The organism is Photorhabdus viridis, assembly GCF_040256935.1.
GTDB classification, from domain to species: domain Bacteria; phylum Pseudomonadota; class Gammaproteobacteria; order Enterobacterales; family Enterobacteriaceae; genus Photorhabdus; species Photorhabdus viridis.
The window spans coordinates 1-57,671 of the sequence record NZ_JBEJZY010000019.1 but is presented as its reverse complement, the minus strand read 5'-3'; the positions used below and the strand labels follow the sequence as shown (position 1 = coordinate 57,671).

The 57,671-nt window shown below is 43.5% G+C and carries 52 protein-coding genes and 4 tRNA genes; 34 read left to right on the top strand and 22 right to left on the bottom strand.

What is annotated here, in order from left to right:
• The first annotated feature begins 4 nt into the window (after window positions 1-4).
• Together ilvC and rep are read left to right on the top strand one after the other, a co-directional pair.
• Window positions 5-1,483 (top strand): ketol-acid reductoisomerase, encoded by a 1,479-nt coding sequence (gene ilvC, locus ABR397_RS10260; RefSeq protein ID WP_350305668.1) that lies wholly within the window; start codon window positions 5-7, stop codon window positions 1,481-1,483.
• Window positions 1,484-1,719: 236 nt separating this feature from the next.
• Window positions 1,720-3,747, top strand: a complete 2,028-nt coding sequence (rep, locus tag ABR397_RS10255; RefSeq protein WP_350305667.1) for a DNA helicase Rep — start codon at window positions 1,720-1,722, stop codon at window positions 3,745-3,747.
• A 57-nt stretch (window positions 3,748-3,804) separates the two neighbouring features.
• On the opposite strand, the gene gppA is transcribed toward rep, so the two are convergent.
• The gene (gene gppA / locus ABR397_RS10250; RefSeq protein WP_350305688.1) at window positions 3,805-5,301 is read right to left on the bottom strand and encodes a guanosine-5'-triphosphate,3'-diphosphate diphosphatase; all 1,497 of its coding nucleotides are present in this window, start codon (window positions 5,299-5,301) and stop codon (window positions 3,805-3,807) included.
• Window positions 5,302-5,309: 8 nt separating this feature from the next.
• Window positions 5,310-6,596, bottom strand: coding sequence for an ATP-dependent RNA helicase RhlB (gene rhlB, locus ABR397_RS10245; protein WP_350305666.1), 1,287 nt, complete (start codon window positions 6,594-6,596; stop codon window positions 5,310-5,312).
• A 118-nt stretch (window positions 6,597-6,714) separates the two neighbouring features.
• On the opposite strand from rhlB, the gene trxA reads away from it, so the two are divergent.
• From trxA to ABR397_RS10145, 20 genes are all read left to right on the top strand, one after another.
• A complete protein-coding gene (gene trxA, locus ABR397_RS10240) occupies window positions 6,715-7,041 on the top strand; it encodes a thioredoxin TrxA (protein ID WP_350305665.1) in 327 nt (108 codons plus the stop codon).
• Window positions 7,042-7,514: 473 nt separating this feature from the next.
• On the top strand, window positions 7,515-8,774 hold the full coding sequence (gene rho, locus ABR397_RS10235; RefSeq protein WP_023043607.1) for a transcription termination factor Rho: 1,260 nt from the start codon (window positions 7,515-7,517) through the stop codon (window positions 8,772-8,774).
• 296 nt (window positions 8,775-9,070) lie between these two features.
• Entirely contained in the window at window positions 9,071-10,156 is a 1,086-nt protein-coding gene (gene wecA, locus ABR397_RS10230; protein ID WP_350305664.1) for a UDP-N-acetylglucosamine--undecaprenyl-phosphate N-acetylglucosaminephosphotransferase, read from the top strand.
• Window positions 10,157-10,183: 27 nt separating this feature from the next.
• Window positions 10,184-11,239 carry an ECA polysaccharide chain length modulation protein gene (wzzE, locus tag ABR397_RS10225; protein WP_350305663.1) on the top strand — a complete coding sequence of 352 codons (1,056 nt, stop codon included), beginning with the start codon at window positions 10,184-10,186 and terminating at the stop codon, window positions 11,237-11,239.
• Window positions 11,240-11,367: 128 nt separating this feature from the next.
• Window positions 11,368-12,489, top strand: a complete 1,122-nt coding sequence (gene wecB, locus ABR397_RS10220; protein WP_350305662.1) for a non-hydrolyzing UDP-N-acetylglucosamine 2-epimerase — start codon at window positions 11,368-11,370, stop codon at window positions 12,487-12,489.
• Between the two features lie 4 nt (window positions 12,490-12,493).
• Entirely contained in the window at window positions 12,494-13,756 is a 1,263-nt protein-coding gene (gene wecC, locus ABR397_RS10215) for a UDP-N-acetyl-D-mannosamine dehydrogenase (protein ID WP_350305661.1), read from the top strand.
• Entirely contained in the window at window positions 13,753-14,823 is a 1,071-nt protein-coding gene (rffG, locus tag ABR397_RS10210; protein WP_350305660.1) for a dTDP-glucose 4,6-dehydratase, read from the top strand. The genes wecC and rffG overlap by 4 nt, the downstream gene beginning before the upstream one ends.
• A gap of 17 nt (window positions 14,824-14,840) precedes the next feature.
• Window positions 14,841-15,722, top strand: a complete 882-nt coding sequence (gene rfbA, locus ABR397_RS10205) for a glucose-1-phosphate thymidylyltransferase RfbA (RefSeq protein WP_350305659.1) — start codon at window positions 14,841-14,843, stop codon at window positions 15,720-15,722.
• On the top strand, window positions 15,700-16,440 hold the full coding sequence (rffC, locus tag ABR397_RS10200; RefSeq protein WP_350305658.1) for a dTDP-4-amino-4,6-dideoxy-D-galactose acyltransferase: 741 nt from the start codon (window positions 15,700-15,702) through the stop codon (window positions 16,438-16,440). Before rfbA ends, rffC begins: the two co-directional genes overlap by 23 nt.
• Complete coding sequence (rffA, locus tag ABR397_RS10195) at window positions 16,427-17,557, top strand: dTDP-4-amino-4,6-dideoxygalactose transaminase (RefSeq protein WP_350305657.1); 1,131 nt, start codon at window positions 16,427-16,429, stop codon at window positions 17,555-17,557. Before rffC ends, rffA begins: the two co-directional genes overlap by 14 nt.
• Window position 17,558: 1 nt before the next feature.
• Entirely contained in the window at window positions 17,559-18,809 is a 1,251-nt protein-coding gene (wzxE, locus tag ABR397_RS10190) for a lipid III flippase WzxE (protein ID WP_350305656.1), read from the top strand.
• Window positions 18,806-19,891 (top strand): TDP-N-acetylfucosamine:lipid II N-acetylfucosaminyltransferase, encoded by a 1,086-nt coding sequence (locus ABR397_RS10185; protein ID WP_350305655.1) that lies wholly within the window; start codon window positions 18,806-18,808, stop codon window positions 19,889-19,891. Before wzxE ends, ABR397_RS10185 begins: the two co-directional genes overlap by 4 nt.
• Complete coding sequence (wzyE, locus tag ABR397_RS10180; protein ID WP_350305654.1) at window positions 19,888-21,267, top strand: ECA oligosaccharide polymerase; 1,380 nt, start codon at window positions 19,888-19,890, stop codon at window positions 21,265-21,267. Before ABR397_RS10185 ends, wzyE begins: the two co-directional genes overlap by 4 nt.
• The gene (wecG, locus tag ABR397_RS10175; protein ID WP_350305653.1) at window positions 21,258-21,995 is read left to right on the top strand and encodes a lipopolysaccharide N-acetylmannosaminouronosyltransferase; all 738 of its coding nucleotides are present in this window, start codon (window positions 21,258-21,260) and stop codon (window positions 21,993-21,995) included. Before wzyE ends, wecG begins: the two co-directional genes overlap by 10 nt.
• 242 nt (window positions 21,996-22,237) lie before the next feature.
• Entirely contained in the window at window positions 22,238-23,614 is a 1,377-nt protein-coding gene (gene thrP, locus ABR397_RS10170; protein ID WP_350305652.1) for a bifunctional threonine/serine APC transporter ThrP, read from the top strand.
• A 157-nt stretch (window positions 23,615-23,771) separates the two neighbouring features.
• A tRNA-Arg gene (locus ABR397_RS10165) sits at window positions 23,772-23,848 on the top strand.
• Window positions 23,849-23,923: 75 nt separating this feature from the next.
• Window positions 23,924-23,999 (top strand) — tRNA-His (locus ABR397_RS10160).
• 15 nt (window positions 24,000-24,014) lie between these two features.
• A tRNA-Leu gene (locus tag ABR397_RS10155) sits at window positions 24,015-24,101 on the top strand.
• Window positions 24,102-24,119: 18 nt separating this feature from the next.
• A tRNA-Pro gene (locus ABR397_RS10150) sits at window positions 24,120-24,196 on the top strand.
• Between the two features lie 688 nt (window positions 24,197-24,884).
• Complete coding sequence (locus ABR397_RS10145; RefSeq protein ID WP_350305651.1) at window positions 24,885-25,187, top strand: TM2 domain-containing protein; 303 nt, start codon at window positions 24,885-24,887, stop codon at window positions 25,185-25,187.
• A 105-nt stretch (window positions 25,188-25,292) separates the two neighbouring features.
• Here ABR397_RS10145 and hemY read toward each other — a convergent pair whose 3' ends face one another.
• The 4 genes from hemY to hemC are packed head-to-tail and all read right to left on the bottom strand — an operon-like array spanning window position 25,293 to window position 29,337.
• Window positions 25,293-26,501 carry a protoheme IX biogenesis protein HemY gene (hemY, locus tag ABR397_RS10140; RefSeq protein ID WP_350305650.1) on the bottom strand — a complete coding sequence of 403 codons (1,209 nt, stop codon included), beginning with the start codon at window positions 26,499-26,501 and terminating at the stop codon, window positions 25,293-25,295.
• Between the two features lie 3 nt (window positions 26,502-26,504).
• Complete coding sequence (gene hemX, locus ABR397_RS10135) at window positions 26,505-27,638, bottom strand: uroporphyrinogen-III C-methyltransferase (protein ID WP_350305649.1); 1,134 nt, start codon at window positions 27,636-27,638, stop codon at window positions 26,505-26,507.
• A gap of 20 nt (window positions 27,639-27,658) precedes the next feature.
• Entirely contained in the window at window positions 27,659-28,399 is a 741-nt protein-coding gene (gene hemD, locus ABR397_RS10130) for a uroporphyrinogen-III synthase (protein WP_350305648.1), read from the bottom strand.
• Window positions 28,396-29,337: a hydroxymethylbilane synthase gene (gene hemC, locus ABR397_RS10125; RefSeq protein WP_350305647.1), complete on the bottom strand. Its 942-nt coding sequence runs from the start codon at window positions 29,335-29,337 to the stop codon at window positions 28,396-28,398. Before hemC ends, hemD begins: the two co-directional genes overlap by 4 nt.
• Window positions 29,338-29,930: 593 nt before the next feature.
• Here hemC and ABR397_RS10120 point away from each other — a divergent pair.
• Entirely contained in the window at window positions 29,931-32,507 is a 2,577-nt protein-coding gene (locus ABR397_RS10120) for a class I adenylate cyclase (protein ID WP_350305646.1), read from the top strand.
• A 31-nt stretch (window positions 32,508-32,538) separates the two neighbouring features.
• Here the strand turns inward: ABR397_RS10120 and cyaY are convergent, their stop codons facing one another.
• Entirely contained in the window at window positions 32,539-32,856 is a 318-nt protein-coding gene (gene cyaY, locus ABR397_RS10115; protein ID WP_350305645.1) for an iron donor protein CyaY, read from the bottom strand.
• 78 nt (window positions 32,857-32,934) lie between these two features.
• Here cyaY and lptM point away from each other — a divergent pair, with 78 nt between their 5' ends.
• From lptM to corA, 7 genes are all read left to right on the top strand, one after another.
• Window positions 32,935-33,120: an LPS translocon maturation chaperone LptM gene (lptM, locus tag ABR397_RS10110; RefSeq protein ID WP_350305644.1), complete on the top strand. Its 186-nt coding sequence runs from the start codon at window positions 32,935-32,937 to the stop codon at window positions 33,118-33,120.
• A 47-nt stretch (window positions 33,121-33,167) separates the two neighbouring features.
• Window positions 33,168-33,992 carry a diaminopimelate epimerase gene (dapF, locus tag ABR397_RS10105; protein ID WP_350305643.1) on the top strand — a complete coding sequence of 275 codons (825 nt, stop codon included), beginning with the start codon at window positions 33,168-33,170 and terminating at the stop codon, window positions 33,990-33,992.
• A gap of 33 nt (window positions 33,993-34,025) precedes the next feature.
• Entirely contained in the window at window positions 34,026-34,730 is a 705-nt protein-coding gene (locus ABR397_RS10100; protein WP_350305642.1) for a DUF484 domain-containing protein, read from the top strand.
• The gene (gene xerC / locus ABR397_RS10095; protein WP_350305641.1) at window positions 34,727-35,638 is read left to right on the top strand and encodes a tyrosine recombinase XerC; all 912 of its coding nucleotides are present in this window, start codon (window positions 34,727-34,729) and stop codon (window positions 35,636-35,638) included. The genes ABR397_RS10100 and xerC overlap by 4 nt, the downstream gene beginning before the upstream one ends.
• On the top strand, window positions 35,638-36,354 hold the full coding sequence (gene yigB, locus ABR397_RS10090) for a 5-amino-6-(5-phospho-D-ribitylamino)uracil phosphatase YigB (protein WP_350305640.1): 717 nt from the start codon (window positions 35,638-35,640) through the stop codon (window positions 36,352-36,354). The genes xerC and yigB overlap by 1 nt, the downstream gene beginning before the upstream one ends.
• Window positions 36,355-36,420: 66 nt before the next feature.
• Window positions 36,421-38,583: a DNA helicase II gene (gene uvrD / locus ABR397_RS10085; RefSeq protein ID WP_455430659.1), complete on the top strand. Its 2,163-nt coding sequence runs from the start codon at window positions 36,421-36,423 to the stop codon at window positions 38,581-38,583.
• A gap of 95 nt (window positions 38,584-38,678) precedes the next feature.
• Window positions 38,679-39,629, top strand: a complete 951-nt coding sequence (gene corA / locus ABR397_RS10080; protein WP_036839270.1) for a magnesium/cobalt transporter CorA — start codon at window positions 38,679-38,681, stop codon at window positions 39,627-39,629.
• A 138-nt stretch (window positions 39,630-39,767) separates the two neighbouring features.
• On the opposite strand, the gene ccmI is transcribed toward corA, so the two are convergent.
• From ccmI to ABR397_RS10035, 9 genes are all read right to left on the bottom strand, one after another.
• Window positions 39,768-40,448 (bottom strand): c-type cytochrome biogenesis protein CcmI, encoded by a 681-nt coding sequence (gene ccmI, locus ABR397_RS10075; protein WP_350305639.1) that lies wholly within the window; start codon window positions 40,446-40,448, stop codon window positions 39,768-39,770.
• Window positions 40,445-41,245: a cytochrome c biogenesis heme-transporting ATPase CcmA gene (gene ccmA, locus ABR397_RS10070; RefSeq protein ID WP_350305638.1), complete on the bottom strand. Its 801-nt coding sequence runs from the start codon at window positions 41,243-41,245 to the stop codon at window positions 40,445-40,447. The genes ccmI and ccmA overlap by 4 nt, the downstream gene beginning before the upstream one ends.
• Window positions 41,246-41,378: 133 nt before the next feature.
• Window positions 41,379-41,954: a C39 family peptidase gene (locus ABR397_RS10065; RefSeq protein WP_350305637.1), complete on the bottom strand. Its 576-nt coding sequence runs from the start codon at window positions 41,952-41,954 to the stop codon at window positions 41,379-41,381.
• A 303-nt stretch (window positions 41,955-42,257) separates the two neighbouring features.
• Complete coding sequence (locus ABR397_RS10060; protein ID WP_350305636.1) at window positions 42,258-42,734, bottom strand: hypothetical protein; 477 nt, start codon at window positions 42,732-42,734, stop codon at window positions 42,258-42,260.
• Window positions 42,735-42,745: 11 nt separating this feature from the next.
• A complete protein-coding gene (locus ABR397_RS10055; protein ID WP_350305635.1) occupies window positions 42,746-43,168 on the bottom strand; it encodes a hypothetical protein in 423 nt (140 codons plus the stop codon).
• A 24-nt stretch (window positions 43,169-43,192) separates the two neighbouring features.
• Complete coding sequence (locus ABR397_RS10050) at window positions 43,193-43,633, bottom strand: hypothetical protein (RefSeq protein ID WP_350305634.1); 441 nt, start codon at window positions 43,631-43,633, stop codon at window positions 43,193-43,195.
• A gap of 296 nt (window positions 43,634-43,929) precedes the next feature.
• Window positions 43,930-44,382, bottom strand: coding sequence for a GNAT family N-acetyltransferase (locus ABR397_RS10045; protein ID WP_350305633.1), 453 nt, complete (start codon window positions 44,380-44,382; stop codon window positions 43,930-43,932).
• A 17-nt stretch (window positions 44,383-44,399) separates the two neighbouring features.
• Window positions 44,400-45,290 (bottom strand): EamA family transporter RarD, encoded by an 891-nt coding sequence (gene rarD / locus ABR397_RS10040; RefSeq protein WP_350305632.1) that lies wholly within the window; start codon window positions 45,288-45,290, stop codon window positions 44,400-44,402.
• A 119-nt stretch (window positions 45,291-45,409) separates the two neighbouring features.
• Window positions 45,410-45,880: a thioesterase family protein gene (locus tag ABR397_RS10035; protein WP_350305631.1), complete on the bottom strand. Its 471-nt coding sequence runs from the start codon at window positions 45,878-45,880 to the stop codon at window positions 45,410-45,412.
• Between the two features lie 296 nt (window positions 45,881-46,176).
• Here ABR397_RS10035 and recQ point away from each other — a divergent pair, with 296 nt between their 5' ends.
• The 4 genes from recQ (at window position 46,177) to ABR397_RS10015 (ending at window position 50,731) form a co-directional block, all read left to right on the top strand.
• A complete protein-coding gene (recQ, locus tag ABR397_RS10030) occupies window positions 46,177-48,003 on the top strand; it encodes an ATP-dependent DNA helicase RecQ (RefSeq protein WP_350305630.1) in 1,827 nt (608 codons plus the stop codon).
• Between the two features lie 14 nt (window positions 48,004-48,017).
• Window positions 48,018-49,016 carry a lysophospholipase L2 gene (gene pldB / locus ABR397_RS10025; protein ID WP_350305629.1) on the top strand — a complete coding sequence of 333 codons (999 nt, stop codon included), beginning with the start codon at window positions 48,018-48,020 and terminating at the stop codon, window positions 49,014-49,016.
• Between the two features lie 22 nt (window positions 49,017-49,038).
• On the top strand, window positions 49,039-49,839 hold the full coding sequence (gene yigL / locus ABR397_RS10020; RefSeq protein ID WP_350305628.1) for a sugar/pyridoxal phosphate phosphatase YigL: 801 nt from the start codon (window positions 49,039-49,041) through the stop codon (window positions 49,837-49,839).
• Between the two features lie 445 nt (window positions 49,840-50,284).
• The gene (locus tag ABR397_RS10015) at window positions 50,285-50,731 is read left to right on the top strand and encodes an H-NS histone family protein (RefSeq protein WP_350305627.1); all 447 of its coding nucleotides are present in this window, start codon (window positions 50,285-50,287) and stop codon (window positions 50,729-50,731) included.
• A 1,460-nt stretch (window positions 50,732-52,191) separates the two neighbouring features.
• On the opposite strand, the gene ABR397_RS10010 is transcribed toward ABR397_RS10015, so the two are convergent.
• The 6 genes from ABR397_RS10010 to tssI form a co-directional block, all read right to left on the bottom strand.
• Window positions 52,192-52,461 carry a hypothetical protein gene (locus ABR397_RS10010; protein ID WP_350305626.1) on the bottom strand — a complete coding sequence of 90 codons (270 nt, stop codon included), beginning with the start codon at window positions 52,459-52,461 and terminating at the stop codon, window positions 52,192-52,194.
• A gap of 85 nt (window positions 52,462-52,546) precedes the next feature.
• Complete coding sequence (locus ABR397_RS10005) at window positions 52,547-53,692, bottom strand: type VI immunity family protein (protein ID WP_350305625.1); 1,146 nt, start codon at window positions 53,690-53,692, stop codon at window positions 52,547-52,549.
• 15 nt (window positions 53,693-53,707) lie between these two features.
• The gene (locus ABR397_RS10000; protein WP_350305624.1) at window positions 53,708-53,878 is read right to left on the bottom strand and encodes a hypothetical protein; all 171 of its coding nucleotides are present in this window, start codon (window positions 53,876-53,878) and stop codon (window positions 53,708-53,710) included.
• A 31-nt stretch (window positions 53,879-53,909) separates the two neighbouring features.
• Window positions 53,910-55,055, bottom strand: coding sequence for a DUF3396 domain-containing protein (locus tag ABR397_RS09995; RefSeq protein ID WP_350305623.1), 1,146 nt, complete (start codon window positions 55,053-55,055; stop codon window positions 53,910-53,912).
• A 15-nt stretch (window positions 55,056-55,070) separates the two neighbouring features.
• Entirely contained in the window at window positions 55,071-56,429 is a 1,359-nt protein-coding gene (locus ABR397_RS09990; protein ID WP_350305622.1) for a VRR-NUC domain-containing protein, read from the bottom strand.
• A gap of 2 nt (window positions 56,430-56,431) precedes the next feature.
• Window positions 56,432-57,671, bottom strand: a 1,240-nt coding sequence (tssI, locus tag ABR397_RS09985; protein ID WP_350305621.1) for a type VI secretion system tip protein TssI/VgrG, incomplete at its 5' end; no start/stop codon positions are given.

The window sequence follows — 57,671 nt, the reverse complement described above, 5'->3', positions numbered from 1 at the left end:
ACTAATGGCTAATTATTTTAATACGCTGAATTTGCGTCAGCAGTTGGCACAGTTAGGTAAATGTCGTTTTATGGCGCGGGAAGAGTTTGTTGATGAGGCAGGATATTTAAAAGGTAAAAAAGTAGTCATCGTCGGTTGCGGTGCGCAGGGGCTGAATCAGGGCCTGAACATGCGTGACTCCGGTTTGGATATCGCTTATGCCTTGCGTAAAGAGGCTATTGAAGAAAAACGGGCTTCATGGCGTAAAGCAACCGAAAATGGTTTTCAGGTTGGTACTTATGAAGAGCTGATTCCACAGGCTGATTTGGTTGTCAACTTGACGCCGGATAAACAACACTCTTCTGTTGTTCGCGCAGTTCAGCCGCTGATGAAAGAGGGTGCTGCGCTGGGTTACTCCCACGGTTTCAATATTGTTGAAGTTGGTGAGCAGATCCGTAAAGACATCACTGTTGTGATGGCTGCGCCTAAGTGCCCTGGTACTGAAGTTCGTGAAGAATACAAACGTGGTTTTGGTGTTCCTACCTTGATCGCGGTTCACCCGGAAAACGATCCGAAAGGTGAAGGGATGGCGATCGCGAAGGCATGGGCAGCGGCAACAGGTGGTCATCGTGCAGGCGTTCTGGAATCGTCTTTCGTTGCTGAAGTGAAATCTGATTTGATGGGTGAACAAACCATTCTGTGCGGTATGCTACAAGCTGGCTCATTGCTGTGTTATGACCAACTGGCGGCGGAAGGTGCGGAACCGGGCTATGCAGGAAAATTGGTCCAGTTTGGTTGGGAAACCATCACGGAAGCACTGAAGCAAGGTGGTATTACCCTGATGATGGATCGTTTGTCTAATCCGGCAAAACTGCGTGCATATGCGCTGTCTGAGCAGTTGAAAGAGATCATGACTCCACTGTTCCAGAAACACATGGATGATATCATTTCTGGTGAATTCTCTTCCGGCATGATGGCTGACTGGGCCAATGATGATAAAAATCTGTTAAATTGGCGTGAGGAAACGGGTAACACTGCGTTTGAGAATTCACCTGAATATGATGGCAAAATCAGTGAACAGGAATACTTTGATCATGGTGTTTTGATGGTTGCTATGGTGAAAGCCGGGGTTGAACTGGCATTCGAAATTATGGTGAATACCGGCATTATTGCTGAATCTGCATATTATGAATCTCTGCATGAATTGCCGCTGATTGCTAATACAATCTCTCGTAAGCGTCTGTATGAAATGAACGTGGTTATTTCTGATACCGCCGAATATGGTAACTATTTGTTCTCTCATGTTGCTGTTCCATTGCTGAAAGAGAAGTTTATAGGTTCACTACAGGCAGGTGATTTAGGTAAATCTGTTGCGGATAGTGGTATTGATAATGCCCAGTTGCGTGATGTTAACGAGGCTATCCGTAACCACCCAATTGAAGTTGTTGGCCGTGTATTACGTGGCTATATGACAGATATGAAACGTATTTCTGTTGGTGGTTAATATCAGATTGAGTTAAAGATACAGGGGGCGAAATTTCCCCCTTTAAATTTAATGAGAAATAGTTGCTGAGATGAAATGTGTACCCGTGCTGAGTAGTAAGTGACTATTATCAACCTGTAGGGTTTCTTCTCCTTATTAAGTTTCTTCTCCTTATTAAATAAAACGGCGTTTCCTCTCCCTCTTTCTGCTACAATTCCAGCCCCGAAGCACTGTCCTGATATAACTCATTAAACATCATGCGATTAAATCCCAGCCAACAACAAGCAGTTGAATTTGTTACCGGTCCTTGTCTGGTTTTGGCGGGGGCGGGCTCCGGCAAAACTAGAGTTATCACGAATAAGATTGCCCATCTTATCCGTATTTGTGGTTATCAGCCTCGTCATATCGCTGCTGTTACTTTTACTAATAAAGCCGCCCGGGAAATGAAAGAGCGTGTAGCACAAACTCTGGGACGCAAAGAGGCTAAGGGGTTAATGATCTCTACTTTCCATACGCTGGGATTGGAAATCATTAAGCGCGAGTACAAGGCATTGGGAATGAAAAGCAATTTCTCATTGTTTGATGATCAGGACCAGATGGTTCTGCTGAAAGATTTGACGGCTGATTTACTGGAAGAAGATAAAGATTTACTACAAAAATTGATCTCTTCCATTTCAAACTGGAAAAATGATCTGCTTTCTCCTCAACAAGCTACGGCATTAGCTCGTTCTGCTCAAGAGCATCAGTTTGCTGAATGTTATCGTCGTTATGATTTGCACCTAGTAAGCTGTAATGTATTGGATTTTGACGATCTGATTACCAAACCGACATTGCTGATGCAAAGTGATGAAGAAGTAAGGGAACGTTGGCAAAACCGTATCCGTTATTTGTTGGTAGATGAATATCAGGACACCAATACCAGTCAATATCAACTGGTTAAATTGCTGGTGGGACAAAGGGCCCGTTTTACGGTGGTTGGTGATGATGACCAGTCGATCTATTCATGGCGTGGTGCAAGACCACAAAATCTAGTGTTACTGAAAGAGGATTTCTCGAAGCTTAATGTGATTAAACTAGAGCAAAACTACCGTTCTTCTGGTTGTATTCTGAAAGCGGCTAATATTTTGATTGCTAATAATCCTCATGTGTTTGAAAAGCGGCTTTTTTCTGAGCTGGGTTATGGTGATCCGCTGAAAGTCATTATGGCTAATAATGAAGAGCATGAAGCGGAAAAAGTTATCGGGGAAATGATTGCACATCACTTTATCAATAAAACTCAATATAAAGACTACGCTATTCTCTATCGGGGAAATCATCAATCCCGGGTGTTTGAAAAAATGCTGATGCAAAACCGCATTCCTTACCGGATTTCTGGCGGTACTTCTTTCTTTGCCCGCCCTGAAATTAAAGATCTGCTGGCTTATCTGCGGGTGCTGACTAATCCTGAGGATGACAGCGCATTCCTGCGGATTGTTAATACGCCAAGACGTGAAATCGGTGCGGCTACAATTCAAAAACTGGGTGAATGGGCGAAGCAGCGTAATAAAAGCCTCTATCAGGCCAGTTTTGATCTTGGTTTGGAACAAAGCTTGGCTGGTCGTGGGTTGGCGGCACTACAGCGTTTTACCCACTGGATGGATGAGATAGCCCGTCAGGTTGAGCAGGAACCTTTGCTGGCGGTGCGTGATTTGCTGCATGGTATAGATTATGAAAGTTGGCTGTACGAAACATCACCGAGCCCGAAAGCCGCTGAAATGCGGATGAAGAATATTAATCAGCTATTTACTTGGATGAGTGAAATGCTGGAGGGTGATGAATTGAACGAACCAATGACTTTATCTCAGGTCGTCACGCGTTTCACATTGCGGGATATGCTGGAGCGGGGAGAAGATGGTGAAGAGTTTGATCAGGTGCAATTGATGACTCTGCATGCTTCTAAAGGATTAGAGTTTCCCTATGTGTTTTTGGTCGGTATGGAAGAAGGGCTGTTACCTCATCAGAGCAGTATTGATGAAGAAAATATTGATGAAGAACGGCGATTGGCTTATGTGGGAATCACTCGCGCTCAACGGGAGTTATTTTTTACTTTATGTAAAGAGCGTCGCCAATATGGTGAATTAATCCGTCCTGAACCAAGCCGTTTTTTATATGAGTTGCCACAGGATGATTTACATTGGCCGCAAGATAAGAAAATAGTTACTGCTGAAGAGAGGATGCAAAAAGGGCAGTCTCGCATTGCGGATATCAAGTCGCGTTTAGGTCTTGGGCAAAAAAATAAGCAGTAAATAGATTAAAGATTCCCTGTATCAGAGAGATACAGGGAAAATGATTGAGCTTCGGTTTTAGCTAATCTGTTCTTCCAAAACAAGTGACCATTGAACATGACTTTGCCACTGAATTTCCTGCTGTAAAGATTCCGCCCGCAGAGGGTGCTGCATTAGCCAGCCATGAGGCAGCGTTACCCTCAGCGTTTCACCACTCACTTTTAAACTCAGAGCAGGGAGTGTGTTATCTCGGCGACGGTTGGTGAATATGATAGCCAACCGCAGCAGGCGGCATAAACGTTGAACTTGTCTCAGAGGCAAAGCGTTTTGTTGATTGAAGGAAATCAAATCAATCGTGCCACTTTGGTTCTTCAGCAGTGTGGCTAATAGTTTTTTCTGTGCGGGAGTATAGCCAGGGAGATCGAGGTAATTGATAAGATAGGCTGCGTGTGAGGGGGCTTGATGGAAATCAACACTTAGCCCAATTTCATGTATCATACAAGCACTCTGTAATAATTCATGACATCGGCTATCCAACCCCCAAGGTTTAGCAATTTGTTGTAAGAAGTGTTCAGCCAATTGCTTGACTCGTTGAGACTGTTCAGCATCCAACTGAAAACGACGTTGTATATTACGTAGGGTTCTGATGCGAATATCTTGTTCTATTGGCAAATCTAGCATGCCGTAGACAAGACCTTCTCGTAAAGCGCCTCCTGCAAGGATCATACTTTCAATATTTAATGCCTGAAAAATAGCTATCAAGATAGCAAGACCACTTGGGAAAACCAGAGCCCGCTCCAGCGTCAATCCCTCTATTTCCAGCTCTTCCAGCTTACCGCATTCAATTGCTTTATGTTTGAGTTTCTGGAGTTTTGGCAAAGTGATCAGCTCATCCATACCCTGAGCAATCATGATTTCTTGCAGAGCCTGAACGGTGCCGGAGGCTCCGACACAGATTTGCCAGCCTTGTTCGATAAGCTTTGGAGCAATAGTTTTCAGCGTTTCATGTGCGGCCGTTTCGGCTTTGGCGAAATTTTCTTCCGTTAGGCTGCGGTCATGAAAGTAGCATTCAAGCCAGGTAACACAGCCCATACTTAGGCTGGATAACTGGGTGGTTTTTGCCCTATTCCCAGTGACCAGTTCTGTACTTGCCCCGCCAATATCTACGACTAAACGTTTTTCAGGGCCGCCGGTTGTATGGGCAACACCTTGATAAATAAGCCGAGCTTCATCTTCGCCGCTGATTACTGTAACCGGGCAACCAAGGATTTCTGATGCTTTTTTCACAAATTCACCTGAATTTTCGGCGATACGCAAAGTTGCTGTAGCAACAACGCGGATTTGTGATGGTGGTATATCCTGTAAGCGTTCAGAAAAAACCCTGAGACATTGCCAACCTCTCTCCATTGCTTGTTGAGATAGGTGGTTATTTTTATCCAGTCCCGTGGCCAGTCTTACTTTACGTTTGATTCGTGCCAGTATCTGAATACTGCCGGATATTTCACGCACAACCAGCATATGGAAACTGTTTGAACCCAAGTCGATAGCCGCATAGAGCGAAGAAGAACTCAGCATCATTTAATTCAGCCTGAACGTTTACGGTTATTACGTGGTGTATTATTGCGATGCGATAAAGTATTACGGCGCTGATGGTTCCCTGAACGCGAACGGTGGCGGCGTTTAGGAACCGGTAAATCTTTCAGCAATGCATGACTGTTATATTTGCTGACAGGAATATGGTGCTGAATATAATCTTCAATCGCTGGCAGGTTCAGAGCATATTCTTCACAGGCCAGGCTGATTGAGTGGCCACTTTCACCTGCACGACCAGTACGACCAATGCGGTGAACATAATCCTCGCAGTCATCTGGTAAGTCATAGTTAAAAACATGGGTTACGGAAGGAATATGCAATCCGCGGGCTGCTACATCCGTTGCAACTAAAATATCAATGTTGCCGTTGCTGAATTCTTCTAGAATGCGTAATCGTTTTTTCTGTGCCACATCGCCGGTTAGCAGACCAACTCGATGCCCGTCAGCAGCCAGATGAGCCCAGATATCTTCACAACGATGTTTTGTGTTGGCGAAAATAATGCAACGATCAGGCCACTCTTCTTCCAATAACGTCTGAAGCAGGCGCATCTTCTCTTCATTAGAGGGATAAAACAGCTCTTCGCGGATGCGGTGCCCTGTTTTCTGTAACGGTTCCACCTCTACATATTCTGCATGGTTCATCTGCTCAAATGCCAGTTCCCGGACCCGGTAAGAGAGCGTGGCGGAAAACAGCAAGTTCATGCGCTCATTTGCAGGAGGCATCCGGCGGAATAGCCAGCGAATATCTTTGATAAAACCCAGATCGTACATACGATCAGCTTCATCAAGAACGACAACTTGAATTGCATTCAGGTTGATATGCTCTTGTTTGGCATAGTCAATCAAACGTCCGGTCGTGCCGATAAGAATGTCAACACCGGATTCCAGCACTTTCAGCTGCTTGTCGTAACCATCACCGCCATAGGCAAGGCCCATCTTTAATCCCGTTGCCTGTGCCAGATCTTCTGCATCAGAGTAAATCTGTACAGCCAGTTCGCGGGTAGGAGCCATAATCAGCGCTCTTGGCTGATTGGTCTGACGCTCCTTCGCTGCGGGATGAGTCAGTAAATAATGAAAAGCAGACGCCAAAAATGCTAACGTCTTCCCAGTACCGGTTTGCGCTTGCCCCGCGACATCACGACCTTCGACAGTGAAAGGCAATGTCAGTGCCTGTATCGGCGTACAATTAGAAAAACCCTTTTTATCAAGAGCTTCTATGACTTTGGGGTGCAAGGCGAAGTCGGAAAACTTCTTTTCTGTCAAGTGTGTTTTACTCATAGTGTGGTAGAATATCAGTTAACCATTGTTTTACGAAAGTGTATCCACTGAAATAAAGGCAAGCTTATGTCAGTAATGTTACACTAACATGGTAAAAAATTATTCTTTGGAGTAAAAAATGAGCGATAAAATTATTCATTTGAGTGATGTTAGCTTTGATACTGATGTGCTTAACGCCGCTGGTCCGGTTCTTGTCGATTTTTGGGCAGCATGGTGTGGACCATGTAAAATGATTGCACCTATCTTAGATGAAATCGCCCCAGAATATTCAGGTAAACTGACGATTGCTAAACTGAACATTGATGACAATCCGGCAACTGCTCCTAAGTATGGTATCCGTGGTATTCCTACACTGTTACTGTTTAAAGACGGTCAGGTTGCTGCTACCAAAGTGGGAGCACTGTCAAAAACTCAATTGAAAGAATTTTTGGATGCTAATCTCTGATTGAAGTAAGATCACATTAATACCGGACGTTTAGCTTATGCTATTATTTATTTCATTGACCGCTAGACGTCCGTAAAGAAGCGTGATAAGTTAGCGCCACTGCTTGTATCACATACATCTGTTAGGAGTATGTTGCATACTGAACAATCTGTAGTGTCTGATAAGTCTGTTATCTCTGGATAGTCTAAAGTATCCGATGGGTTATACGGGAATAATCTGGCGTATAGCTCGTTACGTTGAGATAGTTTTTTATAGAAATCAGTAATGTTTCAGCATTATCTCAACAGCGTTTTTGACAGCCTGTCAGTCTTATTTGAGCTCAATCTTAGTACTTCAAATTACTACCTTTTTATATGCATAATGTATTAAAGGTCTTATTTGTTTTTTGTACAAAATAAACAGGCACCGATGACGCTGCCATACTATTCACGTTCATAGTTCGAGATATACCCCGAGTTTAAGAACCCACCATTATGAATCTTACCGAATTAAAGAATACGCCGGTATCTGAACTGATTACACTCGGCGAAAAGATGGGGCTGGAAAGTCTGGCCCGTATGCGTAAACAAGATATTATCTTTTCTATCCTTAAGCAGCATGCGAAAAGTGGAGAAGATATCTTCGGTGACGGTGTGCTGGAGATATTGCAGGATGGATTTGGATTTCTCCGTTCAGCAGACAGCTCCTACCTTGCCGGTCCCGATGATATCTACGTTTCTCCCAGCCAAATCCGCCGTTTTAACCTCCGTACCGGTGACACAATTTCAGGTAAAATCCGCCCACCTAAAGAAGGTGAACGCTATTTTGCACTGTTGAAAGTTAATGAAGTTAACTTTGATAAACCAGAAAATGCCCGTAGCAAAATTCTTTTTGAAAACTTAACTCCTCTGCATGCTAATAATCGTTTGCGTATGGAGCGTGGTAATGGTTCCACTGAGGATCTGACTGCCCGTGTTCTGGATCTGGCTGCACCGATTGGCCGTGGACAACGTGGTCTTATCGTAGCGCCGCCAAAAGCGGGTAAAACCATGTTGCTGCAAAATATTGCTGCTAACATTGCTCACAATCATCCAGATTGTGTATTGATGGTACTTTTGATTGATGAACGTCCAGAAGAAGTAACCGAAATGCAACGTCTGGTGAAAGGTGAAGTTATTGCTTCTACTTTTGATGAACCTGCTTCCCGTCACGTTCAGGTGGCAGAAATGGTCATTGAGAAAGCAAAACGTCTGGTTGAACATAAAAAAGACGTTATTATCCTGCTTGATTCTATTACCCGTTTGGCTCGTGCTTATAACACGGTTGTCCCTGCATCCGGCAAGGTACTGACCGGTGGTGTAGATGCTAATGCGTTACATCGTCCAAAACGTTTCTTCGGCGCTGCACGTAATGTGGAAGAAGGTGGAAGCTTGACCATTATTGCGACTGCGTTGGTGGATACGGGGTCTAAGATGGATGAAGTGATTTACGAAGAGTTCAAAGGCACTGGTAATATGGAGCTGCTCCTCTCCCGTAAAATTGCTGAAAAACGTGTCTTCCCGGCTATTGATTACAACCGTTCTGGTACACGTAAAGAAAATCTACTCACTACGACTGAAGAGCTACAGAAAATGTGGATTCTTCGCAAAATTATTCACCCGATGGGAGAAATTGATGCGATGGAATTCCTTATCAATAAGTTGGCTATGAGTAAAACAAACGACGATTTCTTTGACATGATGAAACGTTCGTAGTTTCTCACTCACTTTACGATGATTTTAATAAGCGCCACGATTTCGTGGCGTTTTTTGCATCTACGATTATGGTGTTATGTAAATATGGTATGTATTTTGCATGAATTTCATATGCTGCCATTTTTCAATAAGTGCTACAAATATGATGTAAAAATTATTAATTTTTCTACAGTAAAAAGGAAGAATATCCTCACGAAATGGCGAATTTATGGGGTTTGGTTCTTGTCCAGAAAAACCATGTGCCTGTGGATAATAAATAACCAGGATATATTTGTTTTTCACGGAGAGTTTTTATCGTGAATATTCACAGTATGAGTATCGAAATTTTTTTCATCTTTTTGTTTTCTTTTGCATTTTTGTTCATGGCTCGTATCTTAGGAAAGAAAGTTGGCCTTGTTGATAAACCTAATTATCGTAAGCATCATCAGGGATTAGTGCCTCTGGTTGGTGGTATCACCATATTTATTGGAGTCTGTTTTGCTTTTGTTATAACAAACGAGTTCATACCTCATAAATGGCCGTATTTAATTTGTGCCACTTTACTGGTATTTGTTGGTGCATTGGATGACCGTTTTGACATCAGCGTTAAGATCCGGGCAACTATTCAAGCTCTGGTTGGTATTGCGATGATGTATTTTGCCGGCCTGAAATTAGACAGCCTTGGTTATGCTTTTGGCCCTTGGGACATGACACTTGGGCCGTTCAGTTATGTTGTGACTTTATTTGCTGTCTGGGCGGCCATCAATGCATTCAATATGGTTGATGGAATAGATGGATTGTTGGGTGGATTATCCTGCGTCTCTTTCGGTGCCTTGGGGATCTTACTTTATCAAAGTGGTAACACTGCACTGGCATTATGGTGTTTTGCATTTATTGCTAGCATTCTCCCTTATATTATTTTTAATCTTGGTTTATTAAGCCAACGTTTCAAAGTGTTTATGGGAGACGCAGGTAGTACATTGATTGGTTTTACAATTATCTGGTTGCTTATTGAATCTACTCAGGGGAATGAGCACCCTGTTAATCCAGTGACTGCATTATGGATTATTGCCATTCCATTAATGGATATGGTTGCCATTATGTACCGTCGGTTACGTAAAGGGATGAGCCCATTTTCTCCTGACAGACAACATATTCATCATCTGATTATGCGGGCTGGATTCTCATCACGTCAGGCATTTATCTTGATTACTGTTGCCGCAGCTTTATTCGCTGCTATTGGAATTATCGGGGAATGGTTGGAGTTTGTGCCTGAATGGGTAATGTTGGCACTTTTTTTGCTTGCATTTATGTTGTATGGCTATTGCATCAAGCACGCATGGCGGGTGGCTCGTTTCATCAAACGGCAAAAACGTCGTATGCGCCGTTCAGTTAACCATTAAATATCTATCTAGCAGGGGTTTTGTGCAGTGATAAAATCAGAAACGAAATCTATTCAGGATGAACAAGTTCTGGAACATGAACTGGATATCAGAGCTTTGTGCAGTGCTCTATGGTGCGGAAAGATATGGATTGTCGTACTGACAGTTATTTCCGCTGCTATAGCTCTTGGTGTGACATATCTGATGCAACAAAAATGGAGTGCAACAGCTACTACTGACCTGCCTACCACTAGTCATTTGGGGAGCTATTACTCTCAGCAGCAGTTTTTGCGCAATCTGGATACTCACATTAACATTTCACCGGAAACTCAGTTACCGTCTATTCCGGAAGAAGCTTATAAGGAATTCATTACTCAGGTCGCGGCATATGATACTCGTCGTGAATTCTGGTTAAAATCTGATTATTACAAGCAGCATCGGGAAGGTGATGTCAGAGTTGATGCGGCCTTATTAGATGAGTTAGTCAACAATATTCAGTTCATTCCTCATGATGATAAAAAAGTGTTGAATGACAGTATTAAACTGACAGCAGAGTCCTCTGCACAAGCAAATCAACTCTTGCGCCAATACATTGCTTTTGCTAACAGTCGCGCCAGCACTCATTTGAATGATGAAGTAAAGGATGCGTGGGTTACCCGCACCCAATCTATGCAAGCATTGGTTAAGCGCCAGGAAATGGTCGCTAAAGCGGTTTATAACCGAGAGATGAATGTGTTGCAGCAATCGCTGAAAGTTGCAGAAAAACAGGGGATCCGGCGTAATCAAACTGATACTCCGATGGATCAATTGCCTGATTCAAAAATGTTTATGTTAGGTGCGCCGTTGTTACAGGCTCAACTTGAAACTTTGGAAGCGACAGGTCCCAACTATGATATGGACTATGACCAGAATATTGCAATGTTAGCGACGTTAAATGTTGTCCCGACATTACAGGATCAATTCCAGACTTACCGCTATTTGAGAACACCAGAGGAGCCTGTTGCCAGAGACAGTCCTCGCAGAGTGTTTTTGATGGTCATGTGGGGCGCAGTTGGTACCTTGGTTGGTGCTGGCGTGGCATTGGTACGACGTTCACGTAAATAATCAAATAATTATATGAATAACTGCTTCTCAGAGATATTTTTTGCAACTCCCAAGAGCAGGATTGAATAGCATCAAAGAGTATTTTTTGCAGGAAAGCCTGCAACTTACTGACCAATAAGAGAGTCATTGTGAAAGTGTTGACTGTGTTTGGTACCCGGCCGGAAGCTATCAAGATGGCTCCGCTGGTACACGCATTGGCAAGGGATGAAGCCTTCGAAGCAAAAGTATGTGTCACTGCCCAACATCGGGAAATGTTGGATCAAGTGTTACATCTTTTTGAGATCACTCCCGATTTTGATCTCAATATTATGAAATCAGGGCAGGATTTAACGGATATTACATGTCGTATTCTGGAAGGATTGAAGCCCGTTTTGACAGAATTCAAGCCTGATGTTGTATTAGTTCATGGAGATACCACAACAACTATGGCGACCAGTTTGGCAGCGTTCTACCAGCGTATCCCTGTTGGTCATATTGAAGCTGGACTAAGAACCGGTGATCTCTATTCCCCTTGGCCGGAAGAGGCAAACCGTAAGATTGCCGGGCATCTGGCAATGTATCATTTTGCTCCGACGGAAAACTCCCGTAAGAATTTACAGAAAGAATCAATTACAGATAATCGGGTTTTTGTCACGGGCAATACGGTGATCGATGCGTTGTTGTGGGTACGCGATCGAATAATGAATAATGAAGCCATGCGGAATAAGTTGGCGAAACATTACCCGTTTATTGATACTAATAAAAAAATGATCTTGGTAACGGGTCATCGTCGTGAAAGTTTTGGTGGCGGATTTGTGCGAATTTGTGAAGCATTGGCACAGATAGCCCGCGCCCATCCAGAAGTACAGGTAGTCTACCCGGTCCATCTAAACCCGAATGTCAGTGAGCCGGTAAAGCGTATTTTGCATGATATTGATAACATCATTCTCATCGAACCACAGGACTATTTACCATTTGTCTATTTGATGAACCATGCCTATATGATCCTGACAGATTCCGGTGGAATTCAGGAAGAAGCGCCTTCTTTAGGAAAACCTGTGCTGGTGATGCGTAATACTACTGAACGGCCAGAAGCGGTGGATGCGGGAACGGTACGTCTGGTCGGGACAGAAACAAGAACTATTGTGGAGGAGGTGACTCGATTGTTGACAGACGATGCTGCCTATCAGCAAATGAGCCGTGCTCATAATCCTTACGGGGATGGCGATGCCTGTCAACGTATTCTTGACGCTTTGAAAAAAATCAGGTGACACTATGAGTTTTGAAACTATATCAGTTATCGGTCTTGGTTATATTGGTTTGCCAACTGCGGCAGCGTTTGCATCCCGCAATAAGAAAGTCATTGGGGTAGATGTTAACCAGCATGCGGTAGAAACGATTAACCGTGGTGCAATTCATATTGTAGAACCGGATCTGGACAAAGTGGTGAAAATTGCTGTGGAAAGTGGTTACCTGAAAGCAGAGGTTTCTCCGTTACCCGCAGATGCTTTTCTGATAGCTGTTCCAACCCCTTTTAAAGGTGATCATGAGCCGGATATGACATATGTCCGTTCTGCCGCTGAATCCGTGGCACGGGTTCTGAAAAAAGGTGATCTGGTTATTCTGGAATCTACCTCACCGGTGGGTGCGACAGAGCGGATGGCAGAATGGTTAGCGGCAGTGCGCCCTGATCTAACGTTCCCACAACAGGTGGGAGAGGAATCTGATATTGATATCGCTTACTGTCCTGAACGTGTATTACCGGGACAGGTTATGGCCGAGCTGATTAAGAATGACCGCGTTATTGGCGGTATGACGTCAAAATCTTCGGCCAGAGCCAGTGAACTGTATAAAATCTTCCTCGAAGGTGAATGTGTTATTACTAACTCAAAAACTGCGGAAATGTGTAAGCTGACAGAAAACAGTTTCCGGGATGTGAACATTGCATTCGCCAACGAACTTTCTCTAATTTGTGCTAAACAAGGCATCAATGTGTGGGAACTTATCAGTCTGGCAAACCGTCATCCCCGTGTAAATATTCTTCAGCCCGGCCCTGGAGTGGGGGGGCATTGTATTGCTGTTGACCCGTGGTTCATTGTTTCCCAAAACCCGGAACAATCACGTCTTATCCATACAGCACGTCTGGTGAATGATAGCAAGCCATTGTGGGTTGTGGATCAAGTAAAAGCAGCAGTTGCGGATTGTCTGGCTGAAAGTGGAAAGCGTGCAAGTGACGTGAAAATCGCCTGCTTTGGCCTGGCATTTAAACCAAATATTGATGATTTACGTGAGAGTCCAGCGGTGCATATCACTCGTATGATTGCTCAATGGCATGCAGGTGAGACATTGGCTGTAGAGCCTAATGTCCATGAATTACCCGCTTCCTTGAAAGGAATGACTCGATTGATTAACTTGGAAAAAGCGTTGGAAGACGCTGATATCTTGTTGATGCTGGTGGATCATAATCAGTTTAAAGCTGTAAATGGTTGTGAAATTAAACAGAAATGGATTGTGGATACAAAAGGAGTCTGGCGTTGAGACGTATTCTAATCACAGGTGGAGCAGGTTTTATTGGCTCCGCTGTTGTGCGGCATATCATTGATAATACAGAAGACAGCGTGATTGTAGTTGATAGCCTGACTTATGCTGGTAATCTAGAGTCTCTTGACTCTGTTGCGGATAGCACACGTTATGCTTTTGAACAGATTGATATCTGTCAGCGTGAAGCGCTGGATCGGGTTTTCGAACAGTATCAGCCGGATTGTGTGATGCATCTTGCGGCAGAAAGCCATGTAGATCGCTCTATTGATGGTCCTGCGGCATTTGTCGAAACCAACATTGTTGGTACCTATACTTTATTGGAATCTGCTCGGGCTTTTTGGCAGAAGCTGAGTAAAGAGAAACAAACAGCCTTTCGTTTTCATCATATTTCAACGGATGAAGTGTATGGGGATTTGCATGGTGAGGATGGTTTCTTTACTGAAACAACACCTTATGCGCCAAGCAGTCCATACTCAGCGTCCAAGGCATCCAGTGACCATTTGGTAAGAGCATGGCACCGTACTTATGGTTTACCGGCAATTATTACCAATTGTTCAAATAACTATGGTCCTTACCACTTCCCTGAAAAATTGATCCCATTAATGATTTTGAATGCATTAGCAGGCAAATCTTTGCCGGTATATGGCGAAGGGAAGCAAATCCGTGATTGGTTGTACGTGGAAGATCACGCCAGAGCGCTTTATTTGGTTGTAACAAAAGCTGAACCGGGTAAAACTTATAATATTGGCGGTCATAATGAACGTAAAAATATTGATGTGGTTTGTGCCATTTGTGAACTTTTGGAAGAGTTTTGCCCTGAGAAGCCAGCAGGTACTACTTATTATCGTGGCTTGATTACTCATGTCGCAGATCGTCCTGGCCATGATATGCGTTATGCCATTGACGCTGCGAAAATTGAGCTTGAGCTGGGTTGGAAACCACAGGAAACCTTCGAATCCGGGATTCGCAAAACAGTTCAATGGTATCTGGAAAATGAAAATTGGTGGCGTAGGGTTCAGGATGGATCTTATGCTGGTGAACGCCTTGGGTTGGGTGAAAACTAAGCTACTCTGGAGGAAGCATGAAAGGTATTATTCTGGCAGGGGGCTCAGGTACCCGGTTGCATCCGATAACACGGGGTGTTTCTAAACAACTACTGCCAATTTATGATAAGCCGATGATTTACTACCCTTTGTCAGTACTGATGCTGGCAGGGATACGTGATGTTCTGATTATCTCCACGCCAGAAGATTTACCTTCTTTCCGCCGACTGTTTGGCAATGGTGACGAATTTGGTATTCGTTTGAGTTATAAAGAACAGCCATCACCAGATGGTTTAGCTCAGGCTTTTTTGATTGGTGAAGAGTTTCTTAATGGGGAACCCAGTTGTCTGGTATTGGGAGATAATATCTACTTCGGACAAGCGTTTAGCCCAAAATTGAAGAAAGTTGTTTCCCGTAGAAAAGGGGCGACCATTTTTGGTTATCAGGTGATGGATCCTGAGCGATTTGGTGTGGTGGAGTTTGATGATGAGTTCCATGTTCTTTCTATTGAGGAAAAACCAGAAAAACCAAAATCAAACTGGGCGGTAACCGGTCTCTATTTCTATGATAATCAGGTTGTGGATTTTGCCAGGCAGGTAAAACCTTCTGCACGGGGTGAGTTGGAAATTACCAGTATTAACCAGATGTATTTGGAACGTGGTGAGTTGAATGTTGAACTGTTAGGGCGTGGTTTTGCCTGGCTGGATACTGGTACTCATGACAGCTTGATTGAGGCTAGCACGTTTGTGCAGACGGTTGAGAAACGTCAGGGTTTCAAAATCGCTTGTCTTGAAGAAATTGCTTGGCGTAATGGTTGGTTGGATGATGAGCAGTTAAGGAAGACAGCAAAATCCTTATTAAAAACAGGCTATGGTCAATATCTGCTGGATCTCCTTCATGTCCGTTCACGCCAGTATTGAACCATTAGAGTGGGATAGCCACTACTTCGGGCTGCCTACTGCCCGTCTTGATTTCACACCTGATGTCAGGTTGTTAACTTTACCTCAGTTAGAACAGTATGCTTTGGTCCAGGCCAAAGTGCCCGCACAACGCTTAGATCTTATTGATGGGTTATCCGCGTTGGGTTTTTTGCTGGTGGAGGGCGAAGTCGATCTTTCCTTAAGGATTGGCATAGAAAATGCTTATATTACTTGTAGTAACAACTTTTCTGAGAATGTGCTGATCCTGGCGGAACAGCGAGATATCCCGATGCTGAAAGAGGTAGCTGCCAAAATATTTTCTTTAAGCCGTTTCCGGGCTCCGTGGTATCAGCCGCAGGATAGTGGTCGTTTCTATGCTACCTGGGTTGAGAAAGCGGTATTAGGGACATTTGATCATCAATGTTTACTGGTAAATGGAGATAACGGGCAACCCGCAGGGTTTGTTACTTTGCGGGATTTAGGGAATGGTGAGGCTCGTATGGGGTTGCTGGCAGTATTTCCAGGAAATACCGGCCGTGGAATTGGTTCAAAATTAATGTCGGTGGCGCAACAGTGGTGTCAACACCATCAAATACAGCAATTAAGAATTGCGACACAAACCAGCAATATCGCTGCTTTGCGCCTTTATACACGCAGTGGTGCATTTATTGAAAACACTGCTTATTGGTTATACAGGGGACGAAATGATTCCATTTAACAGACCACCAGTAGTCGGCACTGAATTAGATTACATGAAGCAGGCAATGGAGAGCGGTAAGCTTTGTGGGGACGGTGGTTTTACCAAACGTTGTGAAGAGTGGATGGAACAACATTTCGGTAGCCCGAAAGTTTTGCTGACGCCATCTTGTACAGCTTCTCTGGAAATGGCGGCTATTTTGCTGAATATCCAGCCCGGTGATGAAGTGATCGTGCCGAGCTTCACTTTCGTTTCCAGTTCTAACGCGTTTGTACTGCGCGGGGCAACTATTGTTTTCGTGGATATCCGTCCAGATACCATGAATATTGATGAAACCAAAATCGAAGCTGCCATTACAGCTAAAACACGTGTGATTGTTCCGGTTCATTACGCTGGCGTGGCTTGTGAAATGGATACCATCATGGCTTTGGCAGAGAAATATAATCTGTTTGTCGTGGAAGATGCAGCTCAGGGGGTAATGTCTACTTATAAGGGGCGCGCACTGGGAACTATTGGACACATTGGTTGCTACAGTTTCCATGAAACCAAAAACTACTCTTCTGGTGGTGAAGGCGGTGCAGCACTTATCAATGATGAATCCCTGATCTCCCGTGCTGAAATCGTCCGTGAAAAAGGAACTAATCGTAGCCAGTTTTTCCGTGGTCAAGTTGATAAATACACTTGGCGCGATATTGGTTCCAGTTATCTGATGTCAGATCTTCAAGCTGCTTATTTGTGGGCACAACTCGAAGAAGCTAAGAAAATCAATGAACGTCGTCTTGCTTTGTGGAATACCTATTATCAGGCATTAAAACCGCTGGCTGATGCTGGTTACCTGACATTACCTGTAGTACCGGAAGGATTGGAGCATAATGCCCATATGTTCTATATCAAGCTGAAAGATGTTGAAGAACGTTCTGCATTCAATAGCAATATGAAAGATGCTGGCGTACTGACGGTATTTCATTATGTTTCTCTGCATACCAGCCCGGGCGGTGAAAAATTTGGCCGTTTCCACGGAGAAGATCGCTTTACTACCAGTGAAAGTGACCGTTTGGTACGTTTGCCAATGTTTTACAACATAACAGATGCTGAGCAGCAGATTGTTATCGAACATATCAGGGAATACTTCGCCTGATATGTCATTGGCTAAAGCATCAATATGGACTGCAAGCTCTACATTGATAAAAATCGGTGTGGGGCTTTTAATCGTTAAATTATTGGCTGTTGCTTTCGGCCCTAGCGGGGTTGGGCAGGCGGGTAATTTCCGTCAGCTCATTACTGTCCTTGGGGTGTTGGCTGGCGCCGGTATTTTTAATGGTGTGACTAAATATGTTGCTGAGAATCAGCAGCAACCGGAAAGGTTGCGTGCGGTACTGGGTACTTCTTCTGCCATTATTCTCGGGTTTTCCACTCTGTTGGCCGTCATTTTTTTGTTGTTTAGCGGGCCGATCAGTATTGGGTTATTTGGTCATAGGGATTATGAGCCGGTTGTGCAGGCGATCGCATTTATTCAAATGGGAATTGCCTGTGCCAACTATTTTCTGGCTATTTTGAAAGGATACCGGGATGCTCAGGGGAATGCGCTGGCGATTATTCTCGGTAGTTTGATAGGCGTGATTGCCTATTATCTCTGTTTCACCCTTGGTGGGTATGAAGGCGCTTTAGCTGGTCTGGCCTTAGTGCCGGCACTGATAATATTTCCAGCGGGATTGATGCTTTTGCGTCGCAAAGAGATTTCATTCTCATATCTTAAGCCCATGTGGGATAAGGTACTGGCTAGCGAGCTCGGTAAATTTACCCTTATGGCTCTATTGACTTCCATTACCTTACCGGTTGCTTACATTATGATGCGAAACCTGCTGGCAGCGCATTATAGCTGGGATGATGTGGGTATTTGGCAGGGCGTAAGCAGTATTTCCGATGCTTACCTGCAATTTATCACAGCTTCTTTCAGTGTTTATTTGTTGCCAACGCTTTCTCGATTGCAGGGTAAGGGTGAAATATCGAATGAGATAGTTAAGGCGCTGAAATTTGTTTTGCCTGCTGTGGCATTTGCAAGTTTTACCGTATGGTTATTACGCGATTTTGCTATCTGGTTGCTATTTTCTGACAAATTTACTGCTATGCGCGATTTGTTTGCTTGGCAATTGATTGGTGATGTATTGAAAGTGGGCGCGTATGTTTTTGGTTATCTGGTGATTGCCAAAGCGGCATTGCGTTTTTATGTGCTGACTGAAGTCAGCCAGTTTTTGCTGCTTACTGGTTTTGCCCACTGGCTGATTCCTACTAATGGAGCGTTAGGTGCAGCGCAAGCTTATATGGCAACTTATGTTGTTTATTTCACCCTTTGCTGTGGTGCATTTCTTATTTATTGCAGGCGAGCATGACAACCCTAATTCACGTTCTGGGGTCTGATATCCCCCATCATAATCGAACGGTATTGCGCTTTTTTAATGATGTTTTAGCGCAAGAAATTGGTTTTTCAGCTAAACCAAAGTTTATGGTAGTGACTAGGGATCGAGCTTCATTGGATGATTGCCCGGCATTGGATATGGCATTTTTCGACAGTAAAAAATCTCTGTCTCAAGCCGTTATTGCTCAAGCGCAGTCAGACAGGGATTGCCGATTTTTTTTTCATGGGCAATTTAATGCGGGTTTGTGGTTAGCGTTGTTATCAGGGAAAATCAAACGCAATCAATTCTGGTGGCATGCTTGGGGCGCCGATCTTTATGAAGACTCTTGTCAGTTAAAATTCCGTCTGTTTTATTTTCTGCGTCGTCTGGCACAGCGTCGGATAGGGCATGTATTTGCGGTTCGTGGAGATCTCTATTTTTATTCTCAACATCATCCGAAAGTACCGACGTCATTGCTCTATTTCCCAACCAGAATGGACCCTGCCTTGACGATTGCAGAAAAAGCTCCTTCTGATGATGACAAGATGACAATTTTGTTGGGGAACTCCGGTGATCGATCAAACCGTCATATTACTGCACTGAAAGCTATTCATAAGCAGTTTGGCGATAAGGTACAAATAGTCATCCCAATGGGTTATCCGGAAAATAATCAGGCTTATATTGAGCAGGTTGAACAGTCTGCTTTATCGCTGTTCCGACCGGAAAATTTAAGAATTCTTAAGAAAAATATGGCGTTTGATGATTATTTGGCATTGTTGCGTCGTTGTGATTTAGGGTATTTCATTTTTAACCGCCAGCAGGGGATTGGAACAATTTGTTTGTTGATACAATTTGGTGTGCCGCTTGTGCTTAGTCGTCAGAATCTTTTTTGGCAGGATTTAACAGAGCAGCAGGTTCCAGTATTTTTCTTCGGTGATCCTTTAGATAGCCAACTAATTACAGAAGCACAACGGCAGATGCTTTCCTTAGATAGAAATGCGATAGCTTTCTTCAGCCCAAATTTTGTTGATGGCTGGCGGCAAGCGCTGGTAAACGCGGTAGGAGAACAGCAATGACTTTAACGCAATTTGGCGGATTATTTGTTGTTTATCTGATATCACTGGTTTTTATCCTGACACTAACTTATCAGGAATTCCGGCGTGTACGCTTTAATTTTAATGTGTTTTTCTCATTGCTTTATTTGCTGACATTTTATTTTGGTTTTCCTCTGACATGCTTGCTGGTTTTTCAATTCGATGTTGAGGTGGTACCTGTAGACTCCTTATTACACGCTCTGCTAGCTTCAACTTGTTTTTATGGAATTTATTACATCAGTTATAAAACCCGGTTAAGAAAGCCGTCTATGCAGCTTAAAACACCTGTATTCACTATGAACCGAGTAGAAACTAACTTCACATGGTTATTGTTGGTATTGGTTGCGGTTGTGACCGTTGGGCTGTTCTTTATGCAAAATGGTTTTCTATTGTTTAAATTACAGTCGTACAGTCAGATTTTTTCCAGTCAGGTTTCCGGTGTTGCCCTGAAACGGTTCTTTTACTTCTTTATTCCTGCTATGTTAGTGGTTTATTTCCTGAAACCGACACAATTACGTTGGTTGTTTTTTCTGATGAGCACGGTTGCTTTTGGGATTCTGACTTATGTCATTGTTGGGGGAACAAGGGCTAATATTATTATTGCGTTTGCGTTATTCCTGTTTATCGGCATTGTTCGTGGTTGGATAACCTTGTGGATGCTGATGACTGCGGGAGCAATGGGAATTGTTGGCATGTTTTGGTTGGCGCTCAAACGTTATAGCCTGGATGTCAATGGTGCAGAAGCGTTTTATACCTTCCTCTACCTCACTAGGGATACTTTCTCTCCGTGGGAAAATCTTGCGTTACTGCTGAATAACTATGACAAAATCGATTTTCAGGGGCTGGCGCCGATTATCCGTGATTTCTATGTTTTTATTCCAAGCTGGCTCTGGCCTGGGCGCCCTGATGCAGTGTTGAATTCTGCGAATTACTTCACCTGGGAAGTGCTGGATAACCACTCTGGTCTGGCAATCTCCCCGACTTTGATAGGTTCTCTGGTGGTTATGGGCGGGGTACTGTTTGTTCCGGTTGGTGCGATTGTTGTTGGGTTGATAATTAAGTGGTTTGACTGGATTTATGAGTTAGGTAAACAGGAAACTAATCGTTATAAAGCCGCTATTTTACAGGCATTCTGCTTTGGCGCGATCTTCAACATTATAGTCCTGGCTCGTGAAGGATTGGATTCATTTGTTTCCCGTGTGGTATTTTTCTGTATTATTTTTGGTTTGTGTCTGGTGGTTGCTAAGTTGTTATATTGGCTACTTGAGAGTGCAGGACTTATTAGAAAATATCTGACCAGCAACCTAGCTGTATCGCAAAAACATCCGTTGCAATGTAAGGAAAGAAAATGGAGCTAAACAATATCCCCAAATATAGTATTCGTGGTTTGAATATTTGGGGCTTCCGCGATATGGCACACTTTCTTGACCATATTTTCCAACGTGGGCAGGTAAAAACCGGTACTCTGATTGCGGTTAATGCGGAAAAAGTTCTGACAGCAGAGGAAGATAAGGCGTTGAGTACACTGTTGGGAGAAGCAGAGTATCTGTATGCCGATGGTATCAGTATTGTACGTGCCATCCGCCGTAAATACCCTGATGCTGAAGTTTCCCGCGTAGCCGGTGCTGATCTGTGGGAAGCTATCATGGAGCGTGCTGGCAAAGAAGGCACCCCCGTTTTTCTGGTTGGAGGTAAACCAGAGATATTAGAACAGACGGAAAACAAACTGCGGACTCAGTGGAACGTCAATATCGTTGGCAGTCGGAATGGTTATTTCACGCCAGAAGAGCGTAATGTTGTTTTTGAGCGGATTCATACCACTGGGGCAGCAATTGTGACAGTTGCAATGGGGTCGCCTAAGCAAGAAATTTTCATGCGTGACTGCCGTAAAATTCATTGCGATGTTCTCTATATGGGAGTTGGTGGTACTTATGACGTATTCACCGGCCACGTAAAACGTGCGCCAAAAGTATGGCAGAAGCTCGGGCTTGAGTGGTTTTATCGTTTGTTATCACAACCAAGCCGTATCCGTCGTCAGTTTAAGTTACTGAAGTTTTTGGGATATTACTACCGCAATCGTCTGTAAATATGTTGTCTGCCTGCCGTATAACAATTTGCGGCAGGCTGTTAAAAAATTCATTTCACAACATCTATATAACCGTTTGATCCTGCCGGGCTTTTATCATCTGTACTAATTATTAGGTAATTTTTTATTCCACTGAGCGGAAAAACGTGTTTTGATCGCTGCCATTTTTATGGCTGGCCAAAACCAGTCTTGTATATTTTGATTATTGCACATTAAAACACATAACAATGGACAGGGAATTTATGGCAGATCAACAACAGGGCCTGCAACGAGGTTTAGAAGCCCGTCATATCGAGCTAATCGCATTAGGCGGAACTATTGGTGTTGGTCTGTTTATGGGCTCAGCCAGCACGTTGAAATGGGCTGGCCCTTCTGTTTTGCTGGCTTACATTATTGCCGGAATTTTTGTTTTCTTCATTATGCGATCCATGGGTGAAATGCTGTTTCTTGAGCCTGTCACGGGTTCTTTCGCTTCTTTTGGTCATAAATATCTTAGCCCATATTGGGGATGCTTGACCGCTTGGGGTTATTGGTTCATGTGGGTGGCAGTAGGGATATCAGAAATAACAGCTATCGGTGTTTATGCTGAGTTTTGGTTTCCCGAGCTTCCTCAATGGGTATCAGCATTGATTGCGGTGGCATTAGTCGCTTTAGCGAACCTCGCAGCAGTACGTCTTTATGGTGAACTGGAATTTTGGTTTGCCATGATTAAAGTGACCACAATTATCGTCATGATCCTGATTGGCCTGGGATTGATATTTTTTGGTATTGGTAATCAATGGCAACCTATTGGATTGGATAATCTGACTGCTCATGGCGGTTTCTTTGCTGGTGGTTGGCAAGGGTTTCTATTTGCGCTTTGTATTGTTGTTGCATCCTATCAGGGAGTGGAACTGGTAGGCATCACTGCGGGTGAAGCCAAAAATCCACAGGTTACGTTGAAAAAAGCGATTAACAATATTCTCTGGCGTATCCTGATTTTCTACGTGGGTGCGATCTTTATTGTCGTTACTTTGTTTCCGTGGATAGAAGTTGGTTCACAGGGCAGCCCGTTTGTGATGACCTTTACCAAAGTGGGTATCACTTCAGCGGCGGCTGTGATTAACTTTGTTGTATTGACCGCTGCACTTTCTGGTTGTAACAGTGGTATGTACAGCGGTGGACGGATGCTCTATGCATTGGCGCAAAACCGTCAGTTACCTTCATCGCTGACAAAATTGTCAAAGAATGGTGTGCCGGTAATCGGGATTGCCATTACAATTTTGTGCTTGCTGATAGGTTCCAGTTTGAATTACCTGATCCCAAATCCACAGGCAGTTTTTGTTTATGTTTACAGTGCCAGTGTACTGCCGGGAATGGTTCCGTGGTTTGTTATTCTGGTGAGTCAGTTGCGTTTTCGTCAGTACCACCAAGAGGCTCTGAAGCAACATAGTTTTAAATCTATCCTGTTCCCCTATGTGAATTATCTGACACTGGCATTTTTATGCTGTGTGTTGATAGGCATGGCAATTAACCCGGATACTCGTTTCTCATTGCTGGTAGGTGGAGGTTTTCTGCTGATAGTGTCGCTGATTTATTGGTTAGTGAGGTTTTTTAGCAGTAAAAAATTAAAACCCTGATAGGCTGATTTGTGATAGCCGCAGTAGTGGGTAGGGGAAATAAGAGCGGGCTTTATCAACGAAGTGAGCAAGGTGTAATCAAACGCATCATTTCTTAAAAAAAGCACTGGACAGTATATCATTAAATCCGTACTATCCCCATCCGCAACGGCGTTAAGCGCCCGTAGCTCAGCTGGATAGAGCGCTGCCCTCCGGAGGCAGAGGTCTCAGGTTCGAATCCTGTCGGGCGCGCCATTAATTTGCGTGCAAGAGCTGCGGTGATATTTCCGCTGTTTGTAAGTTGTATCTAGTAGTAAAATAGCTGTTATGGTGGCTATAGCTCAGTTGGTAGAGCCCTGGATTGTGATTCCAGTTGTCGTGGGTTCGAGTCCCATTAGCCACCCCATCTTTTTTATGACACGCGAGGGTGGCGGAATTGGTAGACGCGCTAGCTTCAGGTGTTAGTGTCCTTACGGACGTGGGGGTTCAAGTCCCCCCCTTCGCACCATAAAAAAGAAAAAAATTTCGGCGAGTAGCGCAGCTTGGTAGCGCAACTGGTTTGGGACCAGTGGGTCGGAGGTTCGAATCCTCTCTCGCCGACCAAATTCTGAAGAACCCTGCAATGCAGGGTTTTTTGCTCTCTCCCTTCCTATTTCTTGTTTCCCCTTCTGTCCATTACTCGCAGTGTGTGCTTTATTCGATTTCAGTTCAGTGAATTATTTTTCCGACATTAACTACTTGTTTTGTATAATGATTTTTTATCTTGTTGTATTTTGACGACGATTGATATATTAGCTGTCTCAAATAAGAGACTTGTAACATATTGAATTAAAATAAAAAATAATAAATGTGTTATACATTGTCTCAAATAAGAGACAGTCAATGACGTGGATTTTATGATGATTTGCTTTCTCGTTGTAATAAATAGAGAAATAACCGATGAGGCTAAGCGACTTATCATCTGGATAAAAGTTGGCATGTTAAATGCATTACTACAAACGTAGATGCTCATCCTATTTCTTATGACAGCACATGCTTCATAAACCCAGGGATGATGCAGAGCTGATTATCGGTGCCTATTGTCCATGTCACAGATGAGTAAGATATAGCCATCTTTTCATCGCCGATCGGACTTAACGTTGAGTGAGGCACTATCCGTCTGTAGACCTGATTGTATTTGTACACCTATCTTTATTTCTAGGATAGGTGTTTTTTTTTGCCTATCGTAGGGATATCTCTGATAGATTTATATATTGTTTAGTTCTTCCTAACCTATTTAAAGGAAATATAGATGTCAAAAATGATCGGATGCCTTGGTTGTGGTCAAATGTTGCATGAATCTGCGCAATCATGCCCGCATTGTGGTGCGGTGATAAAGGCATATTCTTCTGGCAGTAAAAGCAGAATTGTTGCTGCGCTACTGTCATTTTTTCTTGGCGGTTTTGGTGCTCATAAATTTTATCTGGGTAAAATCGGCATGGGGATTTTATATCTATTGTTTTGTTGGACATTTATCCCTTCGTTTATCTCATTTATTGAATTTATTATTTATCTTTGCACTTCTGATGAAGATTTTGCCAGAAAATATGGCTAGAAAAATGCCCTCTATGAGGGCCTTTTTAATCAATGGCATGAATGACGTGTAAAGGAATATTGATCACATAGATCATAAAACTCTGGTGTTAAATGTCTCCTGACACTATTGGTTATTCGCTACATCACTCTCGCGCTTTAAAGTTAGCACCAATCCCTCACGGCGAACCTGTGCCGCTTCTTCCGGTTTGCGTAACTTATCTAATGCATCTGCTAACCAGGCATAATCATGGGCATCTGGCCGCTGATCTAATGCGGCTTTAAAATCTTTTGCTGCTTTTTCCCATTCTCCGTGACGCAAAGCAACCTGTCCAAGAGTACTGTTTAGCAGAGGGGTTACGCCATGTTGTTTTAACTGATGGTCTAACGCTTTTTGTACCGGTTTTGGATCTTCACTTTTTAACCGTGGAATCAACAACAATAAACGTTCATCGTATTGACGTTTTAAACTTTCCAGGATGATTTTTTGTGCAGTTTCATGATCATCGCATTCAATCAAATGTTCAGATATTGCAACCTGCAAAACCACATCATGGCGAATTTTACGGCTTTGATCATGCCACCAGTGTTTTAAACCTTCGTTTCCTTGTTCTGCCATATGCTGATTCATCAGACCGATATAGGCTTGTTGACGCAGCTTGTGAATTTGTGATTCATCATGCAGATGGATTTTATCCATTGTTGGTAATATATCAATCAGTGACTGGTAAGCTCCCGATCTTGTATAAGCCTGTTCAGCCAGGCGTAAAACTTCTGGATGGCGTGAAGCTTGATTCAGAAGTTTGTCTATACCGTGGCGAGCTGCATGAATTTCACCTTGTGCTAGTTGAATACGTACACGGGTAATATCCACAGGTAACTGATTATTATCTGCGACTTCTGCCGCACGTTCCAGATACTGATTGGTACGGAATTCATCTCCACGTTGTTGAGCTGCTTCGGCTGCCAGCAAGTAGTTGACTACAGGTTGTTCTGCATGATCAGCATTACGGGTCAGTAATTGCTCAACTTGTTTAAAATCTCCTTCGGCCAGTTTAATTAGCGCTTCTTTTGTTTGAGCATGAGCGCGGTTGCGTTTACGTCCGAGGAACCAACCACGGGTACGGGAACCTGTACGCATGACTCTGCGGTAGCACCAGCCAAGGAAGCAGAGCGCCATTTGTAACAGAACAAATATAATGAACAGACCGGTAACACTGGTTTCAATATTGTAGTTGTCAGTCTGAATCAGAACATATCCCTGATGACCCGCAACGATTGGGCCAAGCACAATACCAACAATCAGTACAACAAACAGTAATAAAACTTTCAGCATAACTTAGCCCTCCTGATGGGTTTCAGAGGACTGGGACAGCAAGTTGCGAACCCGGGTTTGCATCAGTTTTTCCAGTAAAGGCTGACTTGAAAGATGATCGGGTACCGTCATGGAAACAGGTTGCTGACTGAGTGAATCAATTTCTTCCAGGAATGCTTTGGTGTTTGGATCGTTGATATCAAAGTAAGCTCTGACCCAGGTTGAAACCGTTTCCAGTGATTGTTTAAAAACTTCACCCTGATGACGCGGTATTGCTTGAGCGGCAATCAACAGGCGGGCACGAATGTTCTCCCGTAGATAGATATCCTGATTTGGCGCTAGTAATGGTTCTGCTGTGGTATCGCGGCGACGGATAGTAATAAAATTATCCATAAAACTGTTCCAGCTTTTATTCAGATTTTGACGCCATTCAGATAATGTGCCGGTTAATTCATCATTGTCTTCATTCATAGGTGAACCATCAATTGTGTTGTCAGCCAGACGCAGGTTATCTACTTGGTTCGAGAGTTGGTTCACCCGCAGGATGGCGCCATCAAAATCAACCTGATTGATGGCTGATAATGCGCTGATGTCCTGTGTAATTGCCCGACGGATTTCAATCAGGCTTGGATCATTCATCTCAGCGAGACTGGCATCTGCATTTTTCAGGAGGGCTGCGGCGGTGATGACATCTTGATCATTCCATAATTTCCGTCCAGCCATTTTGACCAAAAAGTCAGCTTGCGCCAGTAGCCAGCTTTTTACGTCAGAACTGGATAACGAAGAGATTCTGGCTTGTAACTCTTGCAGGCGATTATCCAGTTGAGCATGTTGTGCTGCTTGTGCGGCAAAATGGTTTAAAGCTTGCGATTGTTCTTTGAACAGAATTTCAATACGTTGTTTATCTTGTGATTGCTGTTGTTTTAATGATTCCAATTGCTGGCGTAGTTCATGGTTTTCCACGCGGAGTAAATGGCTTTGTTGTTGTCCGTAGTAATAAAGACCGCCGCCGATTGCCAGAATAATTGCAATAGTAATGATACTTTTCAGTGTGCCAGAACGTTCTTGTTTTTGAGACGCTGTTTCGGGCTGTTGCGAGTTTTCAACCGTATTTATTGTTTTTTCAACCGTCTCGGCGGACTGTTTTTGTTCCGTCATAGTGGGCATCCCATGTCAGTTTATTCTAGTGCCTGAATTAAGGCATCGTTGTCTGCACTTTTTGCAACTTTAACATTTTGCCAGCCCAGGCTCTGGGCGATGTGTGCAAGACGCTCGCTTACTACAACAAGGCGGCAATTTAATAACCACCCATTCCGATCACTTTCGGGTATTAAGTTATATAACAGTTGCAGTATTTCGCCACTGGTTACAATTAAAGTCTGTACTCCATATTTTTTCCAATGGGCGCTGAATTCTGCTGCTGGATAGTCTACTGGTTGGCGAAGATAGCATTCACAATAACTAATTGAGGCCCCTCTTTCTGTCAACGTGCGGGCAATAACCTCACGTCCGCCATTTCCTCTGAGTAGCAAAGCCTGTTTATTTTCAACCTGATGTAATGATGGTAGTTCCAGCAGGATTTCGCTGGTTTCACCCTCTGATGACCAGATGACATTTATATCAGTCAGTTGATGAAAGGCCAGTGCGGTTGATCTGCCAATAGCATAATAAATCAGCTTGTCAGGCCATAACAGATTAATTTTATTTAACTGTGAATTTGCATAATGAACTGCATTTTTTGACAACAAAAATACCATATCACCGGTATTCAGCTGATTGACCTTTTCAGCTAACTGTGGCAGCTCTGAGCCTGGGTGAATATTGATTAAAGGTGCGCTGAAAGCAGTTTTTCCCTCTGCTTGTAACTTTCTGACTAATTCCTCTCCGGCAGGATAAGGCCGTGTCACAAGAATACTCATGTGGGAGGATTTCCTTGATAAACATCGGCCAGAATTGCTCTCGCTCCCCGTTCCAGCAACTCTTCTGCCAGTTCAACCCCTGCTTGGCTGGCATCTTTTGGTAAGGCTGTTCTCTCACCACGAATAATAACGCTGCCATCCGGCGTTCCAACTAATGCCCGTAGCCAGATTTTTCCATCCTGCCAGATGGCATAGCTGCCTATTGGTACTTGGCAGCCGCCTTCCAGGCGGGTATTCATCGCCCGTTCGGCAAGAACACAGATTTCTGTATCATAATGATTTAATGGTGCCAGTAGAGCTTGTGTTTGCTGATCGTCAAGGCGGCATTCAATTCCCACGGCTCCTTGACCAACGGCAGGTAATGATTGTTCTACAAACAATGGCGTACGGATACGTTCATGCAGTTTTAACCTTTTCAATCCTGCAACAGCGAGAATGATGGCATCGTGATGACCATTATCCAACTTATTCAGGCGGGTGCCGACATTACCCCGAAGGTCACGGATAATCAGGTCGGGACGTAATTCACGGAGTTGACACTGACGGCGTAAACTAGATGTGCCGACAATGCTGCCTATTGGTAGTTCATCAAGAGAGTTATATTTGGTAGAAACAAAAGCATCGCGCGGATCATCACGTTCACAAATAGTGACTAAGCCCAGTCCTTCAGGAAAAGAGATCGGTACATCTTTCATTGAATGAACCGCGATATCGGCCCGGTCTTCAAGCAGAGCCAGCTCTAATTCTTTGACAAATAGCCCCTTACCGCCCACTTTTGCCAGAGGGGTGTCCAGAATGATATCGCCTTGGGTTACCATCGGAACCAGTTGAACTTCCAAGTCTGGGTGATGTTGCTGTAATTTTTGTTGAACATAAAGTGCCTGCCACATAGCCAGAGGGCTTTGACGGGTTGCGATACGGATGTTTTTTGTTGACATAGATGTTTGTATTTCTCAGGCTCTTCAGCCGTCATATAAATGAAAAACTAGCACTCGTTTTAACACTTCAGCAGCTTTTTTTCCAGTTAAGGGCTGAGAAGAAAATATGCAGATTAGGTTAAAGAATAAAATAAATTTTAATTTTTAAATTATTTTGTATCAATATAAGTAGATTAATTTAAATATGAGTTAACTTTTCCAGTAAATTATTTTTGTTATTAGAAAATTTTGAATGAAAAGAATGACTAATTAAAATATAGCTAATGGATAGTTTTTATGAGGCTACTGATGAAAAAACATTAGATACATTACTTGAAAAATAGGCAGAGAAAATTTCCTTCCATAAAAGAAAGTATAAAAAGTAGGGTTTTTCTGATTATTCATATATATAACAATATGTTATTTGGTTTTTCAACGGGGGTCACATCGCAATTCAATTGCTTTACTGACTTTACGGTTTATCTACAAGATGTTAAATTGATCACGTTTCCGGTAATAAATTGGTAAAAATCATTCTAAATAATTCCATTAAGTTATAACAGCCGGAAGCGGGGGATTTATCTGGGCACTGGAACTCAATTGGGCGAGACGTCTTGTACCTTTATATCGAAACACTGAAGCAGAGACTGGATGCGATAAACCAACTCCGGTTGGAACGCGCCTCCACCGCCATGAGTGCGGAATTTAGACAGGTATACAGTTTACTGCCAGTATTATTGCATTATCATCATCCGATGATGCCAGGTTACATCAATGGTAATGTTCCCTACGGCGTATGTTTTTTCGTGCATGATGAATCACAAAAATCTTATCTTGATGATTTAGAAAGTAAATTAGAACACGCCATAGAACAGCCTGCCAATGGTCAGCTTCCTATTACCGGTATTTACTCAATGGGGAGTACTTCGTCAATCGGGCAAAGCAGTTGTTCTGATTTGGATATTTGGGTATGTCATCAGTCATGGCTTGATAATGATGAGCGCCTCCTGCTGCAACGTAAGTGTACGCTTATTGAACAATGGGCGTCAGCGCTTGGCATCGAAGTCAATTTTTTTCTTATTGATGAAAACCGCTTCCGCCATAATTCCAGTGGTAGTCTTGGCGGTGAGGATTGCGGTTCTACTCAGCATATTCTGTTACTTGATGAATTTTACCGTACTGCTGTGCGTATGGCAGGTAAGCGTTTGTTATGGGAGATGGTGCCTGTAGAAGAAGAGCGTCATTATGACGAATATGTTTTATCTCTTTATGCGCAAGGTGTTTTGACGCCAAATGAGTGGCTTGATCTCGGTGGATTAGGTGAACTATCTGCTGAAGAGTACTTTGGCGCTAGCTTATGGCAACTTTACAAAAGTATCGACTCGCCTTATAAAGCCGTATTGAAAAGCTTGTTGCTGGAGGCATATTCTTGGGAATATCCCAATGGTAAGTTACTGGCAATGGAGATGAAACAGCGCCTGCATGCAGGTGAAATAGTTTCATTTGGTCTTGATGCATACAGCATGATGCTTGAGCGTGTTACCCGCTATCTAATAGAAGTTAATGATACGACTCGCTTAGATTTAATACGTCGATGCTTCTATTTAAAAGTTTGTGAAAAGCTCTCTCTAGACCAGGATGATGAAGGTTGTACCGGTTGGCGACGTCAGGTTTTGGCTCAGTTGGTATATGAATGGAAGTGGGATACAGAGCGGTTGGGAATTTTGGATAACCGCAACTCATGGAAAATTGCACAGGTTCGTGATGCTCATAATGAACTGCTTGATACCATGATGCAGAGTTACCGTAACCTTATCCGTTTTGCCCGCCGTAATAATCTGAGTGTCAGTGCCAGCCCACAGGATATTGGTGTGCTGACCCGTAAACTTTACGCTGCATTTGAAGCGTTACCGGGTAAGGTGACGCTGGTTAATCCACAGATCTCACCGGATCTTTCAGAGAAACATTTAACATTTATTTATGTGCCTCAAGGACGAGCAAATCGCAGCGGCTGGTATCTTTACAATCAGGCACCGATAATTGAATCAATTATCGGCCATCAGCCTCTGGAATATAATCGTTACCTCAATAAACTGGTGTCGTGGACCTATTTTAACGGCTTATTGACAGAAAAATCCTGTATTCATATTCATAATGGTGAAGCCCAGTGTGATGAACTGAAGTTGCATGAATTGATTAACGATATTTCCCTTCATTTTCCTATCCGTTTGCCCGCACCGACGCCAAAAGCGCTCTATAGTCCGTGTGAAATCCGCCATTTGGCGATTATCGTTAATTTGGAGAAAGATCCGACAGCTGCGTTTTCTAATCAGGTTGTGCATTTTGATTTCCGCAAGCTTGATGTATTCAGCTTTGGAGAATCGCAACAGTGCTTGGTGGGGAGCATCGACTTGCTTTACCGCAATTCATGGAATGAAGTGAGAACGTTACATTTTAGTGGCGAGCAATCTGTTCTGGAAGCATTGAAAACCATATTGGGTAAAATGCATCAAGATGCTGCACCGCCGACGGCTGTTGAAGTCTTCTGTTATAGCGAACATTTACGTGGGCTCATCCGCACCCGAATCCAGCAACTGGTATCTGAATGTATTGAGTTGCGTTTATCCAGCAATCGTCATGATCCGGGCCGTTTTAAAGCACTGCGTATTGCGGGCCAGACTTGGGGGCTGTTCTTTGAACGTCTTAACGTCTCTGTGCAGAAATTGGAGAATGCCGTGGAATTCTATGGGGCAATTTCTAATAACAAACTGCATGGGTTGCCGGTGAAAATTAATACCAAAGAGACTCATTTGCCTGCTGTGGTTGATGGTTTTGCCAGCGAGGGGATCATCCAATTTTTCTTCGAAAATACTCAAGATAATAAAAGCTTTAATATTTATATCCTGGATGAAACCAACCGGGTAGAAATTTACTCTCATTGTGAGGGAAGTAAGGAAGAATTGGTACGTGACGTCAGTCGGTTTTATTCTTCATCACATGATCGGTTTACTTATGGATCAAGTTTTATCAATTTTAACCTGCCACAGTTTTATCAGATTGTTCAAATGAAAGACCAGATTCAGGTGATTCCATTTAGTGGATCCTCTTTTTCACATTTGTGTGTGACTGATGATGGAGAAGCCGGCAGAGAAGAGCAGCCGGAACTTTATCGTTCTGTGTCGCATTACTGATTTACCCCGCTGTGCGGGGTAGGTTCAATCATTAGAAATTGAATGGTTCACCACTCTGTTCTGTGATGGATTGCGCCAACATGGTCAGGAAATTGCCACCGCTACGGTCACAAATCCACTGGTCATCTTTATAGTCAAAATGATAACCACCGTTTTTGGTTGCCAGCCAGATTTGATGGAAAGGTTCCTGACGATTGATAATAATTTTGCTGTCATTATCAAAGCTCAGGGTCATGACACCTCCATTGGTTTCACAGTCGATATCAGCATTGCCATCATAATTATCCAGTTGCTCTTCGATATAAAGCATCAGTTGGTCGGCTAACTGATGAAATTCACTGTCGTTCATCTTCAATTCCTATTTGCTTTTCGGGGCCTAACTGCGATTATAGAGAATATTGACGTATGAATTACAGGCATTAATGCGATGAAGAAAAAATTACGCGGGTTTCTGGCTATCATGACTTTATTGGTACTTTCTGGCTGTGGCCTAAAAGGCCCGCTTTATTTTCCTCCGGAACAACCATCGGCAGAGAAAACTAAGACCGCCGCTCAGACTCCCGTGAAGACTGTGCAGCAAGGGCAGAAAGTGGATAGCGCCGCTCAGAAATAAGCGAGATAAGCTGGTATTTAGTACTGCGGCTTACGGTGGAGCATTATATGCAGTTCTCCAAAATGCATGGTCTTGGTAATGACTTTATGGTCGTTGATGCTGTGACCCAAAATGTTTATTTTTCACCAGAACTGATCTGCCGTTTGGCCGACAGGCATACTGGTGTGGGTTTTGATCAGTTATTAGTTGTTGAAGCGCCTTATGATCCGGATCTGGATTTTCACTATCGCATTTTTAATGCTGACGGCAGTGAAGTGGCGCAGTGTGGCAATGGGGCGCGTTGTTTTGCCCGTTTTGTCCGCCTTAAAGGGTTGATTAATAAGCGTGATATTAAAGTCAGTACGCAATCGGGACGTATGGTATTGAGTATCACCAATGATGATCAGGTTTGCGTGAATATGGGCGAACCTGAATTTGAGCCACATCATGTGCCATTTCGCGCATTAAAGGCAGAAAAAACCTATATTTTAAGAGTGGTAGAAAGAACGGTTCTTTGTGGTGTGGTTTCTATGGGGAATCCTCATTGTGTAATTCAGGTAGCCGATGTGGAAATTGCCGAAGTGGGAATTCTGGGATCAGCTCTGGAAAGCCATGAAAGATTTCCTGAGCGGGCTAATATTGGTTTCATGCAAATTTTAAACCGTGGTCATATTCGCTTACGGGTTTATGAACGTGGTGTTGGGGAAACTCAAGCTTGTGGTAGTGGTGCTTGCGCAGCGGTAGCCGTCGGTATTCAGCAGCAACTGCTCGATAGTCATGTTCAGGTAGACTTGCCGGGAGGTACACTGTTTATCTGTTGGGAAGGGCCGGGAAAACCTCTCTATATGACTGGGCCGGCGATGCATGTTTATGATGGTACAATTCATCTGTAATCGATTTTGTTTTGAACTGCGGGGCATCGGAAGATGGAGAAAAAAAAAGAGCAGTTAAACATCGGTGGTACACTCGATGATCAAACTGTTGTGGATTATTTGTTGGAAAACCCCAATTTTTTTATCCGCAATGCATGTATCGTTGAACAGATACGGGTTCCTCACCCGATAAGGGAGACGGTTTCTCTGGTTGAATGGTATATGCGTCGCCAGAGAACACGTATTGCTTATCTGGAAGAAAATATAACCCTGCTAATGGAGCAGGCTAGAGTGAATGAGCAACTGTTCGAGCAGTTGCTTAAACTGCTTGTTGATTTAGCGGCAGCAGAGAGTTTGCAAGATATGCTTAGTCGGTTGAATTCATGGGCTAAGAATCTGGGGTTAAATAGCGCCAATATCCGTCTTTTCAGTGATAAATGGCATATTGGCGCACCGCTTAATGCGCCTGATTTAGCACTTTCCCGCAATGCTTTTGAGCCAATCCGTATTCATCGTTTTGGTAATAGTAACCACTATCTCGGTATGTTGAACGGGCCGGAAATTTTATTGTTGTTACCACAGGTTCGTCATGTCGGTTCGGTTGCTGTATCTCTGCTGGGAACTCGGGGAGAACTGGGTATGGTGATATTTAACAGTCGTAATTATCAGCATTACCAAGACGGCATGGGAACTGACATGCTTGATCATCTGGCTAAATTACTGCCGGATATACTGTCTCGTTGGATTAACCGGATATGATGCAGGAAATTGACCTGTTACTGGAGCCAGTTGAGGCATTTTTGCGGTATCTCAGGGTAGAACGCCAGCTAAGTCCGGTGACTATCACTAATTACCAGCGCCAGCTTTCTGCATTGGCTGGGATGGTTTTAGAAATAGGTATTAGGCAATGGAAAGATCTTGATCCTGCGAAAATCAGAATGTTGGTAACACGTAGTCGTCGTGCTGGCTTACAGTCGGCTAACTTGGCTTTACGCTTATCTTCTCTGCGCAGTTTTTTGGATTGGCAAGTGACTCAGGGCGGGATTTCCGTTAATCCGGCAAAGACCATCAGTACGCCGGGAACCAAGCGACATTTACCGAAAAATATTGATGTGGATGAAGTGGATCAACTGCTGAACATCAATTTCAATGATCCATTATCAGTACGTGACCGGACAATGCTGGAAGTGATGTATGGCGCTGGGTTGCGTTTGTCAGAGCTGGTGAGTCTTGATTGCCCGCATCTGGATTTTGAAAGTGGGGAAGTATGGGTTTCAGGTAAAGGCAGTAAAGAGCGGAAGGTCCCTTTGGGGCGGACCGCTGTTGAATGGCTTAATCGCTGGCTGGAGATGCGGGAACGGTTCGAGCCGGAGGATAATGCGGTTTTTATTTCAAACAGCGGACGGCGGATATCAACCCGTAATGTACAGAAGCGATTTGCGCAGTGGGGAATTCGTCAAGGGATGAGCAGCCATATTCATCCTCATAAATTACGTCACTCTTTTGCCACACACATTCTGGAATCCAGCGGTGATTTGCGCGCAGTTCAGGAACTGCTTGGTCACGCCAGTTTATCCAGCACACAAATCTATACCCATCTGGATTTCCAGCATTTGACAAAAGTGTATGATGTGGCCCATCCCAGAGCCAAACGGGGGAAATCGTAATGCGTTTTTACCGGCCTCTTGCGCCAGTCTCAGCAATGACATTTGATCTGGATGATACCCTCTATGACAATCGTCCAGTGTTAGGTAAGACGGAACAAGAGGTGTTGAATTTTATACGGCAATATGATCCTAAGTTCAGTCACCTTGATCACCAGGATCTGTATGCTTTCCGTGAAGTGATATTTGAGCAAAATCCTGAAATCTGTCATGACATGACCTTATGGCGTTGGCAGTCTGCAAAGTTGATGTTTTGCCATTACGGTTTTAGCCGTGAAGATGCCTGCCGGGGCGCGAATGATATCATGGCCCATTTCTCCCACTGGCGCAGCCGGATTGATGTGCCGGAATCAACACATAAAACCCTTGCTGCGCTTGCTGGACAGATGCCATTGGTCGCTATTACTAACGGTAATGCAGAACCTGCGGCCTGTGGTCTTGCTCCTTATTTTAAATTTGTGCTGAAAGCAGGCCCTGATGGGCGCGCAAAACCTCACAGCGATATGTACCGTCTGGCAGCAGAACGTTTGGGTATACCGCTTGGAAAAATTTTGCATGTTGGTGATGACTTGAATACCGATGTGGAAGGGGCGCTTCGTAGTGGTATGCAGGCTTGCTGGATTAATACAGAAAATAAAAAACTATTGCAGACGATTGAGAGCCGTTTGCTACCGCACATTGAGATTTACGATTTGGCTTCTTTGACAGCATTGATATAATCATGAAATTATTCTGTATAAAAACACAGCAGCCTATGATTGCTGTTTAATCAACTGATGGTAACTATGGACATCTCCTATCTGCTCGAAAGTCTGAATGACAAACAACGTGAAGCCGTAGCTGCTCCACGGACCAACATGTTGGTACTGGCCGGAGCAGGGAGTGGTAAAACCCGGGTTCTGGTACACCGAATTGCCTGGTTGTTGTCGGTGGAGAAGGCTTCGCCATTTTCCATCATGGCCGTGACCTTTACCAATAAGGCGGCAGCGGAAATGCGCCACCGGATTGAAAACTTGATTGGTACCAGCCAGGGAGGAATGTGGATTGGTACATTCCACGGATTGGCTCATCGTTTGTTACGGGCGCATCACCTGGATGCCAATTTGCCGCAGGATTTTCAGATTCTTGACAGTGAAGATCAGCATCGTCTGCTCAAACGCATTATCAAGGCGATGAATCTGGATGATAAACAATGGCCGGCTCGTCAGGGTATGTGGTACATCAACGGTAAAAAAGATGAAGGGTTACGGCCACAGCATATTGAAAGTTATGGCAACCCTGTCGAGGCGACATGGCAGAAAATTTATCAGGCTTACCAGGAAGCCTGTGATCGCGCGGGATTGGTAGACTTTGCCGAGCTTCTGCTGCGAGCTCATGAACTGTGGTTGAATAAACCGCAGATCCTGCAACACTACCGTGGTCGCTTTACAAATATTCTGGTGGACGAGTTTCAGGACACCAACAGCATTCAATATGCCTGGATCCACCTGTTGGCGGGGGAAACGGGCAAAGTGATGATTGTCGGGGATGATGATCAATCTATTTATGGCTGGCGTGGGGCGCAGGTTGAGAATATTCAGCGTTTCCTGAAAGACTTCTCCGGCGCAGAAACTATCCGTTTGGAGCAAAATTACCGTTCCACCAGTAATATTCTGAAAGTTGCCAATACACTGATTGCCAATAACAGTGATCGTCTGGGCAAGAATCTGTGGACCGACGGCGTAGAAGGTGAACCGATTTTCCTGTATTGTGCATTTAATGAGCTTGACGAAGCCCGTTATGTAGTCAGCCGGATTAAAAGCTGGCTTGAAAATGGCGGTGCGCTAAAAAGCTGCGCCATACTTTACCGCAGTAATGCCCAGTCCCGAGTACTGGAAGAAGCGTTGCTACAGGCATCAATGCCGTATCGTATTTATGGTGGTCAGCGGTTCTTTGAGCGTCAGGAAATTAAAGATGCGTTAGCTTACCTGCGCTTGATTGCTAACCGCAATGATGATGCGGCGTTTGAACGTGTGGTGAATACGCCTACCCGTGGCATCGGTGACAGAACGTTGGATATAGTGCGACAAGCTGCCCGTGAACGGCAGGAAACGTTGTGGGACAGTTGTCAAATATTGCTTCAAGAGAAAGTGCTGGCTGGGCGGGCGGCATCTTCCTTACAGCGCTTTATTGAACTGATAGAAGCATTATCGACAGAAACTGGCGATATGCCGTTACATGTGCAGACTGACAGGGTTATTCGCGATTCTGGCCTGCGTGCGATGTACCAGCAGGAAAAAGGTGAAAAAGCACAGGCGCGTATCGAGAACCTTGAAGAACTTGTCACGGCGACCCGCCAGTTCAGTTATCAGGATGAGGACGAAGATCTAATGCCATTACAGGCATTTCTTTCCCATGCTGCGCTGGAATCTGGAGAAGGTCAGGCAGATGCTTATCAGGATTCTGTGCAACTGATGACATTGCATTCCGCCAAAGGGCTAGAATTCCCACAGGTATTTATTGTTGGAATGGAAGAAGGCATGTTCCCAAGCCAGATGTCGATTGAAGAGGGTGGGCGTCTGGAAGAGGAACGTCGACTGGCTTATGTGGGCCTGACGCGGGCAATGGAAAAGCTGACAATTACTTATGCAGAAAGTCGCCGTTTATATGGTAAAGAAGTTTATCATCGTCCATCTCGCTTTATTAGGGAACTGCCGCCAGAATGTATTGAAGAAGTTCGGTTACGTGCGACAGTCTCTCGTCCAGTCAACCACAGTCGGTTAGGTACGCCAATCAGTGCCAATGACAGCGGTTATGCCCTTGGACAACGTGTTCGTCATCCTAAATTTGGTGAAGGAACCATTGTCAACATGGAGGGGAGTGGTGAACATAGCCGGCTGCAAATCGCGTTTCATGGGGAAGGGATTAAGTGGCTGGTTGCTGCTTATGCCAGGCTTGAAACGGTCTGAAAATAATATCCAGGTTGAATATTGACAGGCTTTTTCCTCTAAGCGTAACATTCGCGCCTTACGATCACGTAGGGAGTAAAGGAGACTTATGATACATGCTGAGCGCATTTAAGTTAGAGAATAATCGCCTGCTCCGCCTTGAGTTTGAAGAGGGAGAAAAGTTATCTGATTCCTTGTGGGTAGATTTGGTCGAACCGGAAGAGCAAGATCGGCTTCAAGTTCAAAATGAATTAGGCCAAATTCTGGCAACCCGACCGGAACTGGATGACATTGAGGCGTCGGCGCGTTTTTTTGAAGATGAAGACGGGATACACGTTCACTCGTTTTTCTACTTTGAAGATGCGGAAGACCATGCTGGCAACGCAACAGTTGCATTTACTATTCGTGATGGTCGTCTCTATACATTGCGAGAGCGTGAACTCCCTGCATTCCGATTGTACCGTATGCGTGCCCGTAATCAGACATTGGTTGATGGTAATGCCTATGAAGTACTGATGGATCTGTTTGAAACCAAAATCGAACAGTTGGCTGATGTTATCGAAAATATTTACAGCGTTCTGGAATCCCTGAGCCGGGTCATTATGGAAGGGAAGCAGGGGGATGAGTTTGATATAGCCTTGTCCAGCCTTGCTGAACAGGAAGATATTGGCTGGAAGGTGCGTTTGTGCCTTATGGATACTCAGCGTGCGCTCAACTTTCTGGTGCGGCGTGCTCGTCTGCCGGGCGATCAGCTTGAGCAGGCCCGTGAAATTCTGCGGGATATTGAATCCCTGCTGCCACACAATGAATCCCTGTTTCAGAAAGTTAACTTCCTGATGCAGGCCGCAATGGGCTTTATCAATATCGAACAGAGCCGGATCATCAAAATCTTCTCGGTGGTATCTGTGGTATTCCTGCCCCCAACGCTGGTGGCCTCCAGTTATGGTATGAACTTTGAATTTATGCCGGAGCTACATTGGCCGTTCGGTTATCCGGGCGCGATCGGGCTGATGATCGCGGCTGGTCTTGCGCCGTATCTTTACTTTAAGCGGAAGAATTGGTTGTAGTGTATAAAAGTTATCACTGGTAGCTGTTACTTCCGTGGGTAAAGTTTTACACATGATTGCACACAGAAACTAGCTTATTGATAAGTCCTGAATTCTGTAATCCATAGAATTTAGGGCTTTTTCATTTTTCACCTTCTGCTACAGTTTATTCAGATAGCTCTGGTGTGCTTGTTGGTTGATAGTTTTCGCATGCTTCTCCTGCTTTTGCCAATCAAGTACTTGTGTTAGGTTGCCAGTTTTTAGGTAGAATCCGACGGCTACTATGATCAGTACCAACACACCGGGCACTAATGCCCAGCGATTGATGGGCTTTGTTTGCACCGTTGGTTGTATAGGGATGTCACTCAGCAGGTTTCGTTGTAATTCCTGTATTAACTTCGAACGATCATGTACTACGTCCTGTCCTTCATTCTGCTCTAACTCGTTCAAGCGCTTCTGATAGAGTATTTTGTTAAGCGCATCGCGGCTGGAGTTGGTGTTCAGTACAAATAGTAGTGGGCTGCCCCATAGGATTAGCGTTACAGGCGTCACAGGTGGTTTATAGGTTACGAAATTACCGTAACGTTCTACCATATAGTCGATGATATGTTGTTTGCTTTTCCCTTGTATTGTTAACTCATACACTTTGGTGCGCATGCCTTCTGCAATAATTGAATTGGAGTCCGCAATGTTGTTGTTCTGGCATTTCGGGCAACGCAGTTGTTTTGTCAGTTCGTAGAATTGTTGTTCTTGTTCCACTGACTTAAACGGGTATGTATCAATCGTTGCCCAAGCGCTATGGGTAAATATCCCTATTAACAGTAGTACTACTAGTTTCATGAATCACCTCCATATTTCTTGTACAGTGGTAGCTGTCCAGATATTAATGAGGCGATGGCGAAGGCCACGGAAAAACCAACGTAGCCCATATATAGCAGTGGTGGATGGAAGATCAGTCCAATGTCCTGTAGTAGAGGATTGAGATCGCGTCCATCAACAGGAAAATCTGGTAGTGTGCGAGCGAATGGGTTGGAAGTCATAATGATGAACGGCAAGAAGCCGGCTGTGATTATTCCCATGATCGACAACACGGATGCCACGCAATCTAATGGCATTTGGCGGCTGCATAGTGCTACTGCTAGAGTCCAGCAGCTTAGTAGTAACTTGAAAAGTGTTATCAATTCTGTCACGCCTTTTTTGTCAATGGCGGTTAAAGGTTCATCAAGTATCCACAATGGGCAGTGGCTTAACCACAGACGTGCCAGGGCCACACGGCGTTGCTGACCAGTAGAAAGCTGGGCTACCGGCAAATTTTCATAGCCAATCAAACCGACTTGTTCCAGAGCTCTCCAAATCGCCTGGTTGTCTTTTTGTTGTTTGAGTGATTGATAAAACTTCAGGTTTTCATACGGTGTCAGTACGGTTTTGATCCCAGGTTGATGACCGATAAAAATCAGGTTCTGATGGTAACGTTCAGGCTGACTCAAAATGTTTTTGTTCTGCCAACACACCTCACCGACATCTGGACGTACCAATCCGGCTAAAATACGCAATAGGCTGGTTTTGCCTGTGCCATTTAGCCCTTCGATTTGAATTATGTCACTTGGATTTATTGTAAAGCTCAACCCAACGAACAAAGGGCGCTAATCACAGATATAATTCAAGTTTTTCGCTTCCAGCATTAAGGAACTCATATTTTTTCTTTGGGATGCTGAATCATAGTATAAATATTATATCGAATATGACCTGTACTTTGTTCAGAACAATTATTTAGAAAAGTGATTTTTTATAAACATGATCATAATTAACATGTATAACTGTTTTTTTAATTAATATTAATGCTCGGCCTAGTTGATTATCTTGGAGCCAATATTTTTCAAATTGAGAGCGAGTGTAATTAATATTTCCCCAAGCTGGATCAGTAACTTGAACGATAGAGGAATTCATTCCGTTAAATATAACGAAATGATCGGTTCCATTTCTTTTAAGATAAAGAATTGTTGGTGACTTTACCTCTTCAAGTTGTTTTAATGATATTTTTACTCCCATAGATAAAATGTCGAATTTTTTGAGTATATTCTGTAGATCCATAAATGAATATTCTGGTTTTATCCCTGTTATTTTAATGAGCTCTTCTTCCGCTACATTGATTTGGTAATTTTTTGCAAGTATATTTATTAATGAAGAGAGTCCACAGGTAAAGTCATACTCTTGTCTTACTATATTTTTGAACTTTAAGTCCATATAGTTACTTACTTGTAATTCCTTCCCAGAAGATTGGGTTGTAAAAAGTACCAGAATTGCGAAAATCAGAGTGGTTCTCAGGTAAATTTTAAGTGTTATCATCTTATTCAGCCCATCTTATGATAAAAATCATTAAGTAAATGGTAGGTCCCAATAAATAGAGGATATCCAGATTTCTGGTGGTTCTTAATATGCCAAGGTTTTTTAGGAAAAAAATTACTATGGCATAGCTTAATAATATGACTAGAAAGATAAGTGTTACTATATTGTATTCATTGATATATCCAGAAAATAACATGATAGATGCTGAGAAAAGGCGTACACTCCATTTGGGTTCGGGAAAAGCTCTCGTACCCAAATATAGATAACCAGAAATCAGTAATAAAAATACAATGAAATTAATGTTCATTGTATGTTCGAATGGCAAGTGGAACATCCTGAACTTGCTGATCCTCTGCTCATACCTTTGAGTAGGGCATTGGTTGCACCACCGGCACTGACACCTAATGCAGAGCTGGCAGCTACACCCATCGTGCTCGGGCCCATCAAACCACCGGTAGCTCCGGTAACGAAACCCGCCGATGCTGCAGTGATTGCATTCCTCCAGTTAACAGGGTCGCCGTTGGATTTATCAAGTCCTATGGATAAGCTCGCTCCGCCAACAGCACCGATAGTGCCAGTTACTATTAGTCCAACTTTGCCTTTCGTTTCATGCATTTCTTCGGAGTTGAGTTGACTGAATGAGCTATATCCAAGTTCTTCCATACTCATATTATGCAAATTATCATTTATAGGCTTATCATTATTCCCAGAAACTACAGCATAGGATGCGGTTGTTAATGTTGACAAAATTAGTAATGAAGTAAAAAAAACTCTTAACATTGCCAGAATCCTCAGATTTTGTAAGATAAAGAAACAGAAATGGTAGATGTTTTATTATTACCGACACCACCTTTAACATTAATATCAGTGGAAATCTTATCAGTCAAATTTACTACCGTTCCAACTAATAGGGAAGTATTACTATTCCAATATTTTTGAGATACAAGGTTTTTTTGTGTATAAATAAAATCTTTTGAAAAGCCCCAACGAATATTTACTTCCGGATTGACAGCGAAGATGATGGAGCCCCTTGTAGTATAAGCTGTATAATCGTTTGAAAACCGTTCTCTAGATATGCCATCTAAATATCCTGCGGACAGACTAAGAACTAAAGGATCATAAATCCAGTTTAGTGATGTTCCCAGTGTATAACTTTTTATTTTACTTTCTTTTATATTTATTCCACCAAAGAAAACAGTATAATCAGAGAACAAGTAGGTTTGATAGCTTCCTCCTAGTCAAACACCATTAAATTGATATTTTTCATTAACGGCTTTCTTACCGTCATCAAAGGTATATTGAGTATTCTGCCATTGGCCGTTGACAGTAGCACCTACTGCAAGTTCATTTGTAATACCATATATTAGCGATGAATGAGCAGAGACACCGTTAGTTTCTTTTTGATATGTTTGAGTCCCGCTGTTCAGAATATAGTGACCGGGGGATATCTCGTTTAAATAAAATGATTGGGAACTTCCACTGCCTGATTTGTTTAGAATGGAGATACCAGTCGAGAGAGTCCATTTTTTCTTCTCAGGTAGAAAATCATCAATTTTTAAAATATTTTTTGGTTTTTCTTTATCCGCTATTTCCTTTTCTTGCGGAAGGGAAGATGCAAAGGTGGCATGGGAAAGAGAAACTATTGTAATCGCTGCAAGTCCTGTTGCTATTTTAATCATTTTCTTTATATGTTAATATAATTTAATGTTATTATCTCTAATGTTAAATGTTATGTCAATTAATCATACCAGAAAAAGGCTTAAATCATTTTTTTTACTAAAATTGTTATTTTTTTGTGAGTTTTTTGTCTGTTGGCTATTAGTTTTTTTAATGTTTATAGTGATTTTTGTGGTGGTTAAGTTTATAACTGAATGTTTTGTTAAGCAGCCTAAGGTGCCTTAGGTATGAGTTTTTGACTGAACATGTAATTTAGTGGAGATACTAAAGCATGATTAATTTACTCTATATCTTACTTTCATCGTGTACTCCTTATCATACGAATCGCTGTCCCTAATTGAGTATATTCTTCCCCTAAACGTTCAAAGCCAAGAGCAATATAAAACCCTTTGGCTTGAGGATTAGCCAGCACCCGCAATGAGGTTCCTCCTTCTATATGAACGTTATTCAGTGCTGCTTGCACTAACTGTCTGCCGACATCTTGATGCCAGACAGTGGGTTCAACAAATAATCCATCAAGTTCTGCATCTCCATCAGATTGTGGCAATACAACACTGAACCCCAAAATAATGCCGGCTTGTTTCGCAATATAAACATACCCCGCTTTAATATGTTCTATCGGGAGTTCTATCATGTGGGGATTGGCTAATAATAATTCCCGATCTTCTTCCCACATGAGAGACGCGCGTAACTGGAGTGCTTCAAGGGCAGTTTGTTCTGCAATTTTAGCCAGTCTGATGGTTATTTCCATGTCGTAAACTGATCCTGTTATGTTTTCAACCTGCGCTGTGTATAAAGTGCATCCAGTGTAAACAGCACTAATGCTGCCCAGATAAAGCCAAAAGTAATCAGGCGATCTGCACCTATTTGTTCACCATAGACCAGTATTGCCAGTAAGAACATCAACGTTGGGCCGACATACTGGAAGAAACCCAGTGTAGACAGACGCAAATGGGCAGCGGCTTCCGTATATAGCAGTAATGGAACCGTGGTGATAATGCCTGCGGCAATCAGCAGTAAATTCAGTGTCGTTGGGTTAGCGCTTAAATCGCTGGTTGGGGTGTTGGCAAAACCAAACAGGTAAATAGATGCAACGGGCAGTAACCATAGTGTTTCAATCGTCATGCCCGTTTGAGCATCAACATTCATCTTCTTACGAAGCAGGGCATACAGAGCGAAAGTGACAGCCAGACTTAATCCAATAACGGGTACAGAACCAAATTGCCATAACTGGATTAACACGCCAGTAAAGGCTAGAGCAACGGCAACCCATTGCATCCGGCGAAAACGTTCACTCAGAAACAGCATACCAAACAAAACGTTAACCAGTGGACTAATGAAGTAACCCAGGCTGGCTTCCAGCATATGACCGTGGTTGACTGCCCAGATATAAATTAGCCAGTTACAAGCAACAATGGTCGCCGTCACTGCCAATAGCAGTACTTTTTTAGGTTGACGTAAAACGTTGGATACCTGTGACCAGTGACGGGTTACTGTTAGTAGCAGCAACATAAAGAAAAATGACCAGATAATACGATGCGTCAGGATTTCGTCGGCAGGTACTTGCTGAATGTACTTAAAATAAACTGGGGCGATTCCCCAAATAAAGCAGGCACCAAAGGCGTACAGAATGCCTTTGGTAGTTTGTGGTTTATTCATATTGTCCTAATGTTAATAAAAAGGTGTGGAAAGTGTAATGGATTTCTGCCCGTTAACATGGAAATAATATGTCACCGGGCTGAATATTACGCAAGGGATTAATATCTCAAATGATATGACTAACCGACCAGGTAAGTCGCTGTTGCACTGGCGATATGTGCTCTCTGCTCGTTATGCAGTTCAGCTCTGGCGACAGAAACTTTATTCCCATTGCGGATAATACTGCTGGTGGCGGTAAACACTTCACCACGACCGGGGCGTAGATAATCCACCCGCAAATCAATCGTTCCCATTGTTGATAATCGTTTTTCTAATTCTTCTCGTGGAATGGGTGTTATACGAGCTAAGGCATTACCGACACAGACCAATCCGGCACAGACATCCAGCACTGATGCAATCACACCGCCATGTAAAATCTTCTGTGCGGTATTTCCTACCAGCTTACTCTGATTATGGAACTGTATTTCTGCGTAATCCTGTTCAAACCGGAGCAGCTCAAGCCCTAATATCTGGTTAAAAGGCATATGGTAAATGAAAAAATTACCAATTAGCTGGCGGGCTTGCTCCAAGGTTACTTGCGTTGTAGACATTTAACTTATCCCCAAATAAAGGTGCGTGTTATTAATACCACTTTATATAGTGAATAAATTGTTAATGTTATGCTTTTATTGCCAACCTTGCCAGTTTGCGAGGCGTCTCGAGAAACAATCTGAGCAAAATTAAAGTTCGTGTGTAAAATAACCTGTGTTGCCTTTTTGACGCTTTATAAATGACAACTGTGTTTGTTATGTAGCGGGTTTGTTGTTGAAGTAATTATTACGAGAGTAAGATAACATAATGCGCGGATGCTTAAGCGTCTGTGATTTTTTAATGGTTGAGGAAAAGCGTGTCTACCGCAGAAGTCATCAATACGATATCACTGGCAGAGCAAGTATTGCGGGAAACCTTTGGTTATCTGCAATTCCGGCCTGGTCAGCAACAAGTCATCAATACCATTCTTGAGGGGCGTGATTGTCTGGTCATTATGCCGACGGGTGGTGGTAAATCATTGTGTTACCAAATCCCGGCGCTGGTGCAGGAAGGATTAACCTTGGTCGTTTCTCCCTTGATCTCTTTAATGAAAGATCAGGTGGATCAACTGAGGGCGAATGGTGTCGCGGCTGATTGTCTGAATTCAACTCAGGCCCGTGAAGAGCAGATGGATGTGATCCGGCGTTGCCGTCAGGGCATGATTAAATTGCTGTATATCGCTCCTGAGCGCTTAATGATGGATAACTTCCTTGAACAGCTTTTGGAATGGCGACCCGCTATGCTGGCTGTGGATGAAGCCCATTGTATTTCACAATGGGGCCATGATTTCCGGCCTGAATACCGGGCGCTGGGACAGCTCAGGCAGCGCTTTCCAACATTACCTGTCATTGCGTTGACGGCGACCGCTGATGAAACTACCCGCAATGATATTGCCCGGCTACTGAATCTCGATAATCCGCTTATTCATATCAGCAGTTTTGATCGCCCCAATATCCGTTATACCTTGATAGAAAAATACAAACCATTAGATCAATTATGGTTATTTATCCGTGGTCAGAAAGGTAAAAGCGGCATCATTTACTGCAACAGCCGCAATAAAGTTGAAGAGATATCAGAACGTTTACAAAAACGTGGTTTGAGTGTTGCGCCATACCATGCAGGGTTAGATAATAGCCAACGCGCCCGGGTACAGGATGCATTTCAACGTGATGACTTGCAGGTTGTGGTTGCGACCGTGGCATTTGGAATGGGCATTAATAAGCCCAATGTTCGGTTTGTGGTTCACTTTAATATTCCACGTAATATCGAATCCTATTATCAGGAAACAGGGCGTGCCGGACGTGATGGTTTACCTGCGGAAGCGGTGTTGTTCTATGATCCGGCTGATATGGTATGGCTTCGCCGTTGTCTGGAAGAGAAAACCGCTGACACACAGCAGGATATTGAACGGCATAAGCTTAATGCGATGGGAGCCTTTGCCGAAGCGCAAACTTGCCGCCGTCTGGTGTTATTGAACTATTTTGGTGAAAGCCAACAAACCGCTTGCGGCAACTGTGACATCTGTCTTGATCCACCGAAAAATTATGATGGCTTGGTGGATGCACAAAAAGCGCTTTCCTGTGTTTACCGGGTTGGTCAGCGTTTTGGTATCGGTTATATTGTTGAAGTGCTCAGAGGCGCGAATAATCAGCGTATCCGCGATATAAGGCATGATCGTTTGCCGGTTTACGGCATCGGTAAAGATCAAAGCCAGGAACACTGGGTCAGCGTGTTGAGGCAGCTTATTCACTTAGGCTTTATCAGTCAAAACATTGCCAATTATTCGGCATTACAATTAACAGAAGCTGCGCGGCCAGTATTACGTGGTGAAGTTTCGCTGAAACTGGCAGTTCCACGGATACAGAACCTGAAAGGGCGTAGCCAGCAAAGTAAATCATATAGTGGCGATTATGATCGCAAATTGTTTGCCAAGTTGCGTAAATTACGGAAATCTATTGCTGATGAAGATAATATTCCGCCTTTTGTTGTATTTAATGATGTCACGCTGATTGAAATGTCAGAGCAATGCCCGGTTACGGCTGAAGAAATGTTATTAATCAACGGGGTAGGACAACGAAAGCTAGAACGTTTTGGTAGCGTTTTTATGGCTTTGATTTGTAAACATCTGGAGGAGTGTGAATAGCTTGGAGATGATTTATGAAGCCCGAAATGTTGAAAGAGAGCTGGCTTAATCGTGAGATACAGTTTTCTGCTTTTGCTAACGGGCCTCTGTTAGATTTCTGGCAAGCCAGGGAAGAGCATGAGTTTATCGGTGTCGATAATGTGCTGATACGCTATGTCCGCTTTTGTGCAACAACCCAGAATCATAGAGCGGTTGTTATCTTGCCGGGCCGTAGTGAAAGTTATGTCAAATACCCGGAGGTGGCATTTGACTTTTATCATCTTGGTTACGACGTTTTTATCATTGACCATCGTGGACAGGGGCGATCCGGTAGGATGCTTGAAGATCCACAGAAAGGGCATGTAGAAAAATTTGATGACTATATTGATGACGTTGAAACGTTCATAGAAAGAGAAATTCTCCCTCGTCATTATTCTCACTGTTATGCATTGGCTCATTCAATGGGCGCGGCAATATTAGGGGGATTCTTATTACGTCACAGTCAGATTTTTGATGCAGCGGCCCTTTGTGCACCTATGTTTGGTATTAACTTACCAATGCCGCACTGGTTGGCTGCTTTGCTGGTGAATCGGGCAGAAAAGCGACCGGCTAGACGAAATAACTACGCAATACTGACCGGAAAATGGCGTCCGTTGCCTTATTTGGTAAATCTTCTGACACACAGTTATGAACGTTATAGCCGCTATCTCCGTTATTACACGGATTATCCGGAATTACGTATAGGTGGCCCGACATATCACTGGATGCGGGAAAGTATGCGGATTGGCGATATATTGATAGAAAAAGCAGGAAAAATTGAGACGCCACTGATGGTCTTAAAAGCCAGTGAAGATAAAGTAGTTAATAATCAGCAATTACGGGCTTTTTGTGAATCACATAGGAAAGAGAGGACTTTCATTGAAGGGCAGTCACCTTTGATTATTCAGGGGGCGCATCATGAGATCCTATTTGAAAAAGACAAATTACGCAGCCAGGCACTCAACGCTATATGTGACTTTTTTGACCAGAATTGATTCAATTATAGGAACTACAACTATGTACTACATTGTTGCTTCAGATTTAGACGGTACTTTGCTGTCTCCTGATCACAAATTAACGTCTTACACCAAGGAAACCCTTAATCTACTTACAAACAAAGGCATTCATTTTATTTTTGCCACCGGCCGTCATCATGTGGATGTTTCCCAAATCCGTGATGGGCTTGGTATTGATGCCTATATGATCACCTCCAATGGAGCCAGGGTACATAATACAGCGGGCGAACTGGTTTTCAGCCACAATGTTGATCCTGATATTGTGCATGACTTGTGTCTGATGGAGTTTGATAACCCTGATATTCTGACCAATTATTACCGTCATGATGATTGGTATATGAATCGTGAAAGCCCTGAGCAGGAAGAATTTTTCCAGGAGTCAATATTTCATTATCGGCTTTTTGAACGTGATAATTTTAAGACTGATGGTGTCTGTAAAGTTTATTTTACCTGTGAAGATCATGATCTGTTGCTCATATTGGAGGAGGCAATCAATGCACGTTGGGGCGATAGGGTGAATGTCAGTTTCTCGTTACGTAATTGTCTGGAGGTCATGGCTGGTGGTGTTTCCAAAGGCCACGCCCTTGAACAGGTAGCTAAATCTATGGGCTATAAACTCAGTGATTGCATAGCTTTTGGTGATGGAATGAACGATCTGGAAATGCTGACGATGGCTGGTAAGGGCTGCATTATGCGGGATGCTCACCAACGCCTGAGAGATATCTTGCCGGATATGGATGTGATTGGTTCAAATGCAGATGATGCTGTTTCCCGCTATTTATGCAAAATGTATCAGGTTTGATTGCTCAGTTATAATTGAGCGCTATTGGCGCTCAGATTTCTGACGAAGTGCTGGTTATTTATCCGGCGCTTTGTGTTAATCAAGTTCCGTTTACCAAACGGAGCTTGCTGCCATGTTAAGCACACTCCTCTTCAACCTTTTCTTTTTGAAAAGGACTCATTTGAATACCTTGTTTACCACAATTATCTGATTCGTAAAATCGATACTGCCGTTGATTTTCTATTTATCCGTGAGGCTATTGCCTTGAGACAAAATCAGTGTGGTTTTAAAATCTGAAAAAAGGACAAGTGTATTACGAATAAACAGGTAAAAACTTTAATTATTAAAGGTAAAACAGAAATGATTAAGGATTTTTTTAAGTAGGTAAAAAATTCGGTGATATACTGACATTGAAAGAGAAAACATCAAGAAAAACGGATTTTAAATATATTAATAAGGTGACAAAATGACAGAATTAACCAAAGAACAAGAATATGAAATTGTATCAAAACATTTAACAGGATTAACCACATTAAGAAAATTTGCTCAAACAAAAGATTTTGATTGGCTGAAAGAAGTTTACGTAAAACTAGAGGTAATCGTTGACGAAAGCCGGGAATATTCTAGATTAGCCAGATTAGAAATAGAAGAAAAAGAACAAAAACGTTTAGAAGTATTAAGAATTATTGAAGAAATTGGCCTTGATATTAATACCATTAACATACCTATCACCCTCTCTGGTTTTAAACCTAAAAAATTAAATACAGGAAAAGGAAAAACGAGAAAACCGAAGTATCAGTTTAATGAAAATGGCGAAATTAAGTATTGGTCTGGAAATGGAAAAAGACCATTAGGTTTACAAAAACTGCTTAATGAGGGCCATTTATTAGATGAGTTTTTAATTAAGAGATAAGAAAATTGTCGGAATAAAAATTGCTGTGTACTTATTGCTGATATTTTAATATTGATCGCTTTCTCTTTTTGCTTGCATTTTCCTTTTGGGGAGATTGCAAGCTTCTTTTTATCGGTGATTAACTCAGTTATCTATCAGCCAAGGGTGAAAAAAATAGGCTTCCTATTAATGCCGATTATTAAGAGGTACAGAATGACTAAAAGCGGATTATTCTCTACTATGTTTAATTAATTTATCAGTGATTATATACTCAGTTTATTTTATATTTACCTAATCTGCTATGATTATTTAAAAGAGTGAATGTAGAGATATTAAGGATTTTATATAAATGGTAGATTTAAATAAATGCGGATTTTCAGAAAGATAATTAATTGCATTTAATGGGAAATCATTAACCATTAATAGAAAGTTGAAAATAAATCAGTGTTTAAAAGAATATTATTTTACCAGGGTGGTGTTTAAGTGGTTTTTCGTCATTATGGTATAAAGAGAACTATAAAAATAATGTAATAAAAAAATGGATAAAACGGTTAATCTGGCAATATTTTAGCCTCGAAGGAGAGGGTGATTATCCGGAAAAACATAAAGAGATTTATTTATATCATCGGGATATTTATTTTCTGATTTATGAAAATAAAATAAAGAGTGGTGACTTATTAAAGCCGATCCAAATTGCCGGTAAAACGGCGTCAGTAAAGATAAAAAGTGAGTGCGATTAATGTTGATTAAACGTAAAACACGATATCCTATGATGATTAAAATCAATAAAAAGTAGGTGTTAAAAGTAGTAAAAAACCGTTAAAGCTCTATACTGATTAAAACCATAAGTTAAAACAATGATTTTTAATAACGTTTAAAGATTTTCCATCATGAATTTACCTAATCTGCATAATAATTTAAAAGTACGAATGCAAAGATATTAAAGATTTTATATAAAGAGTGGATTTAACTCAATAAATTAAATTTTTCAAAAGGAGAGTTAATTACATTTAATCGAAAACCATCAATTATTAATCACGAGTTGAAAATAAATCAGTACGTAAAATAACATTATCTGAACCGATGGGTATTTAAGCGTTTTATCACTGGTTGTTTTATGAAGAAAACCCTAAAAAGAACGCAATAAAAAATAGATAAAACGGTTAATTTGGTAGGATTTAAGCTCTGAAAAAGGAGATGATTATCCGAAAAAATAAAGGCAGGGGCTTATTTAAACTGTTTAAGATTGCGGATAAAACGGCATCAGTAAAGATAAAATGCGGGTATGATTAGCGTTGATTAAACATAAAACACGACAGCCGATGATGATTAAAATCAATAAAAAGCAGGTATTAAAAGCGGTAAAACAGAGGTGAAAACTTTATTTTGATTAGAACTATCAGTTAAAACAAGGAATTTTAATGACAGTTTAAATCCTGGTCATGCAGGTTTTTTTCTCTATTTAATATCCGGTAGTGCTGCTAGAAGACCTTTTTCCCAGCGAGCCGGCCGCTTGGTTGGCAGAGGGTATTTTCTGCTGTAGGTTCTTCTCCCTGGAGATAGCGCATAGGAGCGATGACATTTGCTGATTGTTCATAGTACCAGTACAGTTCACTACTGCGGGGATAAACGTCCATTGTTTCTGAGATGACTACTTCCAGCGTTGTCGTATCGCCATTCAGGGGCAATTTAGCCGCAAGTTTTGCCAAAACCTGTTGGCCCGGCAGGGAGGATTGCAGATTGCTAAGCAAACTGGAGAGGATTTCACTGAAAAACTGGAACTCCAGCGCGTCCTCTTCTTCCCGCGTCTCTTTTTCATCGACTGCTTCTCATCCTTTACTCATTCCTATTTTCTGCTTCTCGTATCAGATGCCATACCGTTGTTCCCGGCTCTGTGCCCTGAATATCAAAGGCAGTCGCGCCCTGAACAAAGAAATACTGTTTGTCAGGCTGGCTGTCGGTGCGCCAGAATCCGCTGACCAGCATCGGTTCGCCGCTTCTCACCGGGGTTACATGCAGAGGACCCCGGTCATAGCGGGCATACCAGGCTTTTGTGGAAATAGCATCAAAATGACCGGCGCCATAGAAGTGCAGAGAATCACCTTCTCCTGAAACAAAACGTACCGGACGTATCAACTGGTTAATGGCAAAATAACTCTCTGGGACGCTTCCCGGCAGCGGGGTCAGATCTGGGTATTGACCCGCCCGTATCATCAGACCATTGGAGTAAGGACTAATCACCACATCCGGGTAGCGTGCCAGTGTTTTACGTATCCAATGTTCCCCGCCCAGCCGTCCGACAAAGCGTTTGGATAGCAGGGTGATCCAGTTCATGCTCCGTATAGCATCGGCATAATCATCCAGTGTAGTGTGAACAGTGGAGTTGACTTGCAAGGTGGGGTAGCGCAGAGCCAGTTGGTACTCCAGAGGAAAATAATCATGATAATCTCTGGGTAAGACCAGACAGTAGCCACAATCTCCCCAGTCAGGTTCGAGTTGTTCACACAGAAAGTCCAACCAGGCCATAAAGCGGGCCATGCCCTCTGGTTCCTTCAGATAATCCCAGGGCAATACCAGACTGAGGTAAGAGCTACTATCGTCACCATCATCCTCATCAGAATCCAAGTAATTCATTAGATAGTGAGGGGCTTCATAGATATTTTTAGCATCACTAACATCCCAGCTAGAAGGCTGGTTTTTTTTCTGATTAAGAATACCTTCTTCCACTTTGGCAATATTTTCCGGTGAATATTTTTTTAACCCTTTCAGCTCATGACGGTGAAAACGCAGGTGGGTACCAAATTCTTCGCGAAAGCGCCGGTAGCAGGCCAGAATGCGTTGCTTTTTCTCCTGAGTGTAGCCCTGTTTAAAAAACAGGGTTATTGAGATACCCAGGCGGGAAACAGTCAGTCCATCGCCATTGATAAAAAGAAAAGCGGTCAGTTGTGATCTCAACTGGTCAAAGTAATCTACAGTTTCCATCATTTTCTCCGTGAATTATGAGGCGGTGGCGAATGTTACACCCGCCAATATAGTCAGGACAGCCGCTAATGCTGCGGCACTGGCTGCGGCTAAAATTCTCACCAGTACAATCAGCGCCGCAGCAACGGCAAGGGTAACGAGGATAACAACGGCAACTTCGGCAATAATCACAATCACTTCCAGCATCTGCTTTTTTTTATCGACTGCTTCTCATCCTTTACTCATTCCTATTTTCTGCTTCTCGTATCAGATGCCATACCGTTGTTCCCGGCTCTGTGCCCTGAATATCAAAGGCAGTCGCGCCCTGAACAAAGAAATACTGTTTGTCAGGCTGGCTGTCGGTGCGCCAGAATCCGCTGACCAGCATCGGTTCGCCGCTTTTCACCGGGGTTACATGCAGGGGGCCCCGGTCATAGCGGGCATACCAGGCCAGGGTGGAAGTTGAATTAAAATGACCCGCCCCATAAAAATGCAGAGAATGACCTTCACGGGGGATCACCCGTATCGGACGTATCAGTTGGTTAATGGCAAAATAACTCTCCGGGACACTGCCCGGCAGCGGGGTCAGATCTGGGTATTGACCCGCCCGTATCATCAGACCATTGGAGTAAGGACTAATCACCACATCTGGGTAACGAGCCAGTGTTTTGCGTATCCAGACTTCGCCGCCCAGGCGTCCTACAAAACGTTTGGATAGCAAGGTGATCCAGTTAATGCCACGGATGGAATGACCATACTGTAATTTGGCTGTATGCACTGCGGAGTTCACTTGCAGGGCAGGGTAACGCTGGGCCAGTTGGTACTCTAAAGGAAAGTAGTCATAGTAATCTTTGGGCAGGACCAGACAGTAGCCACAGTCTCCACTGTCGGGTTCGAGCTGGTCACACAGAAAATCCAGCCAGGCCATAAAACGAACCATGCCGTCTGGTTCTTTCAGATAATCCCACGGCAGTACCAGACTCAGGTAGGAGCTACTATCGTCACCATCATCCTCATCGGAATCTAGGTAACACATCAGATAGCGAGGGGCTTCATCTTCATTTTTAGCATTACTGACCACCCAACTAGAAAACTGGTTTTTTTTCTGATTAAGAATACCTTCTTCGACTTTGGCAATATTTTCCGGTGAATATTTTTTTAACCCTCTTAATTCATGGCGGTGAAAACGCAGGTGGGTACCAAATTCTTCGCGAAAGCGCCGGTAGCAGGCCAGAATGCGTTGCTTTTTCTCCTGAGTGTAGCCCTGTTTAAAAAACAGGGTAATCGAGAGCCCCAGGCGGGAAACAGTCAGTCCATCACCATTAATAAAAAGAAAAGCGGTCAGTTGTGATCTCAACTGGTCAAAGTAATCTACAGTTTCCATCATTTTCTCCGTGAATTATGAGGCGGTGGCGAATGTTACACCCGCCAATATAGTCAGGATGGCAGCTAATGCTGCGGCACTGACTGCGGCAGCGGCAGCTAAAATTTTCACCAGTACAATCAGCGCCGCAGCGACGGCAAGGGTGACGAGGATAACAACGGCAACTTCGGCAATAATCACAACCACTTCCAGCATCTCTTCACCCACTTTTTTCAATATTTGCATCCAGCTAATATTTTTGAGGTCTTCCAGGGTGATATCTGAGCCCTGTTGCACGGTTTGCCACCGGGTTTTTATCTCACTCTCCGTCCAGGTCACGATTTTCCCCGTTTGTTCACTGACCCAGGAAAAAGCGTAACTGGCCTGATGGCTTATCGGGTCAATAATCTCGTTACATACCCACTCGCCGGCTTCACTGAACCATGCTCCAAACTGGGCAAGGCGTTCACGGGTACTGTTACGGACATAATCTAGCCCCTGTTCTGTCAAGCCGGCTACCTCCTGCCCGAGGACAACCCAGTCTTCATAGCTGGGTAAAAACGACCAGCGGGAAGTGCTGAGAAGCGGTGGATTTTTTGTCAGGGGTTGCGGAATAGTGCCCGGCACGCCCTCTTCGGGAGGAATGGGTAAAGCTTCCTCATCAGGAGGCGAACCGGGCGGCAGTGGGGCCAGTGGTATGGGGTTTTTATAGTGTTGGGAACCGGGTTGATAATGTTTTCGCCATGCTTCATCGTACTGTTTTTGTTCCTCAGTACGATTATCGCTGATACGCATTACACCAAAGCGGTCTTCGGTTGCAATCTGAATGTAATCAGTTTGTTGTCCTAGAGTTAGGTCATCGCCCGGAAATTTCACTTCAATCAACATTTTCAGATTATCGGGGTGTACAGAACCATCGAAGTAGGTGGCATTTCTGCCCGGCCAGCGGAGAGCTTCATCTTTAACCAGAATAATATCGGGCCGCCGAATACGCTTAACGCCAAATTTCTTCGTATCGTCGGCAGAAGGCCGGGCAAACGGATTGCTGGATTGGGGTAAATTACCGCTATAACGCTGTTTAGAGGCCAGACTGGTTGCCAGCATGGGCAAAGGAACATCTTTAGGCCCTCTGATAGCAAACACCACTTCCGCTTTATAGGGCCACAGAAAGTCATGTTTGAGTTCCTCAACCTTAATCAATCCACTCATAATGACTTGATTAAGAAAGCGAATAGCACCCAGCCGGGTGATAATCATTGCCGGCAGACGCAGGGCGTATTCGGCTTTTCTCGCCAAATAACAGGGATCTTCATCGGCGGGAAAGATGCCTATTTCCATCGTACAGTTAATTGAGGTCACGGCCGGGCACATCTTGCCGCTGTTGGATATTGTCATACTTATTTCTCCGTAAATTCCATAACATGCTCTACCGGTGTGTTATCACTGGCCTGATATAAGGTTTGCTTCGGTTTCGGTGGGGTTTCCGGTGAACTCAGTTGCAGATTTTCTTCTGCCTCACTCTGTACGGTTACAGTTCTGCCCAGCGTGTCAGTTTTACCGGAAAGGGTCTGACCGCCAGCGGTGGTGATGGTATAGAGGGTATCCACCAGCGGCTTACCGCTTTGCTCGCTTCGCAGGGTATAGCGTGCTGAGTAGTCAAACAGTGCATCGGCGGATTTCTTTCCAGTGATATGGTCAGACATGGTGATACTGACCCCTTCGATACGGATATTCCCCATTGGGTCAATGACTATCTGCCCGCCTGCGTTCCCAATCGTGATTTGCCCGCTTTCCGAGTGCACGGTGATATGTTTACCCACGGCAATTTGCTGGTTATCGGTGACGTTAAATTGATGGCTTTTACCAATGGAAATGGCCTGCTGACCTTTAATGGTCACCGTTTGATTTTGACTGACTTCCAGCGTCTGGAAGCCCTGCACGGCTTCATCATCATCGTTTTTAATAATGGTGGTCCGGTTATGCTCCACTTCTGTTTTCTGATCATGATTTATCTGTGTGGTTTTATCCCTGAGAACCTGGGTATTCATATCCCGTTGAGCATGAATAAACACTTCCTCGCTGCCGTTTGCATCTTCAAAACGCAATTCGTTAAAACCATGACCTTTATGGGTCTGGGTTTTGAACGTAGTGCGGGTCTTTTCCTCCGGTAAATTCAGCGGCGGACGGTTAAGCGCGTTATAGGTACATCCGGTAATCATGGGGCGGTCAATATCGCCGTTGAGATAAGAGATAATCACTTCCTGGCCGACTCGCGGTGTTGCCAGAAAGCCAAATCCGTTGCCGTTCCAGCCCTGTGCCACCCGTACCCAGCAGGATGCCTGGTCGTCAGGCGCGTCGTAACGGTTCCAGTGGAAGTGAACGCGAACCGCACCATCTTTATTGACATAAATTTCTTCCGTGCCGGGCCCGACAACTGTGGCGATTTCATCGCCGTCAGCCTGGGGTTTATAGCGGTAGGGCGGACGCCAATCGTTGCGACCGGGAATAAACCGGGTCTGTGAGTTGAGGGTCGTGCCGGCTCCGCCATCGCCCAAAACGGCAGGCACATGCCCCTGATGTCGGGAAGAGACGACTTGCCAGCGGTCATTCATGGCGTCAATCGGGTGGTGGGTTAAC

What these genes read in the sequence shown, in the direction of transcription:
- ilvC (WP_350305668.1), top strand. Translation starts at nt 5, where the DNA reads ATGGCTAATTATTTTAATACGCTGAATTTGCGTCAGCAGTTGGCACAG.
- rep (WP_350305667.1), top strand. Translation starts at nt 1,720, where the DNA reads ATGCGATTAAATCCCAGCCAACAACAAGCAGTTGAATTTGTTACCGGT.
- gppA (WP_350305688.1), bottom strand. Translation starts at nt 5,301, where the DNA reads ATGCTGAGTTCTTCTTCGCTCTATGCGGCTATCGACTTGGGTTCAAAC.
- rhlB (WP_350305666.1), bottom strand. Translation starts at nt 6,596, where the DNA reads ATGAGTAAAACACACTTGACAGAAAAGAAGTTTTCCGACTTCGCCTTG.
- trxA (WP_350305665.1), top strand. Translation starts at nt 6,715, where the DNA reads ATGAGCGATAAAATTATTCATTTGAGTGATGTTAGCTTTGATACTGAT.
- rho (WP_023043607.1), top strand. Translation starts at nt 7,515, where the DNA reads ATGAATCTTACCGAATTAAAGAATACGCCGGTATCTGAACTGATTACA.
- wecC (WP_350305661.1), top strand. Translation starts at nt 12,494, where the DNA reads ATGAGTTTTGAAACTATATCAGTTATCGGTCTTGGTTATATTGGTTTG.
- rfbA (WP_350305659.1), top strand. Translation starts at nt 14,841, where the DNA reads ATGAAAGGTATTATTCTGGCAGGGGGCTCAGGTACCCGGTTGCATCCG.
- rffC (WP_350305658.1), top strand. Translation starts at nt 15,700, where the DNA reads ATGTCCGTTCACGCCAGTATTGAACCATTAGAGTGGGATAGCCACTAC.
- rffA (WP_350305657.1), top strand. Translation starts at nt 16,427, where the DNA reads ATGATTCCATTTAACAGACCACCAGTAGTCGGCACTGAATTAGATTAC.
- wzxE (WP_350305656.1), top strand. Translation starts at nt 17,559, where the DNA reads ATGTCATTGGCTAAAGCATCAATATGGACTGCAAGCTCTACATTGATA.
- ABR397_RS10185 (WP_350305655.1), top strand. Translation starts at nt 18,806, where the DNA reads ATGACAACCCTAATTCACGTTCTGGGGTCTGATATCCCCCATCATAAT.
- wzyE (WP_350305654.1), top strand. Translation starts at nt 19,888, where the DNA reads ATGACTTTAACGCAATTTGGCGGATTATTTGTTGTTTATCTGATATCA.
- wecG (WP_350305653.1), top strand. Translation starts at nt 21,258, where the DNA reads ATGGAGCTAAACAATATCCCCAAATATAGTATTCGTGGTTTGAATATT.
- thrP (WP_350305652.1), top strand. Translation starts at nt 22,238, where the DNA reads ATGGCAGATCAACAACAGGGCCTGCAACGAGGTTTAGAAGCCCGTCAT.
- ABR397_RS10145 (WP_350305651.1), top strand. Translation starts at nt 24,885, where the DNA reads ATGTCAAAAATGATCGGATGCCTTGGTTGTGGTCAAATGTTGCATGAA.
- hemY (WP_350305650.1), bottom strand. Translation starts at nt 26,501, where the DNA reads ATGCTGAAAGTTTTATTACTGTTTGTTGTACTGATTGTTGGTATTGTG.
- hemX (WP_350305649.1), bottom strand. Translation starts at nt 27,638, where the DNA reads ATGACGGAACAAAAACAGTCCGCCGAGACGGTTGAAAAAACAATAAAT.
- hemD (WP_350305648.1), bottom strand. Translation starts at nt 28,399, where the DNA reads ATGAGTATTCTTGTGACACGGCCTTATCCTGCCGGAGAGGAATTAGTC.
- hemC (WP_350305647.1), bottom strand. Translation starts at nt 29,337, where the DNA reads ATGTCAACAAAAAACATCCGTATCGCAACCCGTCAAAGCCCTCTGGCT.
- cyaY (WP_350305645.1), bottom strand. Translation starts at nt 32,856, where the DNA reads ATGAACGACAGTGAATTTCATCAGTTAGCCGACCAACTGATGCTTTAT.
- lptM (WP_350305644.1), top strand. Translation starts at nt 32,935, where the DNA reads ATGAAGAAAAAATTACGCGGGTTTCTGGCTATCATGACTTTATTGGTA.
- dapF (WP_350305643.1), top strand. Translation starts at nt 33,168, where the DNA reads ATGCAGTTCTCCAAAATGCATGGTCTTGGTAATGACTTTATGGTCGTT.
- ABR397_RS10100 (WP_350305642.1), top strand. Translation starts at nt 34,026, where the DNA reads ATGGAGAAAAAAAAAGAGCAGTTAAACATCGGTGGTACACTCGATGAT.
- xerC (WP_350305641.1), top strand. Translation starts at nt 34,727, where the DNA reads ATGATGCAGGAAATTGACCTGTTACTGGAGCCAGTTGAGGCATTTTTG.
- yigB (WP_350305640.1), top strand. Translation starts at nt 35,638, where the DNA reads ATGCGTTTTTACCGGCCTCTTGCGCCAGTCTCAGCAATGACATTTGAT.
- uvrD (WP_455430659.1), top strand. Translation starts at nt 36,421, where the DNA reads ATGGACATCTCCTATCTGCTCGAAAGTCTGAATGACAAACAACGTGAA.
- corA (WP_036839270.1), top strand. Translation starts at nt 38,679, where the DNA reads ATGCTGAGCGCATTTAAGTTAGAGAATAATCGCCTGCTCCGCCTTGAG.
- ccmI (WP_350305639.1), bottom strand. Translation starts at nt 40,448, where the DNA reads ATGAAACTAGTAGTACTACTGTTAATAGGGATATTTACCCATAGCGCT.
- ABR397_RS10065 (WP_350305637.1), bottom strand. Translation starts at nt 41,954, where the DNA reads ATGATAACACTTAAAATTTACCTGAGAACCACTCTGATTTTCGCAATT.
- ABR397_RS10060 (WP_350305636.1), bottom strand. Translation starts at nt 42,734, where the DNA reads ATGTTAAGAGTTTTTTTTACTTCATTACTAATTTTGTCAACATTAACA.
- ABR397_RS10050 (WP_350305634.1), bottom strand. Translation starts at nt 43,633, where the DNA reads ATGATTAAAATAGCAACAGGACTTGCAGCGATTACAATAGTTTCTCTT.
- ABR397_RS10045 (WP_350305633.1), bottom strand. Translation starts at nt 44,382, where the DNA reads ATGGAAATAACCATCAGACTGGCTAAAATTGCAGAACAAACTGCCCTT.
- rarD (WP_350305632.1), bottom strand. Translation starts at nt 45,290, where the DNA reads ATGAATAAACCACAAACTACCAAAGGCATTCTGTACGCCTTTGGTGCC.
- ABR397_RS10035 (WP_350305631.1), bottom strand. Translation starts at nt 45,880, where the DNA reads ATGTCTACAACGCAAGTAACCTTGGAGCAAGCCCGCCAGCTAATTGGT.
- pldB (WP_350305629.1), top strand. Translation starts at nt 48,018, where the DNA reads ATGAAGCCCGAAATGTTGAAAGAGAGCTGGCTTAATCGTGAGATACAG.
- yigL (WP_350305628.1), top strand. Translation starts at nt 49,039, where the DNA reads ATGTACTACATTGTTGCTTCAGATTTAGACGGTACTTTGCTGTCTCCT.
- ABR397_RS10015 (WP_350305627.1), top strand. Translation starts at nt 50,285, where the DNA reads ATGACAGAATTAACCAAAGAACAAGAATATGAAATTGTATCAAAACAT.
- ABR397_RS10005 (WP_350305625.1), bottom strand. Translation starts at nt 53,692, where the DNA reads ATGGAAACTGTAGATTACTTTGACCAGTTGAGATCACAACTGACCGCT.
- ABR397_RS10000 (WP_350305624.1), bottom strand. Translation starts at nt 53,878, where the DNA reads ATGCTGGAAGTGATTGTGATTATTGCCGAAGTTGCCGTTGTTATCCTC.
- ABR397_RS09995 (WP_350305623.1), bottom strand. Translation starts at nt 55,055, where the DNA reads ATGGAAACTGTAGATTACTTTGACCAGTTGAGATCACAACTGACCGCT.
- ABR397_RS09990 (WP_350305622.1), bottom strand. Translation starts at nt 56,429, where the DNA reads ATGACAATATCCAACAGCGGCAAGATGTGCCCGGCCGTGACCTCAATT.